Raw genomic sequence first — 48,339 nt, 5'->3', positions numbered from 1 at the left:
GATCGAGGTCGGGTAGATGGTGTCGGCGGGCGTCGCTCCGAAGAACTCCACACCCAGGCTCGGCAGGCTGAGGCCGGCGAAGCGCGACAGCAGGCCGCCGTTGGGATTCATCGGGTTGGCCAGCAGGACGAAGCCGAGCTTGTCGGCGGGCGGAGCGGTGCCCGGCGGCATGGCCGCCAGATTGCGCATCTCCAACGAGGCGATGATCGCGCTCTGCGAGTAGCCGCCGACAACGACGCTGTTTCCCAGGGTGTCGACCTCGTTGAGGATCGCATTGTGCAGGATCTCGATGCCCTGGCTCACCGAAGTGGTCAGCGGCAAGCTCTTTTCGCCGGTGAGCGGATACAACTGCTCCGGGGTGAACAGCGCCCGCGCAGTGGTGGCCCCGAATTGCGGACTGATGTAGTTGAGCAGATCGTCCACGTAATCGATTCCGGGCGTTGGGTTTCCGCTGCCTCCCATGATCAGGGAAACGGTCGGTCCCGTCAGTGGCGACGCCGTGATGGCAGCCGAAACCGTTGCCGCATTGGTGGCTTCGCTTTGCGCGTATGCCAAACCCGCGGCCGCCAGTGATCGAGCGAACTCGGCTCGGAACGCCTCCAGAACCGTGACGATGCCCTGGTACTCCCGACCGTATGCGCCGAACAGATTCGCGATGGCCGCCGACACCTCGTCGGACGCGGCCGCGGCCAGGCTTGACGTCGGACCGGCTGCCGCGGCACTGGCCGAGCCCACCGCCGCGCCAATGTGTTCGAGATCCGCCGCGGCCGTCGCCACCATCTGCGGCTCGACGAGCACGTACGGCATCGGCGTATCCTCCTTAGCAACCAACCTCAGGCGCTCAAAGCAAACCTGTCCGCCGCTTTAGTGCCTGGCCATTTCATAGCGTCTAGCCGCACCCCGGCTAGAAGCTCAGGCTCTGCAATTGCTGAATAATTGACGCTATCGTTCTCACGATCGCGATGAATTCGATCATGCTGCCCAGCGCGGCCAACCCCGCGGTGGCGGCCAGCGGCAATTCGATCGCGGCGATGAAGTTTCCGTGCAGCAATTGGTTCAGGAACAGGCTGAGGTCGTAGGCCGGAAGAATCGTGGCAAAAGCCACGCCGAGATCGGCCGTGGGAAGCAGCAGTGAGTAGCTGTCCGCGACAACGGCGGCAAAAGTGCTGGCGATATTGACGGGCGTCGCGGGCACCGGCGTTGGACTCGGCGGCAGGATTTGCTGGATGAACGGTGGGAATCCGATCACCGGCAATTCGGGAGGGTTGAGCGCTGCCGGCAGCGCTGCAGCGAAGTCGTTGATGCCTTGTTGGGTTCCGGCGACCAGCGCATCGACGACCACGCCCGGCGGGATGTCCGGGAAGAGTCCGAAAGGGGTGGGTATGTTGGCCGGGCTCGTCGAGTAGCCGAATCTCGGGTCGCCGTAGCCGAGATTGACGATCACTTCCAAATTGGGTTGTACGAGCGCGGCCAGGGGTGGTCCGATGACGGGGATTGCCCGTATCGGGGCTAGCAGGGGCAGGTCCGCGGTTTCGATGATGTAGTACTGATTGGACGTCACGCCCTCGGTCGGCAGGAGTATGGCGTTGGCTACCTGTTGCGAGGTGAGATACGGGTACTGGGTGTGCACGGTGATAATCCCGAAAACCGCGTTGATGTCGGACAGGACATTGAGTGGGTACCTCGGGAAGTCGGCGAAGCCGTCGTATTCCAGGGTGTAGGTCGTCGTCGGATACGGATTGTCCGGGGTCGATCCGTAGAACGGTAGGCCGAGGGTCGAAATGTTCAGTCCGGGTATCCGTGAGAGGATGCCGCCGTTGGGATTCATTTCGTTGCCGATGAATATGAAGCTGAGCTGGCTCGGGTCCGGCTTATTGGGGCCCAGAGACAGAAGCTGCTCTATTTCCAGGGACGAGATGACGGCGCTTTGGGAATAGCCGAAAACGGTGACGTGATTTCCGGCGTGAATCTGCTCCCAAATCGCGGCGTCGAGAATCTGCAGCCCTGTTTGCACCGAGTTTTGGAAGGGCAGCGATTTGACGCCGGTGATGGGATAGAGCTCCTCAATTGTGTTCAACGGGTTCACGACCACGCCGGGCGGCAGGAATAGATTGGTGATGTTGGTGACGTACTGGATCGAGGGTATCGGCGATCCGGTGCCGCTCATGACGATCGCGGTGTTCTGGCCGAAAACCGGCGGTACCGGGGTGGGAGAGGTCGGCGTAAAGAGCCCGGCGGTGGCGCCTTTCACCAGGCTGGCGGCGCTGATGGCCTCGTCGCCGAAGTAGGCGTTCGCGGCCGCCGTCAACTTCTGGGTGAATTGGCTGTATAGCGTCCCGAGTTGCGCATTGATCGCTTGGTATTCCTGCCCGAACGCGCCAAATAGCTGCGCGATAGCGGTGGACACTTCATCTGCGGCGGCCGTGGCGATCGTGGTTGTCGGACCTGCCACCGACGCAGCGGCCTCATTGATCGCCGAGCCGATCCCGGCCAACTCGGCGGCGGCCGCGACCATGGCCGGCGGCTGTGTCAAAACATATGACAAGAGGCCATCCTCCTGGTGACGGGGTGCACGATTCACCCGCCATGTCGGGTACCCGTTGAGCGTAAGGCGATTCCGCGATCATGTCTGGCCTTTGGGCCGACCTCAAAGATTGGAGTTCAGCCCAAGAGCGCGCTGCGCAACCGGTCGACGTCGGTGGCAGTAATACCCGCGTCGCGCAGGTAGGCGCCGACCGATCCCCAGGTTTCATCGATGGTCCGCCACGATGCCTCCAGGTACTCCGGACGCACGCCGAGCACGCCGTCGGACAGCCGCGCTTCGGTGAACGTCACCACCTCCGGCGTCAGTTCGGCCTCGGAGCGCTGTTGGATCATTTCCGAGATTTGTTCCCGCAACCGCGGCACCGCGTCATTGCTGCGCAGAAAGTCGGTGAGGATGGCCTCGCGGTCGACACCAACGGCTTCCAGCACGGTGGCAACCACGAAGCCCGTACGGTCTTTGCCCGCGAAGCAATGGGTGAGCACTGCCCGCCCGCCGGTCAACAAGGTGACGACGCGGTGCAGCGCGCGTTGGGCGCCGGTGCGCGTAGGGAATTGGCGATATTCGTCGGTCATATAGCGGACGGCGGCCTGGTCGATTGATTCGCCGTCCGGACTGTTGGTCATTAGCTGCCGAAACGCGTGTTCGTGCGGCGCATCGGCGTCGGTCCCGGCGTCGTCGTCGGCCAGGTCGGGGAACGGCAGGAGGTGGATGTCGACGCCGGCGGGCACTCGCCCCGGACCGCGCCGGACGACCTCCCGTGACGAGCGCAGGTCGGCGACATCGGTGATGGCCAGCCGGCGCAGTGTTTCCCGGCCGGCGTCGTCGAGGCGACTGAGCTCGCTGGAGCGAAACAGCCGTCCCGGTCTCAGCGCGGTGCTGTCGGCAACGTCACGAAAGTTCCATGCTCCGGGTAGTTCCAGGTCAGCCATGTCGGGTGACCGCGGCGGCGAACGCGGATTTCTCCCGCCCCAGCTCGGCGCGCGCGATGGACCGCAGGTGCACTTCGTCGGGTCCGTCGAAGATCCGCATCGCACGATGCCAGCTGTAGAGCCTGGCCAGCGGGGTGTCGTCGCTGACCCCGGCGGCGCCGTGAACCTGGATCGCGCGGTCGATGACGTCACACGCGACTTGCGGTGCCACGGCCTTGATCATCGCGACCAGGTGGCGAGCCTCCTTGTTGCCGTGCTGGTCGATGGTCCACGCGGCCTTCTCGCACAGCAGCCTGGCTTGGTCGATTTCGTTGCGGGACTTGGCAATTGCCTGCTGTACCACGCCCTGCTCGGCCAGCGGGCGGCCGAACGCCACCCGGTTGCGCGCCCGGTCCACCATCAGCGCCAGCGCGCGTTCGGCTCCGCCCAGTGCGCGCATGCAGTGGTGGATTCGGCCCGGTCCCAGCCGCGCCTGGGCGATCGCGAAGCCGGAGCCTTCTTCACCGAGCAGGTTGGTGGCCGGCACCCGAACGTCGTCGTAGCTCACCTCGCAGTGGCCGTGCTGGTCCTGCCAGCCGAATACGGGTGTGGAACGCACGATTGTCACCCCGGGAGTGTCCATCGGCACCAGGATCATCGACTGCTGTTGGTGGGCCGCCGCGTCGGGGTTGGTGCGCCCCATGACGATCAAGATCTTGCAGCGCGGGTCCGAGGCGCCCGACGTCCACCACTTCCGGCCGTTGATGACGTAGTTATTGCCGTCATCGCCGTCTCGGGCGATCGTGGTTTCGATGTTGCGGGCGTCGCTGCTGGCGACCGCGGGCTCGGTCATGGAGAACGCGCTGCGGATCTCGCCGTCCAGCAGCGGTTGCAGCCACTGCCGGCGCTGCTCGTCGGTGCCGAACATGTGCAGGATTTCCATGTTGCCGGTATCGGGCGCCGCGCAGTTCAATGCCTCGGGCGCGATCTCCAGGCTCCACCCGGTCAGCTCCGCCAGCGGCGCGTACTCCAAGTTGGTCAAGCCCGACTCGGCTGGCAGGAACAGATTCCACAGGCCGCGTTCTTTGGCCTTGATTTTGAGTTCCTCGATGATCGGCGGGACGGTGTGGTCGTCCGGGCCGGCTTCATTGCGATATCGGTCGTAGTCGGACTCGGCCGGGAAGACGTGCTCCGTCATGAAGTCGGACAACCGCTGGTGGTAGTCGATGGCCTTGGCCGACATCGCGAAGTCCATTCCCACACACTAAGGCACGATGGGGGGCCTGCAGTAAGCCGCCGCGAGCAGACGCGGAATCGCATGAATTCGCATACGTCAGTGCGATTCTGCGACTGCTCGCGATGCAATAGGGGTCATGAACGAGACTCGCCCGCCCTTCCCGCCGTTCACCTCTGACACCGCAACGCAGAAGGTCCAGGCCGCAGAGGACGCCTGGAATACTCGCGACCCTCACCACGTCAGCCTGGCCTACACCGTCGACTCGCACTGGCGAAACCGCGACGAGCACATCGTGGGCAGAGACCAGATCGTCGCCTTTCTGACCCGCAAGTGGCGGCGCGAGCTCGACTACACGCTGCGCAAGAGCCTGTGGGACTTCCACGACAACCGCATCGCGGTGCGGTTCCAGTACGAGTCCCGCGACCACACCGGTCAGTGGTATCGCAGCTACGGCAACGAGCTGTGGGAGTTCACCGCGTCGGGGCTGATGGCGCGTCGCGAGGCCAGCATCAACGACCTGCGAATCGCCGAATCCGAGCGGCGCTGGTTCGGTCCGCGACCGGCCTCCGAGCACGGGCGGGACATCCCGCTCTGGTGAGGCCCGCCGCCGCGTCACACAACCTCACTTTGTGTCGCCACAACAGCCCGGCGGCTACCGGCTTGGCGTCGGACGGCGAACCATCAACCAGTGTGCCGAGGGTTGCCGGCGCCTCGACCTGAACGGTCACAAATCGGTGGTGAACCCGGCACGCGTTATGGTAGCCAGGCGCGCGGCCGAGCTAGCGGCATGTCCATCGCGCAGGAAAGTACGAGGAAAGTAGATGTACGCGCCATGACAGATGCGCAGACCCACACCGTCAGGGTAGGGGTAGTGGCCGAGTCACGGCCCGACGAGCGGCGCGTTGCGCTGGTACCCAAAGCGGTGGCCTCACTGGTCAACAGTGGTGTCGCCGTCGTGGTCGAGTCCGGTGCCGGTCAGCGGGCGCTGCTACCCGACGAGCTCTACACCGAGGCCGGAGCCATCATTGGAGATGCATGGGCTGCCGACGTCGTCGTCAAGGTCGCGCCGCCGACCGCCGAGGAGATCGGCCGGCTGCGCAGCGGGCAAACCCTGATCGGCTTCCTGGCCCCGCGTAACGCCGACAACTGCATCGGTGCGCTCGAGCAAGCCGGCGTGCAGGCATTCGCACTCGAGGCCATTCCGCGCATCTCCCGGGCCCAGGTCATGGATGCGCTGTCGTCGCAGGCCAACGTCGCCGGCTACAAGGCGGTGCTGCTTGCCGCATCGGAGTCGACCCGGTTCTTCCCGATGCTGACCACCGCGGCGGGAACGGTGAAGCCGGCCACCGTGCTGGTGCTCGGTGTCGGCGTGGCAGGTCTGCAGGCGCTGGCGACCGCCAAGCGGTTGGGGGCGCGCACCACCGGCTACGACGTGCGGCCGGAAGTCGCCGACCAGGTGCGCTCGGTGGGTGCGCAGTGGCTCGACGTCGGAATCACCGCCGCAGGTGAAGGCGGCTACGCCCGCGAGCTGACCGACGAGGAACGCGCCCAGCAGCAGAAGGCCCTGGAAGCGGCGATCAGCGGTTTCGACGTGGTCATCACCACCGCGCTGGTCCCGGGCCGACCCGCGCCGCGGCTGGTGACCGCTGCCGCGGTGGAAGCCATGAAGCCCGGCAGCGTGGTCGTGGACCTGGCCGGCGAGACCGGCGGCAACTGCGAACTGACCGAGCCGGGCAAGACGGTGGTCAAGCATGGCGTCACCATCGCCTCGCCGCTGAATCTGCCGGCGACCATGCCCGAGCACGCCAGCGAGCTTTACAGCAAGAACATCACGGCCCTGCTGGACCTGCTGATCAAGGACGGGCAGCTGGCCCCCGACTTTGACGACGAGGTCATCGCGGAATCGTGTGTGACCCGCACCCAGGACGGAAAGGCCTCCTAGCGATGTACGACCAACTGTTGGAGAACCTGGCGATCCTGGTGCTGTCCGGGTTCGTCGGATTCGCGGTGATTTCCAAAGTGCCCAATACGTTGCACACCCCGCTGATGTCGGGAACCAACGCGATCCACGGCATCGTGGTGCTGGGTGCGCTGGTGGTGTTCGGGCGGGTCGAGCACCCATCGATCGCGGTGCAGATCATCCTGTTCGTCGCGGTGGTGTTCGGCACGTTGAACGTGATCGGCGGCTTCATCGTCACCGACCGGATGCTCGGCATGTTCAAGGGCAAGAAGCCGCTACCCGCCAAAACTGAGGAGCCGGCAGCCAAATGACGTACTTGGTGATCGGCCTCTATATCTTCGCGTTCTCGCTGTTCATCTACGGTTTGATGGGCTTGACCGGCCCCAAGACGGCGGTGCGCGGCAACTTGATCGCCGCGGTCGGCATGACCATCGCGGTGGCGGCCACCCTGGTCATGATCCGGCACACCAGCCAGTGGCCGTTGATCATCGCCGGCCTGGTCGTGGGCGTCGTGCTCGGGGTGCCCCCGGCGCGGCTGACCAAGATGACGGCCATGCCGCAGCTGGTGGCGTTCTTCAACGGCGTCGGCGGTGGGACGGTAGCCCTGATCGCGCTCTCGGAATTCATCCAGACCAGCGGCTTTTCCGCGTTCCGACACGGCGAGTCGCCCACCGTGCACATCGTGGTGGCGTCGCTGTTCGCCGCCATCATCGGATCGATCTCGTTCTGGGGATCGATCATCGCCTTCGGCAAACTGCAGGAGATCATCTCCGGCCGCCCGATCGGTCTCGGCAAGGCGCAGCAGCCGGTCAACTTGCTGCTGCTGGCCGGCGCTGTCGCGGCCGCTGTGGTGATCGGGCTGGGCGCACATCCCGGCAGCGGCGGAGTGTCGCTGTGGTGGATGATCGGTCTGCTGGCCGCGGCCGGGGTGCTGGGCTTGATGGTGGTGCTACCCATCGGCGGCGCCGACATGCCGGTGGTCATCTCGATGCTCAACGCCATGACCGGGCTGTCGGCCGCGGCGGCCGGTCTGGCCCTGAACAACACCGCAATGATCGTGGCCGGCATGATCGTCGGCGCATCCGGCTCCATCCTGACCAACCTGATGGCCAAGGCGATGAACCGCTCGATCCCGGCCATCGTCGCGGGCGGTTTCGGTGGCGGCGGGGTGGCCCCCAGCGGCGATGGCGGCGGCGACAAGCACGTCAAGGCCACGTCGGCGGCCGACGCCGCGATTCAGATGGCGTACGCCAACCAGGTCATCGTGGTGCCCGGTTACGGGCTGGCCGTGGCCCAGGCACAGCATGCGGTCAAGGACATGGCGTCATTGCTGGAGGACAAGGGTGTGACGGTCAAATATGCGATCCACCCGGTGGCCGGCCGCATGCCCGGGCATATGAATGTGCTGCTTGCCGAGGCCGAAGTCGACTACGACGCGATGAAGGACATGGACGACATCAACGACGAGTTCGCCCGCACTGACGTTGCCATCGTCATCGGCGCCAACGACGTCACCAATCCGGCGGCCCGCAACGAAACATCCAGCCCCATCTATGGCATGCCGATTCTCAACGTCGACAAGGCCAGGTCGGTCATCGTGCTCAAGCGGTCGATGAACTCGGGTTTCGCCGGCATCGACAACCCGCTGTTCTATGCCGACGGCACCACGATGCTGTTCGGGGACGCAAAGAAATCGGTGTCCGAGGTCACCGAGGAACTCAAAGCGCTCTAGGCCAGCTGAAGTCGTTAGGTGGAACCCGGCGCGAGGCTGTCTCAAATGACTGGCGGAATCAATCGCGCTACAGACCCAATGGCGCCGCTCAGTAACGACAGCTCGGTCACACTCGATTGGCCGAAGTTGAATACCATGCCGGGATTCGCCGACGGGACATAGGGGTAGGTGTCAGGCAGCGACGACTGCGGTAACGCCCCGATATCTACCAGGGCGGCTTGGGGGCCTTGCACTGCCCCTGTCGCCAGGTGGGAGATCACTGTGATCGGGTTGACGAAGCCGAACAGGCTGGCGGGGGTGGGCACATCGGCGTAGCCGTAGCCGTAACCCAAATCGACCAACACCCGGAGATCCGGCTGGATCAGGTCGGCAAGCGGGGGCCCGACAAAGGGCAAGGCACGAAGGGGTTGCAGCAACGGGAGGTCCTGGGTCAAAAACATGTAGTAATGGGTGTTGCCGGTGTAGCCCGGGGATGTCGGCAATGGCACGGCATTCGCAACATCGGCGGCCGTGACGGGATACGCGTTGTGGACAAATCTGATGCCCATAAAGGCGTTGATGTCGGACAAGATATTGAGCGGGTATTGCGGGTTGTGGGCATAGCCGTCGTATTGACCGGTGTAGATGTACGTCTGGTAGGGGGAATTTGATGGCGTTGCACCGTCGAACGACACATCCATGAACGGGACATAAAGGCCGGTGTAACGCTCCAGGATACCGCCGTTGGGGTTATTGATATTACCGATCATCATGAAAGCCAGTCGGCTGGGATCTGGCTGTTGGCCGACTGGTAGTGCCATCAGCGCACGTATCTCATTGGTGGCGACCGCGGCGCTTTGCGAGTAGCCAAAAACGACGACGTCATGCCCATTTTGTAGTTCCGCGTTGATTCCGTTGTTCAGCGCCGTGACGCCCTGGGCGATGGACTGGTCGAGTGACAGGTGCCCGATAAACGGCCACCACTGCTCGGGCGTGTACTGGGCGACCGGGTTGTTGGGCCCGAAGATCGGCTGGATGTACGCGCTGTCCAGGGCCGCCAACACGGGCGCAGGAAAGGTCGGATACCCGGTGCCGCCCATGATCAACGCCGTGACCGGGTTGCCGGACAGCATCACCGACGACGTCGACGTACCCACGGCGGCGCCTGGTCCGGCGTTGCCCAGTCCCAGCAGCGCTTCGACCGGCGCGTCGAGCGCGTCAAGTGCGCCCGACATGGCCGCGGCGTTGGCGGCCTCGGCGTGCGCGTAGGTGGCCCCAGCGGCAGCCAACGCTTGAGTGAATTCGCTGTGGAAGGTGGTGGCCTGGCTCAGGACTAGCTGACAATCGTGGGCGTATGCGCGAAACAGCGCCGCAGCGGCCGCGGACACCTCATCACCGGCCGCCGCCAGCACCTGGGCCGTCGGGACCGCAGCCGCGGCGCCGGCCGCGCTGATCGCCGAACCAATCCCCTCCACGTCGGCGGCCGCCGTAGCCAGCATCTCCGGGGCCGCGATCACACTGGGCAACTCGTCTCCTGTCCGACGCTGAGGCGATTACCCGTCAAACGGGACCGACCCTGCCAAGCACGGCCAGCCCAACAGCGGGCGCCCAGAGAGCCTAAAAGAGTCCTGTCGGCGACGTCCGGCATTTTGGCCAAACCAGCTTCGGCCGGGCCCAAATGTCGTGATCGCGGCCGGTTAAGGATCGCCAATCGTTACAAACGGCCCGCCGCCAACATCGGGCTGACAGCCTCGGTGGATCTGGCCGGGTTGCGTTGGTGGCTAACCAGGTGGTGGCGCCGGATATCTAGACGGGCGGGTAGGCCGGCGGCGGATAGCCGTTGCCGTCCTCGACCCCACGGATGCCCCAGGTCAGGTAATTGAAGAAGAACTCGATTTCGTCGCTCACGTCGTAGTCAGGACTTGGATCCATTACTGCACCTCTCGACTCGCCATCGACTCGCGACTGGTTCCCCAGAAGTCTAGTCGGATCCGCGTCGGTGCGACAGGCGGTGCCGGCCCTGCATAAACTGTCCAACCAGTTGATTGGTCAAGCCTTGATTCGGGGCGCCGGGCTCCGCGGGCAGCGAGATAGCGAGTACCGATGCCACAAACGCCGTCCGAGAATGGGCTTTCGCGCCGTGAGGAGTTGCTGGCCGTTGCCACGAAGCTGTTTGCTGCCCGCGGTTATCACGGCACCCGGATGGATGACGTCGCCGACGTGATCGGGCTGAACAAGGCGACGGTGTACCACTACTACGCCAGTAAGGCGCTGATCCTGTTCGACATCTATCGTCAAGCCGCCGAGGGCACGCTGGCCGCCGTGCACGACGACCCGTCCTGGACGGCGCGCGAGGCACTCTATCAATACACCGTGCGGCTGCTCAGCGGTATTGCGCGCAATCCGGAACGGGCCGCGGTGTACTTCCAGGAACAGCCCTACATCACCGAATGGTTCACCAGCGAACAGGTGGCGGAGGTTCGCGAGAAGGAAGCCCAGGTCTACGAGCACGTCCACGGCCTCATCGACCGCGGCATCGCCAGCGGCGAATTCTACGAATGCGACTCCCATGTGGTGGCGCTAGGCTACATCGGGATGACGCTGGGCAGCTACCGCTGGTTGCGGCCGAGCGGCCGCCGCACCGCCAAGGAGATCGCGGCCGAATTCAGCACCGCGTTGCTGCGCGGGTTGATTCGCGACGAGTCGATCCGCAGGAATTCTCCGCTGGGACCGTAGCCCTGATACCGGCGCACGAGCGACAACTGGGCGGTTTACGGCGCCGACGGCCATCGGGCGGCGCCACGGGTTTGCGGGGTTCGCGACCTATGCCTGTGCGCACGCTAAAGAAATAGCTCAAGGGGATGGCGGAAACGCAAAAGGAAACAGCTGTTCGACGGGCGGAATCAATTTCAGTATCGACCCGACATTGCGGGTGAACAGAGATATACCGGTCACGGTTGGCTGGCCCACGAAGAAGTTCACGTTGGTGTCCAAGGACGGAAGGAACGGATAGGCGTTGGGCTCGGCGGAGGCCGGCAGCACCCCAATATCGACGAGCGAAGCCTGGACTCCCTCGACCGCGCCACTGACCAGGTCTGTGCCGACGGCGACGGGATTCGGGATACCGAACAGACCGGCCGGGGTGGGGACATTCGCGTAGTCCTGGCCGTTTCCCCAGTCGGTGTAACCAAGGTCGACCAGCACCCGCAGATCCGGCTGGACGAGGTCGGCGAGCGGGTTACCGATGAACGGAATGGCGCGCAGCGGGTCGAGCAATGGCATGTTCTGGGTCATGAACATGTAGTAGTGGGTGTTGCCGGTATAGCCCGGAGACGTCGGCAACGGAACCGCGTCGGCAATGTCGAGGTTTGGATACAACTCGTGCTGGCCGGTGCTCATCAAGGCGTTGAGGTCGGCCAGGAGGTTGAGTGGGTATTGCGGGAAGTCGCTGGTCGGGTCATATTGGGTGGCATAAATTGAGGTCGGGTAGGGCGAATTCGGCGGCGTGGCCTCGGTGAATGTTATGTCCAGGAACGGAATGTGCAAGCCGGGAAATCGGGTAAAGAATCCCCCATTGGGAGTTGCGGGATTGCCGGCCAGCACGAACGACAGTTGGCTGGGATTCGGTCGCACGTCAGGGGGCAGGGCCATGAGGGTAGCTATTTCATTGGTGGCCACCACGGCGCTTTGCGAGAAGCCGAAATCGATGACCTTGTTACCCAGACTGAGCTGAGATGTGATCGCAGTGTTCAGATTAGCTACGCCTTGGGCGACGGACTGGTCGAGCGTCAGGTCACCTTGAAATATGGTGAGCGGCCACAACTCTGCGGGGTAGCTCACCCCCGACGCGATTGCCCCCGAGAAGAAGGGCTGAATGTACGCATTGTTGATCAGCGATACGTAGACAGGGAAGGGTTCCGGGTCAAAGGTGCCGCCCATGACGAGCGCGTCCGCCAAGGCAGCCGGAGCGGCCAGCAATGTCCGTGCAGTGGTGGCCCTGGCGGCCACTGGGCGCAGCAGGTCTTGAACACACGTGCCGAGTCCGCCGAGAGCGTTGGCCACCGTTTTGGCGTTGCCGGATTCGGCTTGTGCATAGGCGTTCGCCGCGGTCGCCAGCGTCTGGGTGAACTCGTCGTGAAATGCGGAGGCTCGCCGCAGAACTGCTTGCAGCTGCTGGCCGTAGGTACCGAAGAGTTTCGCGATGGCTGCCGACACTTCGTCTTGGGCCGCCGCCAACACAGTGGTCGTCGATCCCGCCGCGGCCGCTGCGGCCGCGATGATTGCCGAACCAATCTGCTCGGTATTCGTGGCCGCCGAGAACAACATCTCCGGGGCGGCGATGAGGTCGGTCACCCTGTGTCCTCCCCTGACAGTCCCGCACTTTTCACCGGGAACTAGTGTGTTCCTGGTGCGCCGGGAAATGGGGTTTTGCCTGGTCAGCGGGGAGATTATAGCAAGACGCTGGCCTCGCGACGACGGTACTCACTCCCATGAAGACGTACCGCGTCTCGTGTCTGCTGTCGTTCGCGTCCGAGCATGGCTTGGCCGGCGTTACCAGCTATGAGCGAACGTAAATCTGTTCTGCCGTCGGGCCCGGTGTCCTTGCGAGCGCGACGGGCGCTACGGCAGCCGCCGTGATCAGCGCGCGACGCGCCTCCGCCGTGGGGACTGCTGGCGCCCGGCGCCAGCAGGAGTCCTTCGGCTTACACCGCAGCTGCGCTACTGGAGCAACGGAAGGATTAGCGGAATCAACGGAAGTGCTAATGGAGTCAGCAGCGGCATGTGGTGGATAGGTGGAACCAAGTCCAGCAGCGGCCCGACGGCCCGAGTAAGCAACGATATGTCTGTCGCGGTTGGCTGGCCCACGTAGAAATTCACGTCGGTGTCCAAGGCCGGAAGATATGGGTATTCATTCGGCAGTGCGGATTGTGGCAATGCTCCTATTTCCACGAGCGAGGCTTGGATACCCTTGACGGTGCCATCGGCCAGTTCTCTCCCGACGACGAATGGGTCGGGGATGGAAAACAGGCTGGCCGGGGTTACGACATTCGCGTAGTCCTGGCCGTTTCCCCAGTCGGAGTAGCCCAAATCGACAAGTACCCGCAGATTGGGCTGGATGAGCTCGGCGAGCGGCTCGCCCACAATGGGGATGGCGCGAAGCGGGTCAAGTAATGGCAGATCCTTGGTCATGAACATGTAGTACTGGGTGTTGCCGTTATACCCCGGAGACGTCGGCAACGGCACCGCATCGTTAACGGCGAGAATTGGATACAACTCGTGCCGTCCGGTGCTCATTAGCGCGTTGAGGTCGGCCAAGAAATTGAGCGGGTAGCGCGGGAAGTCGCTGGCCGGGTCGTATTGGGTGGCGTAAATGGTGGTCGGGTAGGGAGAATTCGGCGGGGTCGCTTCGGTGAATGTTATGTCCAACCAGGGGATGGTAATACCTGGAAATCGGGTGAAGAAGCCGCCATTGGGTGTCGCGGGATTGCCGGCCAGCACGAACGACAGCTGGCTGGGGTCGGGCCGGATGCCAGGGGGCAGCGCCATGAGTTCGGTGATGACGTTGGTGGAAACCACAGCGCTTTGGGAGAACCCGAAATTGACGACGGGATTTCCCGAGCCGATCTCAGAATTGATCGCATTAGTCAGATCCGTCATGCCCTGGGCGACGGACTCGTTGAGCGTCAGGTTGCCTTGAAATATGCTGAGCGGCCACAACTGGGCGGGGTAACTCACTCCCGTCGGGTTCGCCCCGGGGAAGAAGGGCTGGATGTAGGCGTTGTTGATCAGCGATACGTAGAGGGGGAAGGGTTCCGGGTCGAAGGTGCCGCCCATGACCAGCGCCACCGTCGAGGCGGCGGGTGCCGCGGCCGCCATCACTGTCGGTCCGGCGGCGGCGTTGGGCACCGCCGGGGCAAGCAGACTCTGGACCTGCGCATTGATTCCGCCGAGAGCATTGACCACCGCGGCGGCATTGGCCGCCTCGGCCTGCGCATAGGTGGTTGCCGCGCCGGCCAGCGTCTGGACGAACTGGTCGTGAAATGCGGTGGCTTGGGTGAGTGCCGCCTGAAGCTGCTGACCGTAGGTGCCGAAGAGCTTCGCGATCGCCGCCGACACCTCGTCGGCAGCCGCCGCCAGCACATTGGTCGTCGACCCCGCGGCGGTGGCGCCCGCGGCGGTGATTGCCGAACCAATCTCCACCGCATTCGTAGCCGCCGACACCATCATTTCGGGCGCAGCGATTAGGTGCGTCATTGCACGTCCTCCCCTGACGATCTGGCGCTTTCCAGGGGGAATGAGCAAGCTGTTCTTGCACTGGAAAACGGGGGTTTCTGCCGGTCAGCGAATACGTGATATTAGCAAGGCGCAAGCCCCGGTATGGGCGGAATCAATCCCACCACGGCGGAATCCATCCCAGATCTCTGGCCGCGGTGCCCAGTGCCCCGGTTAGCAGGGACAGGCCGGTCACGCTCGGCTGACCAACAAAGAAGTTCAGACCCGGGGCCACGGACGGAGCGTACGGATACCCAGTCGGTATGTAGGAGGGCGGCAACCACCCGAGATTCACCAGGCTGGCTTGGACTCCCTGCGCCGCGCCCTTGGCCAGGTAGTAGCTGACGGCGAACGGGTTGGGAACCGACAGGAACGAGGCCGGGGTGGGAATGTCCGCATAGCTCAGACCCGGCCCGTAGTCGGAGTAGCCCAAATCGACGAGCACCCGCAGGTCCGGCTGGACCAGCTCGGCAAGTGGCGTCCCCACATAGGGAATCGGACGAATAAGGCTGGTCAGCGGTAGCTTCTGAGTGAGACCCAGGAAGTAGTCGGTGTTGCCGGTGTAGCCCGGGGAAGTCGGCAGGTGCACAGCGTTGGCAACCTGGTCCGGCGGCAAGCCGACGTAGAAATGGGTACCGTCGACTATTCCGATCACGGCGTTGAGATCCGCCAGGAGATTGAGCGGGTATTGCGGGAAGTTGCCGGTGCCGTCGTACTGGTTGGTGTAGATGACAGTTGGGTAGGGCGAATCCGGCGGCGTCGCGCCGTTGAACAGCACATCCAGGACCGGCACGTACAGGCCGGTGAAGCGTTGCAGGACACCGCCGTTGGGATTGTTCGGGTTGCCGGTCAGCACGAAGCCCAGATCGCTGGGGCTCGGCGGGGTGACCTGGGCCATCAAATGGCGTATTTCGATGGTGGCAATCACCGCGCTCTGCGAGTAGCCGTAAACGACGGCGCTGTTGCCCAGGGTGCTGAATTGGGTAGTGAGCGCGTTGCTCAAAGTAGCCACACCCTCGGCCACTGAACGGCCGAACGTCAGGTTGCCCAGATTCGGAGTGGTGGGCCAGAACTGCTCGGGCGTGTGCAGGGCATCCGAGAGAAAACCCGGGAAACGGGGCTGGATGAACAGTGTCTGGGCGCCTGTCACATACATCGGATCGGGGTCCGGGATACCGGTGCCGCCCATGATGAAGGCGACCTGCGCGCCGATGCTGGTTATCGACGGCGGGTTGATGGCACCGGCGCCGGCATTGGGAAGCAGCGGGGCCAACAGGGCCTGGAGTTGCGTCTCGAATGTGTTCAGCGCGCTGCACGTCGTGGCCTCGGCTTGTGCGTAGGCGTTCGCCGCCGCGGCCAGTGCCTGGGTGAACTCGGTGTGAAACTCGGCAGCATGGGTGACGACAGCCTGGTACTCCTGACCGAATGCGCCGAACAGCGTCGCGATAGCCCTCGACACTTCGTCTTCGGCCGCCGCCAGCAATCCGGTCGTGGGTCCGGCCGCGGCCGCGTTCGCGGCGTATAGCGCCGCCGCGATCCCGTCCAGATCAGTGGCGGCCGTCGCCACCATTTCTGGCGCAGTGAGCAAATACGACATCGCCACGTCCTTTGCAAACTGGGTCCCTTCCGGCCGGAAAACGGAAAGGGCCGAAACCGCGGGGGTATCAGGTATGAGCTGAGACTAAAGCGGTCCCGCCGGGAAGTCCGGCGATTCCACGTTTCCGACGGACCTGAACTTCCGGAACTCGTGGCGACCAAGCCGCGCGTCGTCGTCTCACGGGAAGACCGGCGGCGGAATCAGATGCAGCAGCGACCCCAGGCCCCCGCTCGCCAGGGACAGCAACGTCACCTCAGGCTGGCCGATATAGAAATGCAGGCCCGGATTGATGGACGGAATCCACGGATAGGCCTGGGGGAACCACTCCGGGCCCCAGAATCCAGCTTCCACACCGATTTCCACCGCGGCGGCGTAGGGCGCCTGCAGACTTCCCAGGGCCAGGTAGTAGCCGACGGCGAACGGGTTGGGAATCGAGAGCAGCCCGGCCGGGGTCGGAACGTTCGCATAATTCGGTCCGTAGTCGGCGTAGCCCAGGTCGACGAGCACCCGCAACTGCGGCTGGAACAGGTCGGCGATCGGCGGTCCGGCATAGGGAATGTCGCGAATCGGCTGGACCAGCGGCAGGTCCTGAGTCAGCAGCATGAAGTACTGGGTGTTGCCGGCGTAGCCGGGAGAGGTCGGCAACGGCACCGCATTAGCGATCTCGCTGGCCGAGAGCGTCGGATATGTGTTGTGCACATAGAAGTAGCCCATGAAGGCGTTGATGTCCGCCAAGATGTTGAGCGGATAACGGGGAGCGTTGGCGATGCCGTCGTACTGCGCGGTGTAAATGGTGGTCGCATAGGGACTGTTCGGCGGGGTCGCACCATTGAACGGCACATCCAGGAACGGGATGTAGAAGCCGGGGAAGCGGGACAGCAGCCCGCCGTCGGGCGTATTGGGATTGCCGATCATGGCGAACGAGATGTCGCTCGCATGGGGGGAGCCGGCCCCGATGAGCGCGTTGATTTGATTGTTGACGATGGTGGCGCTCTGCGAATAGCCGAACGCGACGACCTTGTTTCCCAGTGCAATTTGGGCGTTGATGGCGTTGTTCAGGTCCACTACGCCTTGAGCGACGGACTGGTTGAACGTCATGTTGCCCAGTTGCGGGGTAACCGGCCAGAACTGCTCGGGGGTGAAGAGCGCCTTCGGAATGGCCCCGGGGAAGAGGTGCTGAATGTATTTGACGTTGATTCGATTGAGGTATTTGGGGTCGGGGTCGGGGTTTCCGGTGCCGCCCATGATCAGCGCAACCTGGGAAGCCGCGGCCGGAACCGCCGTCAGCGCGCTGGATCCGCCGGTGCCGACGCCCGCGCTGGTCAACAACGACTGGATCGGTGCGGTGACCGCGGTGCGCGCATTCGACAGCGCCCCGGTCAGCGCCGCGTTCAGCAAAGCCGCGTTGGCGGCCTCCGCTTGCGCGTAGGCACCTGCCGCGGCGGCCAGTGCCCGGGTGAACTCGTGATGGAATGCGGCAGCCTGCCTGACGACCGCCTGGTACTCCTGCGCGTAGGCATTGAACAGCGCGGCCGTAGCGGCCGAAACCTCGTCACCGGCGGCTGCCAGCAGATTGGCCGTCGGCCCGGCGGCCGCCGCGTTGGCGGCGCCCACCGCCGCGGCGATGCCGTCGACCTCGGCCGCGGCAGACGCCAATAGCTCCGGGGCAGTAAACACATGCGACATCTCCCCGTCCTTCCCGCCAACGGGTCCCGCCCTGTCCCGCCGCAACTAGCCGCAACCGCGGGTATTGGGTAATTACAGAGGGTAGAGCGGTCTTGCCGGGAAGTCTGGCGTTTGCCCGTATCGGCCAGGCTGGGGACTAACCGCTTTTCAGGTGCCTGTCGAGGAACGCGATCTGGTCGGCGACGGCGCGCTCGAAAGCACCGTCGACATAGATGGCGAAATGCCCCTCGGGATACACCTTGACCTCACCGCGGGGAGCTTTGGCGGCGTAACGCAGGGTCGGGCCGGCGGGCGCCACCGAGTCGGTCTCGCACACGCAGAACAGGATGGGGCAGCGGACCTTGGCGGCCAGCCGTCCCGGACGATAGGTGAGGACCCGCAACGCGATCCGGGCGGCGATCTCGTTGCGCAACTCCACACCCTCGGGCACCAGCCTGAGATAGCCCTCGTAGGCGTCCGCGGCGGTCATCACCGCAACCTCGCCGGGCTTGCCGACTGTGGGAACGAGCACCGGGGACCGTCCGGCCAGGGCGCCGACGACGTCGCGCAGCGCCAGTGCGGTGAGGCGCGCAACGGTCGCCGGGTTGATCGCCCGGACGGAGGCGACGCCGTCGGTGAACGGGCACTGCGCCACGGCGGCGGCGATACCCGGCACCCGGGCCGCCGTGGCGATGACGTGCCCGCCGCCAAAGGAAGTGCCCCACAAGCCGATTCGGCTCCGGTCGATCCCCTCGATGGTGCGCGCATAGGCCACGGCCGCCGTCCAGTCCGCAAGCTGCATACCGATGTCGAGCAGCTGGCGGGGCTCGCCCTCGCTGTCACCGAAGTTGCGGTAATCGAACACCAGACAGGCGTAGCCGGCCGCACTGAATCGTTCGCCGTAGGCGTCCAACCGCATGGTGCGTACCGCACCCAGACCGTGCGCCATGACCAGCAGCGGCGACGGGCCGCCGCCGGTGGGGCGGTAGAGCCACGCGCCGATCCGGTCGGCGCCGGAGGTGAAAGAGACGTCTTCGCGTTCGGCCACAGCGCCTCCAGCACGTGTTCGTCAGCCCGCCGGATGATGGACTACGGTCGGGAAACGCTACCGGATCGCGGCTTGACGGAGGACACCCATGGCGATTCACGTCGCTCATGTCGGCGCCGGAAACGTCGGTCGGCTTGATGAGGCTTCGCGCGCGTCATGAGCATCCTGGGTGGCCTCTCCGCTGCCGTCGGTTCGAGCCACGTGACCACCGACGCCGACGTGCTCGCCGCGCGCAGCGTCGACCACACCGGCCGCTACCGGGGCCGGGCCAGTGCGCTGGTGCGGCCCGGCTGCGCCGAGCAGGTCGCCGAGGTGCTGCGGTTATGCCGGGACGCCGGGGCCTACGTCACCGTGCAAGGCGGTCGCACCTCCCTGGTGGCCGGCACCGTTCCGCAACACGACGACGTGCTGCTGTCCACCGAACGGCTCTGTGCGGTAGGCGATGTCGACGTCCTCGAACGCCGTGTCGCGGCGGGTGCCGGTGCCACACTGGCGGCGGTGCAACACGCCGCGACGGCGGCGGGGCTGGTGTTCGGTGTCGACCTGTCGGCGCGCGATTCCGCGACCGTCGGCGGGATGGCCGCCACCAACGCCGGCGGCCTGCGCACGGTGCGCTACGGCAACATGAGCGAGCAGGTGGTGGGTCTGGACGTGGCGCTGCCCGACGGCTCCGTGCTGCATCGGCACAGCCGGGTGTGCCGCGACAACACCGGCTACGACCTGCCGGCGCTGTTCGTCGGCGCCGAAGGCACGTTGGGCGTCATCACCCAGCTGGATCTGCGGCTGCATCCGGCTCCGTCGCATCGGGTGACGGCGATCTGTGGGTTCGCCGACCTCGACGCGCTGGTCGACGCCGCACGGGTGTTGCGCGACGCGGACGGAATCGCGGCACTGGAATTGGTCGACGGCCGCGCCGCCGCGCTGACCCGCGAGCAGCTGGGGCTGGCCGCTCCCGTCGAGGGAGACTGGCTGCTGCTGGTGGAACTGGCAGCCGACCACGATCAGACCGATCGGCTCGCCGGGCTGCTCGCCGGGATGCCGCACTGCGGCGAACCGGCGGTCGGCGTGGATAGCGCTGCGCGGCAACGACTGTGGCGCACCCGGGAAGCGCTGGCCGAGGTGCTGGGCGGCTATGGGCCACCGTTGAAGCTCGACGTTTCACTGCCGTTGCCGGCGATCGCCGGATTCGCCCGGGACGCGGTCAGTCTGGTCCACGCCCATGTCGCCGACGCGCTGCCGGTGCTGTTCGGCCATATCGGGGAGGGCAATCTGCACCTCAACGTGCTGCGGTTGCCGCCGGAGCGCGAACCTGCGCTGTATCCGGAGCTGATGGGACTGATCGCCGAGTGCGGTGGCAACGTCAGCTCCGAGCACGGCGTCGGCAGCCGCAAGCGCCGGTACCTGGGGATGTCGCGGGAGTCCACCGATATCACCGTCATGCGAACCCTCAAGGCGGCGCTGGACCCGACCGGCTATCTCAACGCGGCGGTGCTGTTCGAATAGCGGCGCGGTTGGCCCTCATTCGGCTCCCCTGATGCCGACGGCGTGACGCAGCTGAGCCAGGAACTGATCGGCGTCGTCGCTTCGAACGATGTAGTGGGAGATCGCGACCCGGATTGCCGTCGCTGCCTTCACCGCGGCATTGGGGCCGGGAAGCAGCCGCTGCAAGCCGTCACGCATCTCGGGTATGACGCGGGACATCTGCGCGATGACCAGCTCCGGTTCGATATCGACCATCCGGACCCCCGAGTAGGAGTACTGGTAGTCGACGATGAAACGCAGTGCGGCATCCAGCCTTTCGACGCCTTTGAGCCCGGCCGTCGCGTCGGCCAGTCCGCTTTCGAAGTTCTGGCGCTCGTAGCGCGAAAATGTGGAGAGCAACTCCTCTTTGGAAGCGAACCAGCGGTAGAGGGTCGGACGCGAGACCCCGGCCTGGGCCGCGACCTCCGAGAGGCTGAGCTTGGTCTTGCCGCTGCGGCCGAGCACCTCCGCGGTGGCCGCCAGGATCCGCTGACGGGTCGAATTGTCGGTCTCGGTCGCAGCTGTTGCCCCAAACGCCTGGCTCATGCCTCAAACTTTACAAAGCATTGGGCAAGTGTCACGTGGTTTCGCCGGTGGCCCGGGGACGCGACGCAATCGGATAACCTTTACAAACTTAGCTCAAAGTGTCACGCTGGGCCGTGAGTTGGCGTTGTGAGCAAGAGGTGAACGCAGTTGACGACAGATTCTGAACAGGCCCAATGGTCGGTCGATCGGCTGCTCGAACTCTTCGAGGTGCGGGCCCAGGGCGCCGATCGGTTCAGCGCCGAAACCGGCATCGCCGGGACGGACGGCCGGCAGGTGGTGGAGGGCACCCAGGTGCTCGCACAGGCAATCGTCGCTGTGGCCAAGCGATTCCACGGTAAGGCGGTGCGGTCGGCGCACGCGGTGTTTTCCCGCGCCGTCGCGGTCGGTCCGCCGGTCGAGTTGCTCCTCGACGTGGTGCACCAGGGCCGGTCCACCGCCACCGCCGTCGTCTCGGCCCAGCAGGACGGCCGGCGCTGCATCACCATGACGGTCCTGGCCGACGTCCCCACCGGCGACGTAATCCGCCATCACCTGCCGCGGCCCGTCGTCGCGGCGCCCGCGCACGCCAACGTCTCGCAGATGCCGATGATCGGGCGCGAGTTGCGACTCGTCGACGTGGTGGACGTCAACAGTCCCGACGAGGTGGGACCACCCGAGTTGTACGCGTGGTTGCGCTACGACCCCATCCCGGCCCGTGACGACCTGGCCAAGGCGCTGGTCGCGTATTTCACTGGCCACCTGGGCATTTCGACCACCATGCGGGCGCACCCGGGCATTGGTACCAGCCAGGCGCATCTGACGGTGTCCACCGCGCCGATGACGATCTCGGTGGCCTTCCACGAACCGGTGCGCTGGGAGGGCTGGTTGCTCTACACCCACGAGAGCACCCAGGTCGGCGCCGGAATGTCGTACGTCCGCGGCACCGTGCACACCGAGGAGGGCGTACTCATCGCCTCCTTTGTCCAGGAGGCGATGATCCGGCCGCTGCGCATCACCGACACGGCGATCGACGCCCGGTCCCGGTTCTAGCGCTATGCGCTTCGCCGTCACCCACCCGATGCACAGTCATCCCTACAATCCGGAGCTGTTGTCCGGGGCCGGTATCGCGGCGATCGCCGCGGCGGCCGAAGGCGCCGGTTTTCACGGGTTCGGCTTCACCGACCACCCGGCCCCGTCACAGCGCTGGCTTCAGGCAGGTGGCCATGACGCGTTGGATCCGTTTGTCGCCATGGGTTTCGCGGCCGCCCGCACGACGACGCTGCGCCTGATTCCCAACATCGTGGTGCTGCCGTATCGAAACCCGTTCCTGGTGGCCAAGTCCGGCGCGACGTTGGACCTGCTGTCCGGCGGCCGGTTCACCCTGGCGGTCGGGGTGGGGTATCTGAAACGGGAATTCGCGGCACTGGGTGTCGACTACGACGAGCGTGCCGAGCTGTTCGAGGAGGCGCTGCAGGTCATCCGCGTGGTGTGGACCAGCGATGACATATCGTTTGCGGGAAGGCATTTCACCGCGAGTGGCATCGCCGCGCATCCCCGACCGCCGCGTCCGCCGCCGATCTGGATCGGCGGCAACACCCGGGCGGCGTGCCGTCGCGTCGCCCGCTACGGTGACGGCTGGTGCCCGTTTCCCGCCCCTGCGCGGCTGGCCCAGACCGCGGGTACCGCGGCCATCGACTCGATGGACCGGCTTGCCGACGGTATCGAGGACTTGCGGCGCAACTGCGACGCGGCCGGCCGCGACTGGTCGGCAATCGACATCACTTTCACCAACGCCGACGGGGGCAGCCCGGCGAGCGACGGCTTCAACGCCGACGCCTACCTGTCCGGGTTGGAAAAGCTTGCGGCCCTTGGCGTTACCTGGGTGCAGGTAGGGCTGCCCGGCGACAGCCTCGCTCATGTGCTGGAGACCATCGAGCGGTTCCGGACTCTGGTGATCGATGCCGCCTGACCCCTCCTCGCGGATCAGAGGACCCTTGTCGCCCCGAGAACGCGGCCCGGCAGCTCGGCGATGACATCGATGCGGGTGTCGTCGAAGCTGAGGAATCCCTTGATCGGCAGGCTTTCCGGAAACGGATCGGTATAACTCCACGCGGCGTCTTCGACGAAGATGTCATCCAGGACGGCGGACCAATATGTCGCGACGCCCTTGTAGTTGCAGTAGCTCGACGTGTCGGACTTCTGCAGTAGATCGGTGCGCACCTGCGAAGGTTCCACGTACAGCCGCGGTTCCAGCGATGTCTCGAAAACGATCACCGTGTCGTGGGTGTCCACCAGCGCCGTCCCGGCGAGGGAGACGTTGAGGTGACGGGTGGTCGGGCGGCAGTCGACCCGGTGGTACGGGTTAGGGGGATAGTGGACGAGTTTGCGGCCCTCCTCCACCCAGGTGTCGACGGCGTCCCACGGCACGTGAACATAACCGGGCGCTTGGGATTCGGGCTCGGTCGGTAGGTCGCCGACCTCGTCGTCCGGGAAAACGTAGCTGAGCGGGTGATCGCGCCGGTGCACCAGCAGCGCCCGCTCGGTGTCGATGACCAGCCGCCCGTTCCGGAAGGCCTGAATCCGGCGCGGATGCGGTTCGATGTAGACGACGTTTGCGGGTATCGGCGGACAGAAGTGTCCGGCCGGGTTCCGGCTGAGCGGACCATGTCCGGCCACCAGACTCATGAGGCTCCTCCCAACTGGGGCACCAGCGCCGCGGCCATGGTGATTGCGTCGCCGCGAGCCGCGTCTGCCAAGTGCGGGGTGCGGGCTCGCTGCTGGCGGACCGCGAAACCCGGCGACGTCGTGCTATCAGGTAAGCGTAAGTCGCGGCCCGCCGATATCCGGCACGGATTGCCGTTACCCGAAATGTGAGTGTGCTATGACGGTGTGCTCCGGCCGGCTTCTCGTTTCGAGGTAGTCGCGGGTGCGTGATGCGGAGGTGACGTTTCGTCGGACTTCGTATGTCCCAACCGCAGCCGGCGCGTGCTGCCTCGACGGGTCTTGGCCGGGCTTCGGTCCCGCAGAGGCTCGGGCAAATGAGCCGGAGTATGAATGAGCCATGGCGGGACCGGTAGCAGGCATCACAGTCGTCGAGCTCGGGGTCTGGGTCGCTGGACCGGCCACGGCCGCCATCCTGGCCGACTGGGGCGCCGACGTCATCAAGATCGAACCGCCGACCGGCGATCCGGGCCGGATGTTCGGCCGGATGCTGGGATGCGACCTCGGGGTCAACCCGCCTTTCGAAATGGACAACCGTTCCAAGCGCAGCATCGTGCTGGACCTCACCACCGCTGCCGGTCGCCGCACTGCCTTCGAATTGCTCACCGACGCAGACGTTTTCGTGACCAATGTGCGCCCCGGCGCGTTGCGACGGCTGGGGCTCGACTTCGAGGCGGTATCCGGCCACCACCCCCGTCTGGTCTACGGGCAGATCACCGGATATGGCGAAACCGGGCCCGACGCCGACCGGGCCGCCTACGACGTGGCGGCGTTTTGGGCGCGCGCCGGTGTGGCCGATCTGCTCACCCCGCCGGGCGGCACCCCGCCGTTCCAGCGCGGCGGCATGGGTGATCACTCGGCGGGCATGACCCTGGCGGCCGCCGTTTGCGCGGCGCTGCTCGCGCGTGAGCGCAGCGGAACCGGTCAACTGGTGACCACCTCGCTATACCGCCAGGGCGCCTACACGGTCAGCTTCGACCTGAACACGTATCTGCTCACCGGCCAGCCGATCGCGGTCGGACAACGCGAGTCGATGGGTAACCCGTGCATGAACAACTACACCGCCGGCGACGGGAGACGGTTCTGGATCGTCGGGCTTCAGGCGGATCGGCACTGGCCGGCGTTGTGTCGCGTCGTCGGGCGGCCGGAGTGGCTGGCCGATCCGCGGTATGGCGATGCCCGCGCCCGCGCCGCCAACGCCGTGCCGCTGATCGCCGCGCTGGACGAGATCTTCGCGACGAAGTCGCTTGCGGAATGGGCGGAAGCCTTCGCCGCCGAACCGGATTTCTTCTGGTCCCCGGTCAACACGCTCGAGGACGTCGTCGCCGACGAGCAATTCCACACCGCGGGGGGCATCGTCGAGGTGCCGGACGGGGAATCGAGCGTGCCGATGGTGGCCACGCCGGCGGATTTCCACGGCACGCCCTGGGCACCCCGCTGGACGGCTCCCGCACTGGGCCAGCACACCGCGGAAGTTCTGGCCGAACTTGCGGCCCGCCGCGGGTCTTGACGGTCCCACAAGCTTTACAAATTTGCGCGAAAGTGTCACGCTGTCGGGTGAACCGTGTCACCCGATTCGCCGAAACCGGGCCGGTCCCGGTGGGCCATTCCGGTGCGGCGGACACCCTGACAGCCGCGCCAAGCCACCCGTCCGCATGTGGTCCACGCACGAGGAATGAACCGATGATCACTCCCACTTTCGGCATCAGCGATTACCTGGCGACAGATGTGCACCGGGGGCCGCGGACCGACACGGAGTGTCTGCGTTACCGGCTCGAGGTGGTGGCCACCAGTGCTGTCGATGTGGTGCATGCCGCCGGGGGCTGGTTGTACGACCGGGTGATGGCCGGTTGGGAGGTGACGGTACTGCTGCCGGGCGGCGACGGTACCCGGCCGCTGCGGATCCTCGGGGCCCGGACCGCGGACCTGGAGACCGGACTGACCGAGCCTCGCCCATGGGGGCCATGGGGTCAGAGCCTGGCCGTCAGCGCCGCTGCGTTGGCGTCGGACGATCGCGTCCGGAACCTAATGCTCGAGGCGCTCGAGCACCGGTCGGGCGAGGTGGCGCTGTGGGGTGACGAGTGGCCTTGGGGGCTGAATCGCACGATCAGCCCGGTGCAGCATGTGCTTAGCGCGGCCGCGCGGGCGTTCAAGGGTCAGGCGCTGAAGGCGGCCGGAATCCCCTGCGGTTCGGTCGAGTCGGTCGAGACGCTGTTCAGCGATACGCAGTGGTGGGGCTAGTGCCGGCCTGAGCCCGCAGAGTCAGAACGTGATGAGCTGGCGGATCGCCGTGCCGTCGGCCAGATGGTCCATCGCCGCGTTGATGTCGTCCAACCGAATCGTCGACGACACCAGCGATTCCACCGGCAGCCGGCCGGACCGCCACAGCGACACGAACCGGGGAATGTCGCGGCTGGGAACCGCCGAACCGAGGTAGCTGCCGATCAGCGACCGGCCTTCGGCGACAAACCCCAACGGCGAGATGTTGATCCGCGCGTCGGGGGGCGGCAGCCCGACGGTAACGGTACGGCCGCCCGGGGCGGTCAGTGCGATCGCGGTCTCCAGCGCGCCGGGGTGACCGACGGCCTCGACGACCACGTTCGCCTTGACCCCGGCATCGATGGCCCGCTGCGGCGTATAGGTGTCATGGACGCCGAGTGTCGTTGCAGTGGAAAGTTTTTCCGGAATCTGATCGACACCGATGACGCGGACGTCGGGATAGGTGAGGGCGGTGAGAACCGCCGCCATCCCGACACCCCCGAGTCCGACGACGGCGACCGACTGTCCCGGTCGCGGGTTACCCACGTTGAGAACGGCGCCTCCGCCGGTCAGCACCGCGCAGCCGAGCAGGGCCGCCACCCGCGGCGGCACATCGTCGGGTACCGGGATGGCGCTGGCCCGATTGACCACGGCGTGGGTGGCAAATCCCGAGACGCCGAGGTGGTGGTACACCGGGTGGCCGTCCCGGCTGAGTTTGATAGCTCCGCCCAGTAATGTTCCGGCCGCGTTGGCCGCGCCGGCCGGCTGACACGGCGTCATGCCCTCGGTCGCGCATGCCGCGCAGTGTTCGCACCGCGGTAGGAAAACCAGCACGACTCGCTGGCCGACGACTACGTCGTCGACCCGATCACCGACCTGCTCGACGATTCCCGCGGCCTCATGGCCGAGCAACATCGGCACCGGCCGCTCCCGGTTGCCGTTGACCACCGACAGGTCGGAGTGGCATACGCCGGCGGCCTCGATGCGGACCAGCACCTCATCGCCGCCGGGCGCTTCCAGATCGAGGTCGGCAACACCGATCGGCCGCGACTCGACGTACGGGCGAGGCGACCCGATCCGCTCGAGCACCGCGCCGCGGATGTGAAACATGCTGGAATACAACCATGGCTTCGACATCGAAAGTTCCATCGGTCCCGTCGGTGCCCGAAACGCCTGCGCCGCAGAACCTCACCAGCGACGACTTCCCGGTGCTGTGGCCGGTGCTCACCCGCTGGGCTGACAACGACATGTTCGGCCACCTCAACAACGCCGTCTACTACCAGCTCTTCGACACCGCGATCAACGCCTGGATCAACACGGGTACCAACCTCGACCCGCTCTCCACGTCGTCGCTGGGCATCGTCGCCGAATCGGGCTGTCGTTACTTCTCCGAACTGCATTTCCCGCAACAGCTGGTCGTGGGCCTGGCGGTCACCCGACTGGGCCGCAGCAGCGTCACCTACCGACTCGGCGTGTTCAAGGCCGGCCAGCAAACCGACAGCGACCGGGCGCAGCCGATCACCGCGCTGGGCCACTGGGTCCACGTCTACGTCGACCGGACCACCCGCAAACCCGTTCCGATCCCGGAGGCCATCCGCTCGTTGCTGGCGACAGCTTGCGTGCGGCCCGCGCGAACCCGGCGTGAGGACGGAGTAAGGCCGGCGTGAAATAGGCCGGGCCACACCCGAAATCAGGCCGGGACCGGCACGGTCAGCGCCCGCCGGCTACCCGGGTATGCTTCGCCAATGCCAGTTTTGAGCAAGACCGTCGAGGTCAGCGCGGACGCCGTAGCGATCATGGGCATCGTCGCCGATATCGAGCGGTACCCGGAATGGAACGAAGGGATCAAGGGCGCCTGGGTGCTGCACCGCTACGACGACGGGCGTCCCAGCCAGGTGCGGCTCGACACCGCGATCCAGGGCTTCGAGGGCATCTATATCCACGCCGTGTATTACCCGGGCGAGAATCAGATTCAAACGGTCATGCAGCAGGGCGACCTGTTTCTCAAGCAGGAACAGCTGTTCAGCGTGGTGGAGACCGGCGCCAACAGCTTGCTGACGGTGGACATCGACGTCGAGCCCAGCCTGCCGGTGCCCGCGCCCATGGTGAAGATGCTGCTCAACAACGTCCTCGAGCAGCTCGCCGAGAACCTCAAACAGCGGGCCGAGAACCTGGCCACCGGCTAGGGGTACGGGGCAACCCGGTCGGCTTGGCCGAAGATTCCGTTACGGTCCAGCGTTTCGGTCAGTCGTCGTGCGGCGTCGGTGAATTGCCAGACGGTGTGCTCGGTGACCGCGGCCGCATCCCGGCGACGCAGCGCCGCGATCAGCCGCCGGTGATTGTCCACGGTGGCCGCGCCCCAGCGCGGATCGGCGGCAAACACCTGCGCCGGCATGTAGCGGGCGGCATTCAAGAGGAACCAGGCCAGCTTGATCCGGTGGCTGGCCTGGTTGAAAACGCGATGGAACGAGAACTCGAGTGTCGCGATGGTCTCGGCGTCACCGGACCCGACGGCGGCGGCCAGCCCGTCGTTGATGCGGGTCAGTTCGTCGATCTCGACGTCGGTGATCCGGGCGGTCGCCGCGGCGGCAAGCTCCCTGGCAATGGTGGCCTGCAGCCAGAAGATGTCGTCGATGTCCTGCCTGGTCAGCGGCAATACCACGTGACCGCGGTGCGGCTCCAGCTGCACCATGCCCTCACCACGCAACTTCAGCAGGGCCTCACGAACCGGGGTGATGCTGACCCCGAGTTCGGCCGCGGTCTCGTCGAGGCGGATGAACGTGCCCGGACGCAGCGTCCCCGACATGATCGCCGCCCGCAGATGGCCGGCCACCTCGTCGGACAACTGCGCCCGGCGCAGTGGCCGCCGGCTTCGCGGACGGGCGGACAGCGGAGCGTTCATGTGGCCTGCCAGGACTTTCGGGGGCGTGGCGGGGCTTTGCGGGTCTTGTTTTAGGGCCACTGGGCCCGTTAATGTGACCCAGATAACACCATGTTTTATCAAATATCAGCGTGACGCAAGCGGTGCAGGAGTGAAGGGATCGCACAGTTGACCGCGCAACTGGTCAGTGATCTGAGCCAGGCCGCAGCCGGCCTGGAGCAGCCCTATCTGGCCCGCCGGCAAAACTGGGTCAACCAGCTGCAGCGGCATGCCCTGATGCAGCCCGAGGCGACGGCACTGCGGTTTCTGGGTCACACCGTGACGTGGTCTGACCTGCGCTACCGGGTCACCGCGCTGGCCGGTGCGTTGAGCCGTCGAGGGGTCGGCTTCGGCGACCGGGTGATGATCCTGATGCTCAACCGCACCGAGTTCATCGAGTCGGTGTTGGCGGCCAACATGCTCGGGGCCATCGCGGTGCCGCTGAATTTCCGGCTCACCCCGACAGAGATCGCCTTGCTGGTGGCGGACTGCGCACCGCGGGTGCTGATCACCGAGGGGGTGCTGGCACCGGTGGCCACCGCTGTCCGTGCCATCCGACCGCTGGTGGACACGATCGTGGTGGCCGGCGGCGCATCCGACGACGCCGTGCAGGGTTACGACGATCTGGTGGACGAAACGGGGGACCCGCCCGCGCCCGTCGACATCCCCAACGATTCGCCGGCGCTGATCATGTACACCTCGGGGACCACCGGCCGGCCGAAGGGCGCGGTGCTCACGCACGCCAATCTCACCGGGCAGGCGATAACCGCGCTGTACACCAGCGGCGCCAACATCGGCAGCGACGTCGGTTTCATCGGTGTCCCGCTGTTCCACATCGCCGGGATCGGCAACATGCTGACCGGGATGTTGCTCGGTGTCCCCACCGTGCTGTACCCGCTGGGCGCGTTCGATCCCGGTCAACTGCTCGACGTGCTGGCCGCGGAGCGGGTCACCGGCATCTTTCTGGTGCCTGCGCAATGGCAGGCGGTGTGCGCCGAGCAGCAGGCAAGGCCGCGCAACCTGAAATTGCGGGTGATGTCATGGGGGGCCGCACCGGCGCCGGACGCGTTGTTGCGGCAGATGTCGGAGGTGTTTCCTGGAACGCAGATTCTGGCCGCGTTCGGCCAGACCGAGATGTCGCCGGTCACCTGCATGCTGCTCGGCGAAGACGCGATCCGTAAGCGCGGCTCGGTCGGCAAGGTGATCCCCACGGTCACCGCCCGCGTGGTCGACGACCAGATGAACGACGTCCCCGTCGGTGAGGTGGGTGAAATCGTCTACCGCGCACCAACATTGATGAGCTGCTATTGGAACAACCCGGAGGCCACCGCGGAAGCGTTCGCCGGCGGCTGGTTTCATTCCGGGGATCTCGTTCGGATGGACTCCGACGGCTACGTCTGGGTGGTCGACCGTAAGAAGGACATGATCATCTCCGGCGGCGAGAACATCTACTGCGCCGAGGTGGAAAACGTTCTGGCCGGCCACCCTGGTATCGCCGAGGTTGCGGTGATCGGCCGGGCCGACGAAAAGTGGGGCGAGGTGCCGGTTGCGATCGCGGCTGTAACGGATGCGCCCCTGCGGATCGAAGACCTAACTGAGTACCTGACCGAGCGGCTCGCGCGCTACAAGCACCCGAAGGCGCTCGAGATCGTCGAGGCCCTGCCCCGCAACCCTGCCGGGAAGGTGCTCAAAACCGAATTGCGGTTGCGCTACGGGGCTCGCAAGAGCTTCGAAAATCGTTCTGTGCCAATGCATTCAACGACTAGAGAGGACGACTGACAGGAGCTTTGCGGGCTGCCCGCTGTTGACGGAGGGTTAATTGTGAGGATGCGGTTCACACGCCGACGGCCATCAGGTACATTCCTGTGGTCTCCGTTACTACCTGCAGGTAGGGAGCCGACGGTCACACACCTAGGGATGGGGCAAGGAGGAAGGCGTGCGACATGATCGGCCGTTACGCCGCAACCCGAGCGGTCCCACGGTGAGGAGGCGACAGTGACGACGACCTCGACGCGTCCGCACCTGATGGGCTATCTGCGGGACCAGTTGGAAACGCCCCTCACACTCGTCGGCGGATTCTTCCGGATGTGTGTGTTGACCGGAAAGGCGCTGTTTCGCCGGCCATTCCAATGGCGCGAGTTCATCCTGCAGTGCTGGTTCATCATGAGGGTCGCGCTGCTGCCGGCCATCTTGGTCTCGGTGCCGTTCACCGTCCTGCTGATCTTCACGCTCAACGTGCTGCTGGCCCAGTTCGGCGCCGCCGACCTCTCCGGTGCCGGCGCGGCGATCGGAGCCGTCACCCAGCTCGGCCCGCAGGTCACGGTGCTGGTGGTGGCCGGCGCCGGGTCGACGGCCATCTGCGCCGATCTGGGTGCCCGCACCATCCGTGAGGAGATCGACGCGATGGAAGTGCTGGGCATCGACCCCATCCACCGGCTCGTCGTTCCCCGGGTCATAGCCGCGACGCTCATCGCCACGTTGCTCAACGCCCTGGTGATCACCGTCGGGCTGGTGGGCGGTTATCTGTTTGGTGTTTATCTGCAAAACGTGTCGGGCGGGGCTTACCTGGCCACGCTCACCACCATTACCGGCCTGCCGGAGGTGGTCATCGCAATGGTCAAGGCGGCGACGTTCGGACTTATCGCCGGGCTGGTCGGCTGCTACCGCGGGCTGACCGTCCGGGGTGGCTCCAAGGGTTTGGGCACCGCCGTCAACGAGACCGTCGTGCTCTGCGTGGTCGCACTTTTCGCGGTCAACGTGGTGCTGACCACGGTCGGCGTCCGGTTCGGGACGGGGCACTGACATGGCGACTTCTGCGGTATTGCGCGCCCGATTCCCCAGGGCCACCGCCAATCTGAACCGATATGGCGGGGCCGCGATCCGCGGACTGGACACGACCGGCCGACTGGCCTGGTTCACGCTGGTCAGTCTCGGGAACGTCCCGTTTGCGCTGAGCCGCTACCGCAAGGAAACCCTTCGGTTGATCGCTCAGATCGGAATGGGCACCGGTGCGATGGCAGTGGTCGGCGGCACCGCCGCGATCGTCGGTTTTGTGACGTTGTCCGGCAGTTCGCTGGTCGCCATCCAGGGTTTCGCGTCGCTGGGGAACATCGGTGTGGAGGCGTTCACCGGCTTTTTCGCCGCGCTGATCAACGTCCGCATCGCCGCGCCGGTGGTCACCGGTGTGGCCATGGCGGCAACGGTCGGCGCCGGTGCCACCGCCGAGCTGGGCGCAATGCGAATCAGCGAAGAGATCGACGCCCTGGAAGTGATGGGCATCAAGTCGGTCTGCTTCCTGGCGACCACCCGGATCCTGGCAGGGCTGACGGTGATCATCCCGCTTTATGCGATGGCGATGATCATGGCGTTCCTGTCCCCGCAGATCACCACGACGGTGCTTTATGGCCAGTCGACCGGCACCTACGAGCACTACTTCCGCACGTTCCTGCGGCCCGACGACGTCTTCTGGTCGTTTCTGGAGGCGATCATCATCACCGCGGTGGTGATGGTCAGTCACTGCTACTACGGGTACAGCGCCGGCGGCGGCCCCGTCGGTGTCGGCGAGGCCGTCGGCCGATCGATGCGTTTCTCGCTGGTTTCGATTCCCGTGGTCGTCTTGTCCGCCGCGTTGGCGCTCTACGGCGTCGACCCCAACTTCGCACTGACGGTGTAGCGCCATGACGATGCCGGCCAAGGTCAACAAGGTCAGCGATCCGCCGTACAAGACGGCGGGCGTCGTCTTTCTGGTGCTCGCGCTCGTCATATTCGTGTTGGTCTACCTGCAGTTTCGTGGGGATTTCACCCCGAAGGTCAAGCTGACGATGTTTTCCGACCGAGCCGGCCTGGTGATGGATCCCGGCTCGAAGGTCACCTACAACGGCGTGCAGATCGGCCGGGTCGACAGCATCTCGGAGATCACCCGCGACGGCAAACCCGCCGCCAAGTTCGTCTTGAACGTGAATCCGAAGTACCTGTCGCTGGTACCGGAAAACGTCAACGCGCAAATCAAGGCGACGACGGTGTTCGGCGGCAAGTATGTGTCGCTGACGACGCCACGAGACGACCGCGGCAATGTCATCTCGAAGGGTCACCTCACCCCCAAGAGCGTCATCAATGCCGTCGGCGTGACGACCGAGATCAATACCTTGTTCCAGACCATCACCTCGATTGCCGAGAAGGTGGACCCGGTCAAGCTCAATCTGACGCTCAGCGCGGCCGCGCAGGCGCTGACCGGATTGGGCGATCGCTTCGGGCAATCGATCGTCAACGCCAACGCGATTCTCGATGACGTCAACCCGCGGATGCCGCAGGCCCGCCGCGACATTCAGCAGTTGGCGGCGCTCGGCGACGTCTACGCCAACGCGTCGCCGGATTTGTTCGACTTCCTTGACAATTCGGTGCCGACGGCGCGCACCATCAACCAGCATCAGCGCGAATTGGATGCCGCTTTGCTGGCGGCGGTCGGGTTCGGCAACACCGGCGCGGACGTTTTCGGCCGGGGTGGCCCGTATCTGGCGCGTGGCGCCGCCGACCTGGTGCCCAGTGCTCAGTTGCTGGACACCTACAGCCCGGAGCTGTATTGCACATTGCGCAACTATCACGACATCGAGCCCAAGGCCGCCACTTTCCTCGGCGGCAACGGCTATTCGCTGGCCACGCACAGCGAGCTGCTGTCCGGGTTGGGATTGATGCTGAATCCGACGTCGCTGGTGCCGCTGCTGCTGTCACAGATCGGCGGGCTGGCCGCCGGAGTGGTCGGCGGCGCACCGAATCCCTACATGTATCCGGAAAACCTGCCGCGGGTCAACGCACATGGCGGCCCCGGTGGTGCGCCGGGCTGCTGGCAGCAGATCACCCACGATTTCTGGCCGGCGCCCGAGTTGGTGATGGACACCGGCAACAGCATCGCTCCCTATAACCACCTGGAGACCGGTTCGCCCTACGCGATCGAATACGTCTGGGGCCGTCAAGTAGGGGACAACACGATCAACCCATGAAAATCACCGGTACTGCAATAAAACTCGGCGCCTTCGCACTGGTGCTGGTGCTGTTCAGCGTGATGATCGTCATCGTTTTCGGTCAGATCCGCTTCGACCGCACCTACGGCTACTCCGCTGAGTTCAGCAACGTCAGCGGGCTGCGGGCCGGACAATTCGTCCGCGCCTCGGGGGTGGAGATCGGCAAGGTCAAAAACGTGTCGCTGGTAGACGGCGGCAAACGGGTCCGGGTGGATTTCGACGTCGACCGCTCGATACCTCTTTACCAATCGACCACGGCGCAGATCCGCTACCTCGACCTGATCGGCAATCGATACCTGGAGCTCAAGCGTGGTGACGGCGAGGGCAGCGACCGGGTCATGCGACCGGGTGGGTTCATTCCGTTATCGCGTACCTCGCCGGCGCTCGACCTCGACGCACTGATCGGCGGTTTCAAGCCGGTGTTCCGGGCGCTGGACCCGGACAAGGTCAACACCATCGCCTCGGCGCTGATCACCGTGTTTCAGGGTCAGGGCGGCACCATCAACGACATTCTCGACCAGACCGCGCAGCTGACCTCACAGATCGCCGAACGCGACCAAGCCATCGGCGAGGTGGTGAAGAACCTGAACACCGTGCTGGACACCACGGTTCGCCATCGCAAGGACTTCGATCAGACCGTCAACAACCTGGAGGTGCTGATCACCGGGTTGAAGGACCACCGTACTCAGTTGGCGGACGGCGTCGTGCATATCAGCAACGCCGCCGGGACCGTGGCCGATCTGCTGGCCGAGGACCGCGCACTGCTGCACAAGACCGTCAACTACCTCGACGCCGTCCAGCAGCCGCTCATCGACCAGCGTCAGGAGTTGAACGATTTCCTGCACAAGGTCCCGACCGCGCTGAACATGATCGGGCGCACCATCGGGTCCTACGGGGACTTCGTGAACTTCTACTCCTGCGATATCAGCCTCAGAATCAATGGGCTGCAGCCCGGCGGACCGGTGCGTACGGTCCGGCTCTTCACCCAGCCGACGGGTAGGTGCACGCCACAATGAGAACGCTGGAACCTCCCAATCGGCTTCGTATCGGCCTCATGGGCATCGTGGTGATGATCATCGTCGTCGCCGTCGGTCAAAGCTTCACTAGCGTCCCCATGTTGTTCGCACGGCCTAGCTACTACGGGCAGTTCACCGACTCCGGCGGTCTCAACAAGGGTGACAAGGTGCGCATCGCCGGCATGGATGTCGGAAAGGTCGAGGCCCTGTCGATCGACGGTGACCACATCAAGATCAAATTCTCGGTCGGCACCAATGTCATCGGTACCGAAAGCCGGCTGGCGATCCGAACCGACACCATCCTCGGCAAGAAGGTCCTCGAGATCGAGGCGCGCGGCAACCAGCCGCTGCGCCCGGGGGGCACGTTGCCATTGGGCCAGAGCACCACTCCGTACCAGATTTATGACGCCTTCTTCGATGTCACCAAGGCGGCCACCGGCTGGGACATCGACACGGTCAAGCAGTCGCTGCATGTGTTGTCGCAGACCATCGACCAGACCTACCCGCATCTGAGCGCCACGCTCGAGGGCGTGGCCAAGTTCTCCGACACCATCGGCAAGCGCGACGAGGAGATCAAGCACCTGCTGGCGCAGGCCAACCAGGTGGCCAGCATCCTGGGGGACCGCAGCCAGCAGGTGGACCGGCTGTTGGTCAACGCCAAGACGTTGATCGCCGCGTTCAACGAACGCGGGCGCGCCATCGACGCACTCCTGGCCAACATCGCGTCGTTCTCGGCCCAGGTGCAGGGGCTGATCAACGACAACCCGAATCTCAACCATGTGCTCGAGCAGCTGCGTCAGGTCAGCGACATCCTGGTTGAGCGCAAAGACGACCTGGCAAACGGGCTCCTGATGGTCGGCGGATTCCTGCCGTCGCTGAACGAGTCAATCGCGTCCGGGCCCTTCTTCAAAGTGGTCATCCACAACCTGGTTCCGGGGCAGATTCTGCAGCCGTTCATCGACGCCGCATTCAAGAAGCGTGGCCTGGACCCGGAGAATTTCTGGCGCAGTGCCGGCTTGCCGGAATTCCGCTGGCCCGATCCCAACGGCACCCGCTTCCCCAACGGCGCGCCGCCGCCGGCGCCGGGTGTGCTGGAGGGCACGCCCGAGCACCCGGGGCCGGCCGTCCCGCCCGGTTCACCTTGCTCGTACACGCCGGCCAATCCCGGCGGCAATGTCACGGTCGGCGACGAGGGGTTGCCGCGGCCATGGAACCCGCTGCCCTGCGCTGGCGCACTCCTCGGCCCGTTCGGGGGGCCGAACTTCCCGGCGCCGCTGGATGTCGAGGCGTCCCCACCGAACCCGAACGGCCTGCCGCCGACACCGGGCATCCCGATCGCGGGGCGTCCGGGCGACCCGCCGCCGGACGTTCCGGGTACCCCGGTGCCGCTGCCACCGAACGCTCCGCCGGGGGCGCGCACCGAGCAACTGGCGCCGGCCGGCCCGACACCTCCGCCGTCGACGTTCGCGCCAGGGCTACCGCCGGGTCCGCCCGCGCCGCCCGGGCCGGGGCCGCAGCTGCCCGACCCCTATATCAACCCAGGAGGCACCGGCGGTAGCGGTGTGACTGGAGGGAGCCAGAATTGAGCACCGTCTTTGACATCCGCAACCTGCGGCTTCCGAGGATGACGCGGGCGACGGTGATCATCGGAACGCTGATCGTGATCTTGGCCCTGGTGGCGGCGTTTGTCGGCTGGCGGCTCTACCAGAAGCTGACCAACAACACCGTGGTTGCGTATTTCCCTGCCGCAAATGCGCTGTACCCCGGTGACAAGGTCCAGATCATGGGCCTGCAGGTGGGCAAGATCGACAGCATCGAAGCGGCCGGCGACAAGATGAAGGTCACCTTCCACTATCAGAACCAGTACAAGGTGCCGGCCAACGCCTCGGCGGTGATCCTCAACCCGACCCTGGTGGCGTCGCGTTCGATCCAGCTGGAGCCGCCTTACAAAGGCGGCCCGGTGCTGGCCGACAACGCGGTCATTCCGATCGAGCGCACCCAGGTGCCGGTGGAGTGGGACGAGCTGCGCAACAGCATCACCAACATCATCGACAAGCTCGGCCCCACCCCGCAGCAGCCCAAGGGACCGTTCGGTGAGGTACTCGAATCCTTCGCCTACGGGCTGGAAGGCAAGGGCAAGCAATTCAACACCACGCTGGACAGCCTGTCGCGCGCGCTGACCGCGCTCAACGAAGGCCGTGGCGACTTCTTCGCGGTGGTCCGCAGCCTGGCGCTGTTCGTCAACGCGCTGCACCAGGACGACCAGCAGTTCGTGGCGTTGAACCAGAACCTGGCCGACCTCACCGGCCGGCTGGTCAGCTCCGACCAAGCCCTTTCCAATGCGTTACAGCAGTTCGACAGCTTGCTGACGACGATCCGGCCGTTCCTCGACAAGAACCGCGAGGTGTTGACTCACGATGTCAACAACCTGGCCGAGGCGACCAACACGCTGCTGCAACCCGAGCCGTTGAACGGCTTGGAGACCGCCTTGCACGTGCTGCCGACGGCGGCGTCGAACGTCAACCAGATCTACCATCCGTCGCACGGGTCCGTCGTGGCCATCCCGGAGATCACATCCTTTGCCAACCCGATGCAGTTCGTCTGCAGCTCTATTCAGGCCGCCAGCCGACTTGGATATCAGGAGTCCGCTGAGTTGTGTGCGCAGTACCTGGCGCCGATCCTGGATGCGATCAAGTTCAACTACTTCCCGTTCGGGGTGAACTTCTTCAGCACCGCCGAAGTGCTGCCCAAGCAGGTCGCCTACTCCGAGCCGCGGTTGCAGCCGCCAAACGGGTACAAGGACACCACCGTCCCGGGGATCTGGGTGCCGGATACTCCGTTGTCGCACCGCAACACCCAGCCGGGCTGGATTGTCGCCCCCGGCATGCAGGGGCAGCAGGTAGGGCCGATCACCGCGGGTCTGATGACCCCCGAGTCGCTGGCCGAACTCATGGGAGGCCCGGACATCCCGCCCGTTCAGTCCACCTTGCAGACGCCACCCGGACCGCCGAACGCCTATGACGAGTACCCGGTGTTGCCGCCGATCGGTTTGCAGGCACCGGTGCCGATCCAGCCGCCGCCGCCTGGCCCGGGGGTGATCCCGGGACCGGTTGCCCCGACGCCCGGTCCAGGCGCGGCGCCCGCGCCGGTAGGCGCTCCACTTCCGGCTGAGGCAGGAGCAGGCCAGTGAGGGGCGCGATGAGCGCGGTACGCGCGAAGAGCAAGCCGAGCCAGTGGGCACCGCGGCGAGCCGTGGGACGCGTCCGTCACCGCGCCTGGCAGGCGTTGGCGTTGCTGATGGTCGCGCTGATGCTGAGTTCGTGCGGCTGGCGCGGGATCTCCAATGTGTCGATTCCGGGTGGTCCGGGCACCGGGGACGGGTCGTACGTCCTCTATGTGCAGGTGCCCGACACGCTGGCGATCAACGGCAACAGCAAGGTGATGGTCGCCGACGTCACGGTCGGCTCGATACGTGACATCAGATTGGAGAACTGGATAGCGACCCTCAAGCTGGGGATCGACAAAGGTGTCAAGCTACCGAGGAACGCCACCGCGAAGATTGGCCAGACCAGTTTGCTGGGTTCTCAGCATGTGGAGCTCGCGGCGCCGCCGGATCCGTCGCCGCAGCCGCTGTGCCCGCCGCCGCACCGCAAGCAGGATTGCACCATTTCGTTGAAGAACTCCTCCGCATATCCCAACACCGAGCAAACATTGGCCAGCATCTCGATGATTTTGCGCGGTGGCGGCATCCCGAATCTCGAGGTGCTCCAGAACGAGGTCTACAACATCTTCCACGGGCGGGCCGACCAGATTCGGGCCTTCCTGACCAAGCTGGACACCTTTACCGACCAGCTCAACCAGCAACGCGATGACATCACCCACGCTATCGACTCCACCAACCGTTTGCTGGTGTACGTGGGTCGCCGATCCGATGTGCTGGACCGGGTACTGACCGACATCCCGCCGCTGATCAAGCACTTCGCCGACACACGTGACCTGCTCATCAACGCCGTCGACGCGTTGGGACAGCTCACCCAGGTCACCGACCAATACCTGTCGGAGGCGCGTGGCCCGCTGCATACCGACTTGCAGGCGCTGCAATGCCCGCTCAAGGAACTCGGCCGCGGGTCGCAGTATCTGATCGGCGCGCTGAAGCTGATTCTCACCCAGCCGTACGACATCGATACCGTGCCGAAGCTGTTCCGCGGCGACTACCAGAACGTGTCGGCCACGATTGACGTGACCTTCAGCGCCATGGACAACGCCTTGCTCACCGGCACCGGCTTTTCCGGAGCCTTGCGCGCGCTCGAGCAGTCCTTCGGTCGCGATCCCGAGACGATGATCCCCGACGTCCGCTACACGCCGAACCCGAACGACGCGCCCGGCGGACCGCTGGTGGAAAGGGGCGACCGGCAATGCTGACTCCCTTCATCAAACGCCAGTTGATCGTGTTCGCGGTCCTGACCGTGGTCTCACTGTTGGTCCTGGGGGTTTACTACCTGCGGATTCCATCGCTGGCGGGCATCGGCCGCTACACGCTCAAGGCGGAGCTGCCGGCATCGGGTGGCCTTTACCCGACGGCCAACGTGACTTATCGCGGCGTCACCATCGGCAAGGTCACCGACGTGGAGCCGACGCCCACCGGCGCCGAGGCGACGATGAGCATTGACAGCCGCTACAAGATTCCGGTCGATGCGTCGGCGAACGTGCATTCGGTATCGGCGGTCGGTGAGCAGTACCTGGACTTGGTGTCGACAGGCAACCCGGGCAAGGTCTTTTCGCCCGGACAGACGATCACCAAGGGGACGGTGCCCAGTGAGATCGGGCCGGCCCTGGACACCGCTAACCGCGGCCTTCAGGTGTTGCCGGCGGACAAGATCCCCGTGCTGCTCGACGAAACGGCGCAAGCCGTAGGTGGTTTGGGCCCCGCCCTGCAACGGCTGGTCGACGCCACGCAGGCGATCGTCGGTGACTTCCGCACCCAGATCAACGACGTCAACGACATCATCGACCACTCCGGCCCGATCCTGCAAAGCCAAGTCACCTCGGGCGACGCGATCGAACGCTGGGCGCGCAACCTCAACACGCTGGCCGCTCAGACCGCGAAACGGGACCAGAACGTGAAGAGCATTCTGTCCCAATCAGCTCCGACCGCTGACCAGCTGAACGAGGTCTTCACCGACGTGCGTGATTCGCTGCCGCAGACGCTGGCGAACCTCGAAGTGGTGTTCGACTTGCTCAAGCGCTACCACAAGGGCGTCGAGCAGGTGTTGGTGTTCTTGCCGCAGGGTGCTTCGATCGCGCAGACAGTGGCCGCGCCGTTCCCCAACATGGCCGCCCTGGACCTGGCGTTGGCGATCAACCAGCCGCCGCCGTGTCTGACCGGGTTCATCCCTGCCTCGGAGTGGCGATCTTTTGCCGACACCAGCCTGCAGCCGTTGCCGACAGGCACGTACTGCAAGATTCCGATGGATACCCCGGCCAACAGCGTGCGCGGGTCACGCAACATTCCGTGCGTTGACGTCCCGGGCAAGCGAGCGGCGACGCCGCGGGAGTGCCGCGACCCGAAACCATACGTGCCGGCGGGTACCAATCCGTGGTACGGCGACCCCAACCAGCTGTTGACCTGCCCGGCGCCGGCGGCGCGCTGCGATCAGCCGGTCAAGCCCGGCTTGGTGATCCCGGCGCCATCGGTCAATAACGGGATGAACCCGGCACCGGCCGATAGACTGCCTCCGGGCGGGACGCCGCCGCCGGTCAGTGACCCGCTGCAGCGGCCCGGTTCGGGTACTGTGCAGTGCAACGGACAGCAGCCCAACCCCTGTGTCTACACTCCGGGCGGGCCGCCCACGGCGGTCTACAGCCCTCAGAGCGGTGAACTGGTAGGGCCCGACGGAGTCAGATACTCCGTCGAAAACTCGACCAAAACAGGAGACGACGGATGGAAGGAGATGCTGGCGCCAGCCGGCTGAACCCCATCGACGCGGATAATTCGTCGAGCCCCGAGCCAACGGACGAGGACTCGGCCGAATCCGAGGCTCACACCGGCTCAGACACCCCCGACACGGAGGGTGAGCTGACTGCGGAATCGGAAGCCGGTGAGGACAGCGCCGAGGCAATGGACGAGGACTCGGCAGAATCCGAGGACGAAGCAGGTCCGGACATCTCCGACACCACGGGTGAGGACCAAACCGCGGCGCCGGCCGTCGAGCGGCGCCCGTCGCGTTTGGGTCGTGGGTGGCTGGTAGGTATCAGCGCGGCGTTGGTGCTCGTCGCCGGCGGTATCGGGGCCGGCGGCTATCTGGCGCTACGTGCCCACCAGCAGAGCGAGGTGGTAGCGCGCAACAACGCGGCAGCGCTTCAGGTGGCCAAGGACTGTGTCGCGGTCACGCAGGCACCGGACACCAGTTCCATGGCCGCCAGTGAACAGAAGATCATCGACTGCGGCACCGATCAGTACCGCTCCCAAGCCGTGCTCTACAGCAGCATGCTCGTTCAGGCGTACCAGGCCGCCAACGTGCACGTTCAGTTGACCGATATGCGGGCCGCGGTCGAGCGTAATAACCCCGACGGATCGGTTGACGTGCTCGTCGCGCTGCGTGTCCGGATGTCCAACGATCAGGCGCAGGATCAGGAAACGGGCTACCGGCTGCGGGTGCGTATGACACCTACGGACGGCCAGTACAAGATTTCGAAACTCGACCAGGTGACCAAGTGACGGTGGTGGTCGAGCAGATCCAGACCCCCGAGACCGTCCCGGCCTTAGCCGAAAAGGCTTTGGCGCCATGGCATTTGCGCATGGCTGCGGTCGCCGTTGATGTACTGCCGGGCATCGCGGTGGTAGCGACCCTGGCGCTGGTCTCGTTTACCGTGCCGTCGGACAGCTCATGGTGGTGGGTGTGCGTCGCCATCCTGGCCTTGGTGACCCTGCTGATGTCTGTCAACCGCTGGCTAGCGCCCGCCCTGAGCGGTTGGACCCTGGGCCGCGCATTGTGCGGAATCGCGGTGGTGCGCCCTGACGGAGACGCCGTCGGCCCGTGGCGGCTGATGGTGCGCGACCTCGCCCACCTGGTCGACACCGTGCCGCTGATGGTCGGATGGCTGTGGCCGCTGTGGGATCCGGACCGGCGCACCTTCGCCGACATGCTATTGCGCACCGAGGTGCGAAGCGTTGATCCCGGCGGGCGGCCGGCCACGGCGCGGCGGTGGTCGGCGGTGGCACTGATCACCGCAGCCGGGCTGTGCCTCGGCGGTGCCGGTGTGAGCTACGCGGTGGTGTACTCCTATGACAAGGCAGCCGATCGAACCCGCGCGGAGCTCGCGACGCAGGGGCCCAAGATGGTCTCCCAGATGCTGACGTACGACCCGAAAACGTTGCGCGAGGACTTCGCTCGAGCGCAATCGCTGACCACCGACAGGTACCGCGGTCAGCTGGCCGCCCAGCAGGATACCGTCGCGAAGGGGCATCCCGTCCTCAACGAGTACTGGGTGACGGGCAGTTCCGTCCAATCCGCGACGCCGAACCGGGCGACCATGCTGCTGTTCATGCAGGGTCGCCGTGGCACGCCGCCCGATATCCGCTATATCAGCGCAACCGTCCGGGTCAGCTTCGCAAGGGGCCGCGACGATCAATGGCGGGTTGACGACCTGACCGTACTGACCAAACCGAAGCCGCCAGGGGACGGAAAATGAGTCCGCGGCGCAGATTCCACCCCGGCGAGGGACTTCTGCTTGTCACCTGCCCACTGCCGCCGAGACGACCGTGGGTATTCCCGCTCGTGGCCATTTCCGCTGCCGTGGTGATGGCGGTGGCGATCACGCTATCCAGCTTGATGCTGGTCGCGCACGCGTCGCGGGATCAGGCCGCGCACCGCGAGCACGAGGTGGTCAACTACGTGAAATGGTTCATGGGGCAGTTCACTACCGTTGACCCGTATCACGCCAACGAATACGTCGAGCGGATATTGGCGCAAGCGACCGGCGAGTTCGCCAAGCAGTACCACGACAAGGCGAACGAGATCCTGCTGCAGGTCGCTCAAGCAGAGCCCGCCAAGGGTACGGTCCTGGATGCGGGCGTGGAACGGTGGAACGACGACGGCACCGCCAGCGTTTTGGTGGCCACCGAGGTCACTTCCAAGTCACCCGATGGCAAAGAGGTCTTCGAGAACACGAACCGTTGGGCTGCCACGGCTAAGCAGGAAGGGAATCAGTGGAAGATCAGCAACCTGCTGCAGATGATCTGACCGCGGCGACCTCCGCCGGCGAGACCGGCGCCGAAGCCGAGTTGGACGATCAGGCAACTCGCGCAACCGAGTCGGTGGGCGCTGCACCCGGAGGCGACGAGTCTGCGCCAGCAGCTGAGGATCAGTCCGAAAATGCCGACGGCGACTCCGATTCCGAAAAGTCCGGCACCGACACCGACACCGAGGCCGCGGGTGACGGCGCCGGGCGTAACGTCGGGTTCCTCAAGCGACTGACCGGCAAGGTGAAACGCCCCAGCGGAAAGCGAGTCGCCGCGGTCGTCGCCGGACTCGTCGCGTCGCTTTTCGTGGGTTCCGCCGCATTTGCCGGCGCGACCCTGCAGCCGTACCTGGCCGATCGCGCGGTCGTGGCCGTCAAGCTCAACGTGGCGCGGACCGCGGCGAACGCGATCACCACGTTGTGGACCTACACCCCGGAAAACATGGATAAGCTGGCCGATCGCGCGGCGGTCTACCTCAGCGGTGACTTCGGAGCGCAATACCGAAAATTCGTCGACAGTATCGTCGCACCGAACAAGCAAGCCAAGGTGACCAATAACACCGAGGTCACCGGCGTGGCCGTCGAATCGTTGGATGGTCCCAATGCGGTGGCCATCGTGTACACGAACACCACCACCACCAGCCCGCTGACCAAGAACATTCCGGCAATGAAGTATCTGTCGTACCGGCTGATCATGAAGCGGGATCACTCCCGCTGGTTTGTGACCAGGATGACGACGATCACCTCGCTGGATTTGACGCCTCGCCTGTAGCCCCGGCCTGGTCGAGGGTTCGCATGGCCGTCAGCTCGCCCGGCTATCACCGGTTGACGATCGCCGCGCTGCTGTTGCTGACCTTCGCCACCGGCTTGGCCGACGCGATCAGCGTGCTGATCCTCGGGCATGTGTTCGTGGCCAACATGACCGGCAACGTGATCTTCCTCGGCATTTGCCTGGTGCCGAAGTCGCAGACGGGTATCGACCTGGTCGCCGGCGTGGTGTCCGTGGTCACCTTCGTCATCGGCACGATGATCGGCGGCCGGTTGACTCGGGCGCTCGGCGGTGAGCCACGACGCTGGATCAGCGCGGCGCTGGGAACCGAGGTCGCGGTGCTGGCGACGTTGTCAGTACTGGCCGGCAGCGGGGTACTGCACTATCACGACAACACCAAGCTGTTTCTCATCGGTGGGCTCGCGTTGACGTTCGGCTTGCAGAACGCGATCGCTCGGGAGTTCGGCATTCGCGAGCTCAGCACCACGATGTTGACGTCGACCATCGTCGCGATCGGCGCCGAGAGCCGGCTGGCCGGCGGCACGGGTGGCCGAAGCTTGCTGCGCTATAGCGTGATCGCCGCGATGTTAGGCGGCGCCCTGCTCGGCGCCATCATGTCGAGGGTGACCGTGGCGCCGGTGTTCGCACTGGCCGCCGCCGTGATCTCGGTGAGCATGCTGGTCTTCCGCTACGGCCCCGTGGATCGCAAAACGCCTCAGGCGCTTACTAGTTGAATGCGAGCCAGCTGGGCAGCGCCCGTTCGTGAGAGTCGCACAGGACCTCGCGGGTGTCGCACGAGCCCTTCGGTGTCCCCGCGCCGGCCCACATGCCTCCGGTGTCGCGGCGCAACACAATGGCCGACGACCCACCACCGTCGAGCAGGATCGCCGTATCGCTGCCCAGGCCCCGGAAGAGGTCTTGGATGTTGTCCGGCGTGTAGTTACCTCCTTCGAAGATGTACATCTCGTCTTTCTGCTTCGCGTAGGCCAGTGCCGTACGCGCGGCACTCGGGCCGCCGTCGTGAAGTTGGCCGGTGTTGCCCGGCGACAACAGCCCGATCCCGGCGACGGCGACGAACTTCGCGTTCTTGTCGAGCAAGCCCTGGATCACCGGAGTGGCCAGGTCGTAGTCTTCTCTACCCTTGGGCCGCAACACATATGGCGCACCACCGGCCGGGATGATCATCGTGGTCAGCGAGGTCCAGGTCTCGTTTCCGCCGGAGAGGCCCTGTTTGCCGGCGTAGGCGACGGTGCCGGTGACCGCCTGGTTGGCGCGGCCCTGGCCGTGGGTATTGTCGACGAACGCGCCCAGTGGCGAACTGCAGCCGGTCGATCGCCAGGAGCCGCCCTTCTGCGGGCGCACGTCGAAGAAGTTGGCGTTGATCGCGATTGTCGGCTGTCCCATTCGCTGCCAGGCCTGCAGCGGTGCGTAGATTTCCGATGCCTGCCAGAGCCCTTCATTGGTGCGTGCCCCGGCGTTGTGTTCGCAGCGTGCCTGGTCACCGGTGTGGGTGTCGACAAGCAGGTGCGGCTGCAGGCGCTGCGACGCATTCTTGATGATCATGAGATGGCCGCCGTTGTTCATCTCGTAGCGGCCACCGTCGCCGTTGAGCAGCGGCATCGGGTGCCCGCCGCCGAAGTTGTACACCAGGTAGGAGCCCTTGGTTGTGGCGATGGCGTGCTCGAGCATCTCCCGACCGTCGGCGGCATGGGCGACGGGTGGTCCGATGGTGACCGTGAGCGTGGCACATGCAGCCACCAAGGCAAGACAAGCCGCAAGTCGGCGCAGGCTGGCAGATGGCGTCAGCACGGTAGCCCTTTCGGCCCGATCGGGAAGCAGCCATCCCAGAATTAGCCACATCTGTCACACTGTCAACTTATGTAACAGCGATGTGACGATTGTGCCGCACTCGAATTACGTTTGTTCGCTTGGATTTTCACCAGGGCCGGGGGAGCTCTCGACGGCGCCGGCGCGAGCTCGTTCCCGTGCCTGGTGCTGCGCTTGGTGTTCGGCCGCGATGGCCAACTCGACCGCCCCGGGTATCCGGTGGAACCCCTTGCGGTCGTACAGGTGGGTGATGATGCCCCCTAACAGCAGGCCGATGACCAGACCGATGGATGTCATCGCCAAGGCGTGCGACAGCCCGGCGTCGGCGTGACCGTCGAGGTAGAGCAGCGACCGTACCCCCAGGAACACTTGGTGCATCGGCTCAAATGTGGCCAGCCAGCGGAAGAACGGCGGCACCGCCTCGAGGGGAACCGTGGCGCCCGCCGACGGCAACCCGAAAATGACGAAGATCAACATGCTCACCAGTAAGCCCATCGATCCCAGTACCGCGATCAACGAGCTGGACGTGACGCCTACCGCGATGATCGCGAACACTCCGTAGAGCCACAATTGCCAACCGAGGGAAATGGGCATGCCCAGGCCATGGGCGATCGCCAGGTACACCGCCGACGTCAGCAAGGCCAGCACCGTCATCAATCCCCACTTGAGCAGCAGGGTGCGGAACCGCGAGATACGGACCTGCTCACCGAAGCGATACACCGGGCCGAATTCGGCTGGTACGTAACCGAGCATCGAGTCCACCAGCGTGCTGACCACAATGCTGCCGGTAAATCCGGCCAACAGCAGCAACAGCGCATAGTAGAAGGCCGACAGTCCGTTACCGGTTCCGTTGGGCAGCGGGTTGTACACCGTGGACTTGACGTCGATCGGATTGGTCAGCCCCAGCGCGGCGGCGCCGGCCAACGGCGCGCCGCCGGTCTGCGCCGCAACGTCGGCGGTAAGGCGTTGCCCGACTTTGGAATTCACCACGGCCATCGCCTGGGTCAACGTCTGGGCGGCGATGCTCGAGCCCAGCGTGCCCGCACGCGGATTGGTCGAGATGGTAATCGTAGGTCGGTCCGCGTGGGTCGGCTGCACGGCGCTCATCGCGTAATCGCGCAGCCCCGAGGAAAAAGTCGGCGGAATGACGGCCGAACCGTAGACCTCAGCTCGGTCCAGTAGCCGCTTGGCCTCGTCGTGGGAGACGACGCGCACGTCGTACTTGTTCTTGTCCAGTCCGGCCACCAGGCCCTCGACAATCTGCTTGCCGGTGGGACCGGCGTCCTGGTTGACCACCGCGATGGGGAAGTGACGCAGGTTAGTCGCCGGGTTCAGGATTCCGCCCAGGTACAGGGCTGCCAGTGCCGACATGAGGGCCAGCGTGATGAGGATCGGCGCCGCCCAGAACCGCACGGTCCGAACCGACTTGATGCTGCGCTTGGGGTTCGGTGCGGCATGACGCGGATGCGATTGAGACATGTGGGCTCCTGTCTGTCGAGCCCACTCTATGTGGTGTCAGAACGGGCTCAGGACCTCAGGTTTGCGTGCATCTCCCATACCAGGACTTCCGCGGGGCAGTCGGCGGTGAGCCGCCGGGCCCCAGTGTCGGTGCAGCGGACCGCATCCCCTTCGGCGAGGGCGCCGGCCCCGTCCAGGCCAACCCGGCCGTGGGCGACAAACAGATGCAGATAGGGCGCCGGGGGGACGTCGACCGTGTCGCCGGGCCGCAATCGCGCCGCGTGCAGGGCCGCGCTGCGGTTGTGCAGCGTGATCGCGGCGTCGTGGCCGTTGATGCCCGAGGCGATGGTGACCAGACCGGGGTTCGACAGGGCATCGCCGATATCGTGCTGCTGGTAGCCCGGGTCAATGCCGGTCTGGTCGGACACTATCCACATCTGCACGAAACGCACTGGCTGCGTGGTTGACTCGTTCTTTTCCGAATGCAGGATTCCACTGCCCGCCGATATGCGCTGAGCCAGACCGGGGTAGATCACGCCGTGGTTTCCCGTCGAATCCCGATGGGTCAGTTCACCTTTCAGCACCCAGGTTACGATTTCCATATCGCGGTGCGGGTGGGTGTCGAATCCGGTCCCGGGTTGCACGACGTCGTCGTTGCTGACCAGGAGCAGCCCGTGATGGGTGTTGTCCGGGTCGTAGTGGTCGCCGAACGAGAAGCAGTGCCGAGATGTCAGCCAGGAGGTCGTGGTGACGGCCCGCTCGGCCGCTCGCCGAATCTCCACCGTGGCGGGCATGATCCCACAGTAGCGGCGTGGGCAGGGGTGCGTGCTGCGGAGGCGTCCTCGGACAGCGGTCATGCGGCACCTGGCCGCCGCGGATCGAATATCCACCAATTGCATTGCCCTAGAAACTGATCCAGGCACAACGGCGGCGCATCAGCGACTCCGCGGCGCTACAAACGGGTGCGCGGTGAACCTGCGCGTAGCGACTGCCGGCTGGAACCTGATCGCTTGGGCGGGATCGGCGGGTGCGGCGCTGCCCAACATCGGGTGAGCTGGCGTTGCAAGACGTTTCGTGAAACACCGCGCGGGACTCCCGAGGTCGCCGCGATTCCCAACAG

General features: G+C 65.3%; 44 protein-coding genes. 26 read left to right on the top strand and 18 right to left on the bottom strand.

The annotated features are described in order from the left end of the window. The 4 genes from BST40_RS12945 to BST40_RS12930 form a co-directional block, all read right to left on the bottom strand. Nucleotides 1-807, bottom strand: an 807-nt coding sequence (locus BST40_RS12945) for a PE-PPE domain-containing protein (protein WP_142276728.1), incomplete at its 3' end; no start/stop codon positions are given. Between the two features lie 97 nt (nucleotides 808-904). Next, nucleotides 905-2,545, bottom strand: coding sequence for a PE family protein (locus tag BST40_RS12940; protein WP_075545176.1), 1,641 nt, complete (start codon nucleotides 2,543-2,545; stop codon nucleotides 905-907). Nucleotides 2,546-2,661: 116 nt separating this feature from the next. Then, nucleotides 2,662-3,474: a tyrosine-protein phosphatase gene (locus tag BST40_RS12935; RefSeq protein WP_075545106.1), complete on the bottom strand. Its 813-nt coding sequence runs from the start codon at nucleotides 3,472-3,474 to the stop codon at nucleotides 2,662-2,664. After that, nucleotides 3,467-4,696 carry an acyl-CoA dehydrogenase family protein gene (locus BST40_RS12930; RefSeq protein ID WP_089025124.1) on the bottom strand — a complete coding sequence of 410 codons (1,230 nt, stop codon included), beginning with the start codon at nucleotides 4,694-4,696 and terminating at the stop codon, nucleotides 3,467-3,469. The genes BST40_RS12935 and BST40_RS12930 overlap by 8 nt, the downstream gene beginning before the upstream one ends. 130 nt (nucleotides 4,697-4,826) lie before the next feature. On the opposite strand from BST40_RS12930, the gene BST40_RS12925 reads away from it, so the two are divergent. From BST40_RS12925 to BST40_RS12910, 4 genes are all read left to right on the top strand, one after another. Next, nucleotides 4,827-5,288, top strand: coding sequence for a nuclear transport factor 2 family protein (locus BST40_RS12925; protein ID WP_075545108.1), 462 nt, complete (start codon nucleotides 4,827-4,829; stop codon nucleotides 5,286-5,288). 234 nt (nucleotides 5,289-5,522) lie between these two features. Next, nucleotides 5,523-6,632: a Re/Si-specific NAD(P)(+) transhydrogenase subunit alpha gene (locus tag BST40_RS12920; RefSeq protein WP_075545109.1), complete on the top strand. Its 1,110-nt coding sequence runs from the start codon at nucleotides 5,523-5,525 to the stop codon at nucleotides 6,630-6,632. 2 nt (nucleotides 6,633-6,634) lie between these two features. Then, a complete protein-coding gene (locus BST40_RS12915) occupies nucleotides 6,635-6,961 on the top strand; it encodes an NAD(P) transhydrogenase subunit alpha part 2 (protein ID WP_075545110.1) in 327 nt (108 codons plus the stop codon). After that, the gene (locus BST40_RS12910) at nucleotides 6,958-8,382 is read left to right on the top strand and encodes an NAD(P)(+) transhydrogenase (Re/Si-specific) subunit beta (RefSeq protein WP_075545111.1); all 1,425 of its coding nucleotides are present in this window, start codon (nucleotides 6,958-6,960) and stop codon (nucleotides 8,380-8,382) included. The genes BST40_RS12915 and BST40_RS12910 overlap by 4 nt, the downstream gene beginning before the upstream one ends. Before the next feature lie 41 nt (nucleotides 8,383-8,423). Here the strand turns inward: BST40_RS12910 and BST40_RS12905 are convergent, their stop codons facing one another. Both BST40_RS12905 and BST40_RS28965 read right to left on the bottom strand, forming a co-directional pair. Beyond that, nucleotides 8,424-9,887, bottom strand: coding sequence for a PE family protein (locus BST40_RS12905; RefSeq protein WP_089025122.1), 1,464 nt, complete (start codon nucleotides 9,885-9,887; stop codon nucleotides 8,424-8,426). 280 nt (nucleotides 9,888-10,167) lie between these two features. Continuing rightward, complete coding sequence (locus BST40_RS28965; RefSeq protein WP_023369539.1) at nucleotides 10,168-10,293, bottom strand: hypothetical protein; 126 nt, start codon at nucleotides 10,291-10,293, stop codon at nucleotides 10,168-10,170. A 171-nt stretch (nucleotides 10,294-10,464) separates the two neighbouring features. Here BST40_RS28965 and BST40_RS12900 point away from each other — a divergent pair, with 171 nt between their 5' ends. Further along, on the top strand, nucleotides 10,465-11,097 hold the full coding sequence (locus BST40_RS12900; protein ID WP_075545112.1) for a TetR/AcrR family transcriptional regulator: 633 nt from the start codon (nucleotides 10,465-10,467) through the stop codon (nucleotides 11,095-11,097). A 117-nt stretch (nucleotides 11,098-11,214) separates the two neighbouring features. Here BST40_RS12900 and BST40_RS12895 read toward each other — a convergent pair whose 3' ends face one another. From BST40_RS12895 to BST40_RS12875, 5 genes are all read right to left on the bottom strand, one after another. Beyond that, a complete protein-coding gene (locus BST40_RS12895; protein WP_083154446.1) occupies nucleotides 11,215-12,714 on the bottom strand; it encodes a PE family protein in 1,500 nt (499 codons plus the stop codon). A gap of 366 nt (nucleotides 12,715-13,080) precedes the next feature. Then, entirely contained in the window at nucleotides 13,081-14,616 is a 1,536-nt protein-coding gene (locus BST40_RS12890) for a PE family protein (protein WP_083154444.1), read from the bottom strand. Nucleotides 14,617-14,749: 133 nt separating this feature from the next. Continuing rightward, nucleotides 14,750-16,231 (bottom strand): PE family protein, encoded by a 1,482-nt coding sequence (locus tag BST40_RS12885; protein WP_075545115.1) that lies wholly within the window; start codon nucleotides 16,229-16,231, stop codon nucleotides 14,750-14,752. A gap of 177 nt (nucleotides 16,232-16,408) precedes the next feature. Further along, nucleotides 16,409-17,917 (bottom strand): PE family protein, encoded by a 1,509-nt coding sequence (locus tag BST40_RS12880; protein WP_075545116.1) that lies wholly within the window; start codon nucleotides 17,915-17,917, stop codon nucleotides 16,409-16,411. A 136-nt stretch (nucleotides 17,918-18,053) separates the two neighbouring features. Next, nucleotides 18,054-18,944: an alpha/beta hydrolase gene (locus BST40_RS12875; RefSeq protein WP_075545117.1), complete on the bottom strand. Its 891-nt coding sequence runs from the start codon at nucleotides 18,942-18,944 to the stop codon at nucleotides 18,054-18,056. Between the two features lie 156 nt (nucleotides 18,945-19,100). Here BST40_RS12875 and BST40_RS12870 point away from each other — a divergent pair, with 156 nt between their 5' ends. Further along, nucleotides 19,101-20,447 carry an FAD-binding oxidoreductase gene (locus BST40_RS12870; protein ID WP_371686707.1) on the top strand — a complete coding sequence of 449 codons (1,347 nt, stop codon included), beginning with the start codon at nucleotides 19,101-19,103 and terminating at the stop codon, nucleotides 20,445-20,447. Between the two features lie 15 nt (nucleotides 20,448-20,462). Here the strand turns inward: BST40_RS12870 and BST40_RS12865 are convergent, their stop codons facing one another. After that, nucleotides 20,463-21,011 (bottom strand): TetR/AcrR family transcriptional regulator, encoded by a 549-nt coding sequence (locus tag BST40_RS12865; protein ID WP_075545118.1) that lies wholly within the window; start codon nucleotides 21,009-21,011, stop codon nucleotides 20,463-20,465. Nucleotides 21,012-21,158: 147 nt separating this feature from the next. Here BST40_RS12865 and BST40_RS12860 point away from each other — a divergent pair, with 147 nt between their 5' ends. Both BST40_RS12860 and BST40_RS12855 read left to right on the top strand, forming a co-directional pair. After that, a complete protein-coding gene (locus BST40_RS12860) occupies nucleotides 21,159-22,040 on the top strand; it encodes an acyl-CoA thioesterase (RefSeq protein WP_075545119.1) in 882 nt (293 codons plus the stop codon). Between the two features lie 4 nt (nucleotides 22,041-22,044). Then, nucleotides 22,045-22,959, top strand: coding sequence for an LLM class F420-dependent oxidoreductase (locus BST40_RS12855; RefSeq protein ID WP_075545120.1), 915 nt, complete (start codon nucleotides 22,045-22,047; stop codon nucleotides 22,957-22,959). Between the two features lie 14 nt (nucleotides 22,960-22,973). Here BST40_RS12855 and BST40_RS12850 read toward each other — a convergent pair whose 3' ends face one another. Next, entirely contained in the window at nucleotides 22,974-23,675 is a 702-nt protein-coding gene (locus BST40_RS12850) for a DUF427 domain-containing protein (protein WP_075545121.1), read from the bottom strand. Nucleotides 23,676-24,051: 376 nt separating this feature from the next. On the opposite strand from BST40_RS12850, the gene BST40_RS12845 reads away from it, so the two are divergent. After that, nucleotides 24,052-25,221: a CaiB/BaiF CoA transferase family protein gene (locus tag BST40_RS12845; RefSeq protein ID WP_075545122.1), complete on the top strand. Its 1,170-nt coding sequence runs from the start codon at nucleotides 24,052-24,054 to the stop codon at nucleotides 25,219-25,221. Between the two features lie 173 nt (nucleotides 25,222-25,394). Next, nucleotides 25,395-25,952, top strand: a complete 558-nt coding sequence (locus tag BST40_RS12840; RefSeq protein WP_075545179.1) for a hypothetical protein — start codon at nucleotides 25,395-25,397, stop codon at nucleotides 25,950-25,952. A gap of 21 nt (nucleotides 25,953-25,973) precedes the next feature. Here BST40_RS12840 and BST40_RS12835 read toward each other — a convergent pair whose 3' ends face one another. Continuing rightward, a complete protein-coding gene (locus BST40_RS12835; RefSeq protein ID WP_075545180.1) occupies nucleotides 25,974-27,080 on the bottom strand; it encodes an alcohol dehydrogenase catalytic domain-containing protein in 1,107 nt (368 codons plus the stop codon). Nucleotides 27,081-27,094: 14 nt separating this feature from the next. Between BST40_RS12835 and BST40_RS12830 the strand changes: the two genes are divergently transcribed. Together BST40_RS12830 and BST40_RS12825 are read left to right on the top strand one after the other, a co-directional pair. Next, the gene (locus tag BST40_RS12830; RefSeq protein ID WP_075545123.1) at nucleotides 27,095-27,637 is read left to right on the top strand and encodes an acyl-CoA thioesterase; all 543 of its coding nucleotides are present in this window, start codon (nucleotides 27,095-27,097) and stop codon (nucleotides 27,635-27,637) included. Between the two features lie 78 nt (nucleotides 27,638-27,715). Then, nucleotides 27,716-28,156, top strand: coding sequence for an SRPBCC family protein (locus BST40_RS12825; RefSeq protein ID WP_036399218.1), 441 nt, complete (start codon nucleotides 27,716-27,718; stop codon nucleotides 28,154-28,156). On the opposite strand, the gene BST40_RS12820 is transcribed toward BST40_RS12825, so the two are convergent. Next, a complete protein-coding gene (locus tag BST40_RS12820) occupies nucleotides 28,153-28,872 on the bottom strand; it encodes a GntR family transcriptional regulator (protein ID WP_075545124.1) in 720 nt (239 codons plus the stop codon). The two genes, BST40_RS12825 and BST40_RS12820, sit on opposite strands and share 4 nt — an antisense overlap. A gap of 147 nt (nucleotides 28,873-29,019) precedes the next feature. Between BST40_RS12820 and fadD5 the strand changes: the two genes are divergently transcribed. The 14 genes from fadD5 to BST40_RS12750 all read left to right on the top strand — a co-directional run bounded on the left by fadD5 (nucleotide 29,020) and on the right by BST40_RS12750 (nucleotide 44,668). Continuing rightward, on the top strand, nucleotides 29,020-30,669 hold the full coding sequence (fadD5, locus tag BST40_RS12815; RefSeq protein WP_083154443.1) for a fatty-acid--CoA ligase FadD5: 1,650 nt from the start codon (nucleotides 29,020-29,022) through the stop codon (nucleotides 30,667-30,669). Between the two features lie 246 nt (nucleotides 30,670-30,915). Next, nucleotides 30,916-31,692 (top strand): MlaE family ABC transporter permease, encoded by a 777-nt coding sequence (locus tag BST40_RS12810; RefSeq protein ID WP_036395893.1) that lies wholly within the window; start codon nucleotides 30,916-30,918, stop codon nucleotides 31,690-31,692. A gap of 1 nt (nucleotide 31,693) precedes the next feature. Continuing rightward, nucleotides 31,694-32,563: an MlaE family ABC transporter permease gene (locus tag BST40_RS12805; RefSeq protein WP_075545126.1), complete on the top strand. Its 870-nt coding sequence runs from the start codon at nucleotides 31,694-31,696 to the stop codon at nucleotides 32,561-32,563. Nucleotides 32,564-32,567: 4 nt separating this feature from the next. Next, nucleotides 32,568-33,887, top strand: coding sequence for an MCE family protein (locus BST40_RS12800; protein ID WP_075545127.1), 1,320 nt, complete (start codon nucleotides 32,568-32,570; stop codon nucleotides 33,885-33,887). After that, complete coding sequence (locus BST40_RS12795; protein WP_075545128.1) at nucleotides 33,884-34,924, top strand: virulence factor Mce family protein; 1,041 nt, start codon at nucleotides 33,884-33,886, stop codon at nucleotides 34,922-34,924. The genes BST40_RS12800 and BST40_RS12795 overlap by 4 nt, the downstream gene beginning before the upstream one ends. Then, nucleotides 34,921-36,510, top strand: coding sequence for a virulence factor Mce family protein (locus tag BST40_RS12790; protein WP_083154441.1), 1,590 nt, complete (start codon nucleotides 34,921-34,923; stop codon nucleotides 36,508-36,510). The genes BST40_RS12795 and BST40_RS12790 overlap by 4 nt, the downstream gene beginning before the upstream one ends. Beyond that, the gene (locus tag BST40_RS12785; protein ID WP_075545130.1) at nucleotides 36,507-38,114 is read left to right on the top strand and encodes a virulence factor Mce family protein; all 1,608 of its coding nucleotides are present in this window, start codon (nucleotides 36,507-36,509) and stop codon (nucleotides 38,112-38,114) included. The genes BST40_RS12790 and BST40_RS12785 overlap by 4 nt, the downstream gene beginning before the upstream one ends. A gap of 107 nt (nucleotides 38,115-38,221) precedes the next feature. Beyond that, nucleotides 38,222-39,346, top strand: a complete 1,125-nt coding sequence (locus tag BST40_RS12780; RefSeq protein ID WP_241780114.1) for a virulence factor Mce family protein — start codon at nucleotides 38,222-38,224, stop codon at nucleotides 39,344-39,346. Further along, nucleotides 39,340-40,896, top strand: coding sequence for a virulence factor Mce family protein (locus BST40_RS12775; RefSeq protein WP_075545132.1), 1,557 nt, complete (start codon nucleotides 39,340-39,342; stop codon nucleotides 40,894-40,896). The genes BST40_RS12780 and BST40_RS12775 overlap by 7 nt, the downstream gene beginning before the upstream one ends. Further along, nucleotides 40,866-41,642, top strand: coding sequence for an Mce protein (locus tag BST40_RS12770; protein ID WP_075545133.1), 777 nt, complete (start codon nucleotides 40,866-40,868; stop codon nucleotides 41,640-41,642). The genes BST40_RS12775 and BST40_RS12770 overlap by 31 nt, the downstream gene beginning before the upstream one ends. Next, nucleotides 41,639-42,616 (top strand): RDD family protein, encoded by a 978-nt coding sequence (locus tag BST40_RS12765; RefSeq protein ID WP_075545134.1) that lies wholly within the window; start codon nucleotides 41,639-41,641, stop codon nucleotides 42,614-42,616. Before BST40_RS12770 ends, BST40_RS12765 begins: the two co-directional genes overlap by 4 nt. Next, complete coding sequence (locus BST40_RS12760; RefSeq protein WP_075545181.1) at nucleotides 42,613-43,167, top strand: mammalian cell entry protein; 555 nt, start codon at nucleotides 42,613-42,615, stop codon at nucleotides 43,165-43,167. Before BST40_RS12765 ends, BST40_RS12760 begins: the two co-directional genes overlap by 4 nt. Then, a complete protein-coding gene (locus BST40_RS12755; RefSeq protein ID WP_083154438.1) occupies nucleotides 43,134-43,937 on the top strand; it encodes a mammalian cell entry protein in 804 nt (267 codons plus the stop codon). Before BST40_RS12760 ends, BST40_RS12755 begins: the two co-directional genes overlap by 34 nt. 23 nt (nucleotides 43,938-43,960) lie before the next feature. Continuing rightward, the gene (locus BST40_RS12750) at nucleotides 43,961-44,668 is read left to right on the top strand and encodes a YoaK family protein (RefSeq protein WP_075545136.1); all 708 of its coding nucleotides are present in this window, start codon (nucleotides 43,961-43,963) and stop codon (nucleotides 44,666-44,668) included. Here BST40_RS12750 and BST40_RS12745 read toward each other — a convergent pair. Genes BST40_RS12745 through BST40_RS12735 form a run of 3 tightly spaced genes read right to left on the bottom strand, consistent with a single transcriptional unit; the run spans nucleotide 44,661 to nucleotide 48,013 of the window. Next, complete coding sequence (locus BST40_RS12745) at nucleotides 44,661-45,794, bottom strand: phosphodiester glycosidase family protein (RefSeq protein ID WP_075545137.1); 1,134 nt, start codon at nucleotides 45,792-45,794, stop codon at nucleotides 44,661-44,663. The genes BST40_RS12750 and BST40_RS12745 overlap by 8 nt on opposite strands. 54 nt (nucleotides 45,795-45,848) lie before the next feature. Further along, the gene (locus tag BST40_RS12740) at nucleotides 45,849-47,240 is read right to left on the bottom strand and encodes a YhgE/Pip domain-containing protein (RefSeq protein ID WP_075545138.1); all 1,392 of its coding nucleotides are present in this window, start codon (nucleotides 47,238-47,240) and stop codon (nucleotides 45,849-45,851) included. A gap of 47 nt (nucleotides 47,241-47,287) precedes the next feature. Next, complete coding sequence (locus BST40_RS12735) at nucleotides 47,288-48,013, bottom strand: pirin family protein (protein WP_083154436.1); 726 nt, start codon at nucleotides 48,011-48,013, stop codon at nucleotides 47,288-47,290. Nucleotides 48,014-48,339 lie beyond the last annotated feature (326 nt).

This window comes from Mycobacterium persicum, assembly GCF_002086675.1.
In the GTDB taxonomy this organism is placed as follows: domain Bacteria; phylum Actinomycetota; class Actinomycetes; order Mycobacteriales; family Mycobacteriaceae; genus Mycobacterium; species Mycobacterium persicum.
Note: the sequence above shows the minus strand (reverse complement) of the source record. Positions and strands in the feature narration are given on the sequence as shown.

Coding starts and splice junctions, on each gene's coding strand:
- BST40_RS12795 (WP_075545128.1), top strand. CDS start 33,884: ATGAAAATCACCGGTACTGCAATAAAACTCGGCGCCTTCGCACTGGTG.
- BST40_RS12885 (WP_075545115.1), bottom strand. CDS start 16,231: ATGTCGTATTTGCTCACTGCGCCAGAAATGGTGGCGACGGCCGCCACT.
- BST40_RS12760 (WP_075545181.1), top strand. CDS start 42,613: ATGAGTCCGCGGCGCAGATTCCACCCCGGCGAGGGACTTCTGCTTGTC.
- BST40_RS12930 (WP_089025124.1), bottom strand. CDS start 4,696: ATGTCGGCCAAGGCCATCGACTACCACCAGCGGTTGTCCGACTTCATG.
- BST40_RS12735 (WP_083154436.1), bottom strand. CDS start 48,013: ATGCCCGCCACGGTGGAGATTCGGCGAGCGGCCGAGCGGGCCGTCACC.
- BST40_RS12745 (WP_075545137.1), bottom strand. CDS start 45,794: ATGTGGCTAATTCTGGGATGGCTGCTTCCCGATCGGGCCGAAAGGGCT.
- BST40_RS12845 (WP_075545122.1), top strand. CDS start 24,052: ATGGCGGGACCGGTAGCAGGCATCACAGTCGTCGAGCTCGGGGTCTGG.
- BST40_RS12775 (WP_075545132.1), top strand. CDS start 39,340: ATGCTGACTCCCTTCATCAAACGCCAGTTGATCGTGTTCGCGGTCCTG.
- BST40_RS12935 (WP_075545106.1), bottom strand. CDS start 3,474: ATGGCTGACCTGGAACTACCCGGAGCATGGAACTTTCGTGACGTTGCC.
- BST40_RS12855 (WP_075545120.1), top strand. CDS start 22,045: ATGCGCTTCGCCGTCACCCACCCGATGCACAGTCATCCCTACAATCCG.
- BST40_RS12830 (WP_075545123.1), top strand. CDS start 27,095: ATGGCTTCGACATCGAAAGTTCCATCGGTCCCGTCGGTGCCCGAAACG.
- BST40_RS12865 (WP_075545118.1), bottom strand. CDS start 21,011: ATGAGCCAGGCGTTTGGGGCAACAGCTGCGACCGAGACCGACAATTCG.
- BST40_RS12840 (WP_075545179.1), top strand. CDS start 25,395: ATGATCACTCCCACTTTCGGCATCAGCGATTACCTGGCGACAGATGTG.
- BST40_RS12770 (WP_075545133.1), top strand. CDS start 40,866: ATGGAAGGAGATGCTGGCGCCAGCCGGCTGAACCCCATCGACGCGGAT.
- BST40_RS12835 (WP_075545180.1), bottom strand. CDS start 27,080: ATGTTTCACATCCGCGGCGCGGTGCTCGAGCGGATCGGGTCGCCTCGC.
- BST40_RS12880 (WP_075545116.1), bottom strand. CDS start 17,917: ATGTCGCATGTGTTTACTGCCCCGGAGCTATTGGCGTCTGCCGCGGCC.
- BST40_RS12870 (WP_371686707.1), top strand. CDS start 19,101: ATGAGCATCCTGGGTGGCCTCTCCGCTGCCGTCGGTTCGAGCCACGTG.
- BST40_RS12925 (WP_075545108.1), top strand. CDS start 4,827: ATGAACGAGACTCGCCCGCCCTTCCCGCCGTTCACCTCTGACACCGCA.
- BST40_RS12740 (WP_075545138.1), bottom strand. CDS start 47,240: ATGTCTCAATCGCATCCGCGTCATGCCGCACCGAACCCCAAGCGCAGC.
- BST40_RS12900 (WP_075545112.1), top strand. CDS start 10,465: ATGCCACAAACGCCGTCCGAGAATGGGCTTTCGCGCCGTGAGGAGTTG.
- BST40_RS12750 (WP_075545136.1), top strand. CDS start 43,961: ATGGCCGTCAGCTCGCCCGGCTATCACCGGTTGACGATCGCCGCGCTG.
- BST40_RS28965 (WP_023369539.1), bottom strand. CDS start 10,293: ATGGATCCAAGTCCTGACTACGACGTGAGCGACGAAATCGAGTTCTTC.
- BST40_RS12910 (WP_075545111.1), top strand. CDS start 6,958: ATGACGTACTTGGTGATCGGCCTCTATATCTTCGCGTTCTCGCTGTTC.
- BST40_RS12850 (WP_075545121.1), bottom strand. CDS start 23,675: ATGAGTCTGGTGGCCGGACATGGTCCGCTCAGCCGGAACCCGGCCGGA.
- BST40_RS12810 (WP_036395893.1), top strand. CDS start 30,916: ATGGGCTATCTGCGGGACCAGTTGGAAACGCCCCTCACACTCGTCGGC.
- BST40_RS12780 (WP_241780114.1), top strand. CDS start 38,222: ATGGTCGCGCTGATGCTGAGTTCGTGCGGCTGGCGCGGGATCTCCAAT.
- BST40_RS12890 (WP_083154444.1), bottom strand. CDS start 14,616: ATGACGCACCTAATCGCTGCGCCCGAAATGATGGTGTCGGCGGCTACG.
- BST40_RS12805 (WP_075545126.1), top strand. CDS start 31,694: ATGGCGACTTCTGCGGTATTGCGCGCCCGATTCCCCAGGGCCACCGCC.
- BST40_RS12790 (WP_083154441.1), top strand. CDS start 34,921: ATGAGAACGCTGGAACCTCCCAATCGGCTTCGTATCGGCCTCATGGGC.
- BST40_RS12825 (WP_036399218.1), top strand. CDS start 27,716: ATGCCAGTTTTGAGCAAGACCGTCGAGGTCAGCGCGGACGCCGTAGCG.
- BST40_RS12920 (WP_075545109.1), top strand. CDS start 5,523: ATGACAGATGCGCAGACCCACACCGTCAGGGTAGGGGTAGTGGCCGAG.
- BST40_RS12820 (WP_075545124.1), bottom strand. CDS start 28,872: ATGAACGCTCCGCTGTCCGCCCGTCCGCGAAGCCGGCGGCCACTGCGC.
- BST40_RS12915 (WP_075545110.1), top strand. CDS start 6,635: ATGTACGACCAACTGTTGGAGAACCTGGCGATCCTGGTGCTGTCCGGG.
- BST40_RS12800 (WP_075545127.1), top strand. CDS start 32,568: ATGACGATGCCGGCCAAGGTCAACAAGGTCAGCGATCCGCCGTACAAG.